At 63.8% G+C, this 55165-nt stretch carries 58 protein-coding genes (1 of these 58 cut by a window edge); 33 read left to right on the top strand and 25 right to left on the bottom strand.

Annotated features, from left to right (window positions below; genetic code table 11):
• The 3 genes from addA to NKJ55_RS21685 form a co-directional block, all read left to right on the top strand.
• A protein-coding gene (addA, locus tag NKJ55_RS21695) for a double-strand break repair helicase AddA (protein ID WP_352451647.1) crosses the window boundary here: on the top strand, nt 1-3274 show its 3' portion. 236 nt of this gene lie to the left of the window's left edge; the window shows 3274 of its 3510 coding nt (coding positions 237-3510); its start codon lies off the left edge, out of view; its stop codon occupies nt 3272-3274.
• Nucleotides 3275-3347: 73 nt separating this feature from the next.
• A complete protein-coding gene (gene trxA, locus NKJ55_RS21690) occupies nt 3348-3671 on the top strand; it encodes a thioredoxin (protein WP_023677558.1) in 324 nt (107 codons plus the stop codon).
• 128 nt (nt 3672-3799) lie between these two features.
• A complete protein-coding gene (locus NKJ55_RS21685) occupies nt 3800-4081 on the top strand; it encodes a cupin domain-containing protein (protein WP_023718287.1) in 282 nt (93 codons plus the stop codon).
• A 48-nt stretch (nt 4082-4129) separates the two neighbouring features.
• On the opposite strand, the gene NKJ55_RS21680 is transcribed toward NKJ55_RS21685, so the two are convergent.
• The 6 genes from NKJ55_RS21680 to NKJ55_RS21655 all read right to left on the bottom strand — a co-directional run bounded on the left by NKJ55_RS21680 (nt 4130) and on the right by NKJ55_RS21655 (nt 9806).
• Nucleotides 4130-4549, bottom strand: coding sequence for a VOC family protein (locus tag NKJ55_RS21680; protein WP_352451646.1), 420 nt, complete (start codon nt 4547-4549; stop codon nt 4130-4132).
• A 61-nt stretch (nt 4550-4610) separates the two neighbouring features.
• A complete protein-coding gene (locus tag NKJ55_RS21675) occupies nt 4611-5936 on the bottom strand; it encodes a bifunctional folylpolyglutamate synthase/dihydrofolate synthase (RefSeq protein ID WP_352451645.1) in 1326 nt (441 codons plus the stop codon).
• A 62-nt stretch (nt 5937-5998) separates the two neighbouring features.
• Nucleotides 5999-6925, bottom strand: a complete 927-nt coding sequence (accD, locus tag NKJ55_RS21670; protein ID WP_352451644.1) for an acetyl-CoA carboxylase, carboxyltransferase subunit beta — start codon at nt 6923-6925, stop codon at nt 5999-6001.
• Between the two features lie 95 nt (nt 6926-7020).
• On the bottom strand, nt 7021-7860 hold the full coding sequence (gene trpA, locus NKJ55_RS21665; RefSeq protein ID WP_352451643.1) for a tryptophan synthase subunit alpha: 840 nt from the start codon (nt 7858-7860) through the stop codon (nt 7021-7023).
• Between the two features lie 2 nt (nt 7861-7862).
• On the bottom strand, nt 7863-9113 hold the full coding sequence (gene trpB, locus NKJ55_RS21660) for a tryptophan synthase subunit beta (RefSeq protein ID WP_352451642.1): 1251 nt from the start codon (nt 9111-9113) through the stop codon (nt 7863-7865).
• Between the two features lie 33 nt (nt 9114-9146).
• On the bottom strand, nt 9147-9806 hold the full coding sequence (locus NKJ55_RS21655) for a phosphoribosylanthranilate isomerase (protein WP_352451641.1): 660 nt from the start codon (nt 9804-9806) through the stop codon (nt 9147-9149).
• 162 nt (nt 9807-9968) lie between these two features.
• Here NKJ55_RS21655 and NKJ55_RS21650 point away from each other — a divergent pair, with 162 nt between their 5' ends.
• A complete protein-coding gene (locus NKJ55_RS21650; RefSeq protein WP_254815955.1) occupies nt 9969-10187 on the top strand; it encodes a hypothetical protein in 219 nt (72 codons plus the stop codon).
• Nucleotides 10188-10260: 73 nt separating this feature from the next.
• Here NKJ55_RS21650 and NKJ55_RS21645 read toward each other — a convergent pair whose 3' ends face one another.
• The 4 genes from NKJ55_RS21645 to NKJ55_RS21630 form a co-directional block, all read right to left on the bottom strand.
• On the bottom strand, nt 10261-11019 hold the full coding sequence (locus NKJ55_RS21645; protein WP_352451640.1) for a M48 family metallopeptidase: 759 nt from the start codon (nt 11017-11019) through the stop codon (nt 10261-10263).
• Nucleotides 11020-11116: 97 nt separating this feature from the next.
• Nucleotides 11117-11605, bottom strand: a complete 489-nt coding sequence (locus NKJ55_RS21640) for a DUF2852 domain-containing protein (protein ID WP_352451639.1) — start codon at nt 11603-11605, stop codon at nt 11117-11119.
• A 116-nt stretch (nt 11606-11721) separates the two neighbouring features.
• The gene (locus NKJ55_RS21635) at nt 11722-12864 is read right to left on the bottom strand and encodes a benzoate/H(+) symporter BenE family transporter (RefSeq protein WP_352451638.1); all 1143 of its coding nucleotides are present in this window, start codon (nt 12862-12864) and stop codon (nt 11722-11724) included.
• Between the two features lie 4 nt (nt 12865-12868).
• Complete coding sequence (locus NKJ55_RS21630; protein ID WP_352451637.1) at nt 12869-13636, bottom strand: alpha/beta hydrolase; 768 nt, start codon at nt 13634-13636, stop codon at nt 12869-12871.
• A 215-nt stretch (nt 13637-13851) separates the two neighbouring features.
• Between NKJ55_RS21630 and infC the strand changes: the two genes are divergently transcribed.
• The 9 genes from infC (at nt 13852) to NKJ55_RS21585 (ending at nt 21466) form a co-directional block, all read left to right on the top strand.
• Nucleotides 13852-14388: a translation initiation factor IF-3 gene (gene infC, locus NKJ55_RS21625; protein ID WP_023677573.1), complete on the top strand. Its 537-nt coding sequence runs from the start codon at nt 13852-13854 to the stop codon at nt 14386-14388.
• Between the two features lie 200 nt (nt 14389-14588).
• Entirely contained in the window at nt 14589-15230 is a 642-nt protein-coding gene (locus NKJ55_RS21620; RefSeq protein WP_352451636.1) for a methyltransferase family protein, read from the top strand.
• Nucleotides 15231-15421: 191 nt separating this feature from the next.
• Entirely contained in the window at nt 15422-15625 is a 204-nt protein-coding gene (gene rpmI, locus NKJ55_RS21615; RefSeq protein WP_006201248.1) for a 50S ribosomal protein L35, read from the top strand.
• A 35-nt stretch (nt 15626-15660) separates the two neighbouring features.
• Entirely contained in the window at nt 15661-16062 is a 402-nt protein-coding gene (gene rplT / locus NKJ55_RS21610; protein WP_006201247.1) for a 50S ribosomal protein L20, read from the top strand.
• A 96-nt stretch (nt 16063-16158) separates the two neighbouring features.
• Complete coding sequence (pheS, locus tag NKJ55_RS21605) at nt 16159-17244, top strand: phenylalanine--tRNA ligase subunit alpha (protein ID WP_352451635.1); 1086 nt, start codon at nt 16159-16161, stop codon at nt 17242-17244.
• A 106-nt stretch (nt 17245-17350) separates the two neighbouring features.
• Nucleotides 17351-19759, top strand: coding sequence for a phenylalanine--tRNA ligase subunit beta (pheT, locus tag NKJ55_RS21600; protein ID WP_352451634.1), 2409 nt, complete (start codon nt 17351-17353; stop codon nt 19757-19759).
• Nucleotides 19760-19771: 12 nt separating this feature from the next.
• On the top strand, nt 19772-20356 hold the full coding sequence (locus NKJ55_RS21595; RefSeq protein WP_352451633.1) for a prolyl hydroxylase family protein: 585 nt from the start codon (nt 19772-19774) through the stop codon (nt 20354-20356).
• 96 nt (nt 20357-20452) lie between these two features.
• Nucleotides 20453-20755, top strand: coding sequence for a hypothetical protein (locus NKJ55_RS21590; protein WP_352451632.1), 303 nt, complete (start codon nt 20453-20455; stop codon nt 20753-20755).
• A 108-nt stretch (nt 20756-20863) separates the two neighbouring features.
• The gene (locus NKJ55_RS21585; protein ID WP_352451631.1) at nt 20864-21466 is read left to right on the top strand and encodes a nucleotidyltransferase family protein; all 603 of its coding nucleotides are present in this window, start codon (nt 20864-20866) and stop codon (nt 21464-21466) included.
• A gap of 263 nt (nt 21467-21729) precedes the next feature.
• Here NKJ55_RS21585 and NKJ55_RS21580 read toward each other — a convergent pair whose 3' ends face one another.
• Complete coding sequence (locus tag NKJ55_RS21580) at nt 21730-22725, bottom strand: aldo/keto reductase (protein WP_352451630.1); 996 nt, start codon at nt 22723-22725, stop codon at nt 21730-21732.
• Between the two features lie 105 nt (nt 22726-22830).
• Between NKJ55_RS21580 and NKJ55_RS21575 the strand changes: the two genes are divergently transcribed.
• The 5 genes from NKJ55_RS21575 (at nt 22831) to NKJ55_RS21555 (ending at nt 27886) form a co-directional block, all read left to right on the top strand.
• Entirely contained in the window at nt 22831-23721 is an 891-nt protein-coding gene (locus NKJ55_RS21575) for a LysR family transcriptional regulator (RefSeq protein WP_352451629.1), read from the top strand.
• 60 nt (nt 23722-23781) lie between these two features.
• Nucleotides 23782-24360 carry a cytochrome b gene (locus NKJ55_RS21570; protein WP_352451628.1) on the top strand — a complete coding sequence of 193 codons (579 nt, stop codon included), beginning with the start codon at nt 23782-23784 and terminating at the stop codon, nt 24358-24360.
• A 68-nt stretch (nt 24361-24428) separates the two neighbouring features.
• The gene (locus NKJ55_RS21565) at nt 24429-25004 is read left to right on the top strand and encodes a YceI family protein (protein WP_352451627.1); all 576 of its coding nucleotides are present in this window, start codon (nt 24429-24431) and stop codon (nt 25002-25004) included.
• Nucleotides 25005-25185: 181 nt separating this feature from the next.
• A complete protein-coding gene (locus tag NKJ55_RS21560; protein WP_352451626.1) occupies nt 25186-26172 on the top strand; it encodes a Gfo/Idh/MocA family protein in 987 nt (328 codons plus the stop codon).
• Between the two features lie 55 nt (nt 26173-26227).
• Nucleotides 26228-27886 carry an FAD-binding dehydrogenase gene (locus tag NKJ55_RS21555; RefSeq protein ID WP_352451625.1) on the top strand — a complete coding sequence of 553 codons (1659 nt, stop codon included), beginning with the start codon at nt 26228-26230 and terminating at the stop codon, nt 27884-27886.
• Between the two features lie 165 nt (nt 27887-28051).
• On the opposite strand, the gene NKJ55_RS21550 is transcribed toward NKJ55_RS21555, so the two are convergent.
• Nucleotides 28052-28798 (bottom strand): GntR family transcriptional regulator, encoded by a 747-nt coding sequence (locus tag NKJ55_RS21550; RefSeq protein WP_352451624.1) that lies wholly within the window; start codon nt 28796-28798, stop codon nt 28052-28054.
• Nucleotides 28799-28897: 99 nt separating this feature from the next.
• Between NKJ55_RS21550 and NKJ55_RS21545 the strand changes: the two genes are divergently transcribed.
• The 3 genes from NKJ55_RS21545 (at nt 28898) to NKJ55_RS21535 (ending at nt 30756) form a co-directional block, all read left to right on the top strand.
• Complete coding sequence (locus NKJ55_RS21545) at nt 28898-29452, top strand: autotransporter (protein ID WP_352451623.1); 555 nt, start codon at nt 28898-28900, stop codon at nt 29450-29452.
• 157 nt (nt 29453-29609) lie between these two features.
• Nucleotides 29610-30395 carry a DUF899 domain-containing protein gene (locus NKJ55_RS21540; RefSeq protein ID WP_023677589.1) on the top strand — a complete coding sequence of 262 codons (786 nt, stop codon included), beginning with the start codon at nt 29610-29612 and terminating at the stop codon, nt 30393-30395.
• 94 nt (nt 30396-30489) lie between these two features.
• Complete coding sequence (locus NKJ55_RS21535) at nt 30490-30756, top strand: hypothetical protein (protein ID WP_352451622.1); 267 nt, start codon at nt 30490-30492, stop codon at nt 30754-30756.
• A gap of 46 nt (nt 30757-30802) precedes the next feature.
• On the opposite strand, the gene NKJ55_RS21530 is transcribed toward NKJ55_RS21535, so the two are convergent.
• The 7 genes from NKJ55_RS21530 to bcoG form a co-directional block, all read right to left on the bottom strand.
• Nucleotides 30803-31741 carry an alpha/beta hydrolase gene (locus NKJ55_RS21530; protein ID WP_352451621.1) on the bottom strand — a complete coding sequence of 313 codons (939 nt, stop codon included), beginning with the start codon at nt 31739-31741 and terminating at the stop codon, nt 30803-30805.
• A gap of 231 nt (nt 31742-31972) precedes the next feature.
• The gene (locus NKJ55_RS21525; RefSeq protein ID WP_352451620.1) at nt 31973-32755 is read right to left on the bottom strand and encodes a carnitinyl-CoA dehydratase; all 783 of its coding nucleotides are present in this window, start codon (nt 32753-32755) and stop codon (nt 31973-31975) included.
• On the bottom strand, nt 32748-34826 hold the full coding sequence (locus tag NKJ55_RS21520; protein ID WP_352451619.1) for an acetate--CoA ligase family protein: 2079 nt from the start codon (nt 34824-34826) through the stop codon (nt 32748-32750). Before NKJ55_RS21520 ends, NKJ55_RS21525 begins: the two co-directional genes overlap by 8 nt.
• Before the next feature lie 201 nt (nt 34827-35027).
• Complete coding sequence (locus tag NKJ55_RS21515; RefSeq protein ID WP_352451618.1) at nt 35028-36191, bottom strand: acyl-CoA dehydrogenase family protein; 1164 nt, start codon at nt 36189-36191, stop codon at nt 35028-35030.
• A gap of 4 nt (nt 36192-36195) precedes the next feature.
• Complete coding sequence (locus tag NKJ55_RS21510; RefSeq protein ID WP_352451617.1) at nt 36196-37269, bottom strand: 3-hydroxyacyl-CoA dehydrogenase NAD-binding domain-containing protein; 1074 nt, start codon at nt 37267-37269, stop codon at nt 36196-36198.
• Complete coding sequence (locus tag NKJ55_RS21505; protein WP_352451616.1) at nt 37266-37895, bottom strand: HD domain-containing protein; 630 nt, start codon at nt 37893-37895, stop codon at nt 37266-37268. The genes NKJ55_RS21510 and NKJ55_RS21505 overlap by 4 nt, the downstream gene beginning before the upstream one ends.
• Before the next feature lie 31 nt (nt 37896-37926).
• Entirely contained in the window at nt 37927-38838 is a 912-nt protein-coding gene (gene bcoG, locus NKJ55_RS21500; RefSeq protein WP_352451615.1) for a 3-dehydrocarnitine:acetyl-CoA trimethylamine transferase BcoG, read from the bottom strand.
• A gap of 76 nt (nt 38839-38914) precedes the next feature.
• Between bcoG and NKJ55_RS21495 the strand changes: the two genes are divergently transcribed.
• On the top strand, nt 38915-39895 hold the full coding sequence (locus NKJ55_RS21495; protein WP_352451614.1) for a GlxA family transcriptional regulator: 981 nt from the start codon (nt 38915-38917) through the stop codon (nt 39893-39895).
• An 86-nt stretch (nt 39896-39981) separates the two neighbouring features.
• Here NKJ55_RS21495 and NKJ55_RS21490 read toward each other — a convergent pair whose 3' ends face one another.
• Both NKJ55_RS21490 and NKJ55_RS21485 read right to left on the bottom strand, forming a co-directional pair.
• Nucleotides 39982-40191, bottom strand: coding sequence for a hypothetical protein (locus NKJ55_RS21490; RefSeq protein WP_023680243.1), 210 nt, complete (start codon nt 40189-40191; stop codon nt 39982-39984).
• Nucleotides 40192-40357: 166 nt separating this feature from the next.
• Nucleotides 40358-41014 (bottom strand): O-methyltransferase, encoded by a 657-nt coding sequence (locus tag NKJ55_RS21485; RefSeq protein ID WP_352451613.1) that lies wholly within the window; start codon nt 41012-41014, stop codon nt 40358-40360.
• 93 nt (nt 41015-41107) lie between these two features.
• On the opposite strand from NKJ55_RS21485, the gene NKJ55_RS21480 reads away from it, so the two are divergent.
• Nucleotides 41108-41740 carry a TetR/AcrR family transcriptional regulator gene (locus tag NKJ55_RS21480; protein ID WP_352451612.1) on the top strand — a complete coding sequence of 211 codons (633 nt, stop codon included), beginning with the start codon at nt 41108-41110 and terminating at the stop codon, nt 41738-41740.
• A gap of 133 nt (nt 41741-41873) precedes the next feature.
• Here the strand turns inward: NKJ55_RS21480 and xylA are convergent, their stop codons facing one another.
• Nucleotides 41874-43199 carry a xylose isomerase gene (gene xylA, locus NKJ55_RS21475; RefSeq protein ID WP_352451611.1) on the bottom strand — a complete coding sequence of 442 codons (1326 nt, stop codon included), beginning with the start codon at nt 43197-43199 and terminating at the stop codon, nt 41874-41876.
• Nucleotides 43200-43309: 110 nt separating this feature from the next.
• Between xylA and NKJ55_RS21470 the strand changes: the two genes are divergently transcribed.
• Nucleotides 43310-43672, top strand: coding sequence for a nuclear transport factor 2 family protein (locus NKJ55_RS21470; protein ID WP_352451610.1), 363 nt, complete (start codon nt 43310-43312; stop codon nt 43670-43672).
• Nucleotides 43673-43710: 38 nt separating this feature from the next.
• Here the strand turns inward: NKJ55_RS21470 and xylB are convergent, their stop codons facing one another.
• From xylB to NKJ55_RS21455, 3 genes are all read right to left on the bottom strand, one after another.
• Nucleotides 43711-45165: a xylulokinase gene (gene xylB / locus NKJ55_RS21465; RefSeq protein WP_352451677.1), complete on the bottom strand. Its 1455-nt coding sequence runs from the start codon at nt 45163-45165 to the stop codon at nt 43711-43713.
• A gap of 192 nt (nt 45166-45357) precedes the next feature.
• The gene (locus NKJ55_RS21460) at nt 45358-46683 is read right to left on the bottom strand and encodes a tetratricopeptide repeat protein (protein ID WP_352451609.1); all 1326 of its coding nucleotides are present in this window, start codon (nt 46681-46683) and stop codon (nt 45358-45360) included.
• An 8-nt stretch (nt 46684-46691) separates the two neighbouring features.
• The gene (locus tag NKJ55_RS21455; RefSeq protein WP_352451608.1) at nt 46692-47315 is read right to left on the bottom strand and encodes a LysE family translocator; all 624 of its coding nucleotides are present in this window, start codon (nt 47313-47315) and stop codon (nt 46692-46694) included.
• A gap of 184 nt (nt 47316-47499) precedes the next feature.
• On the opposite strand from NKJ55_RS21455, the gene NKJ55_RS21450 reads away from it, so the two are divergent.
• The 9 genes from NKJ55_RS21450 (at nt 47500) to NKJ55_RS21410 (ending at nt 54908) form a co-directional block, all read left to right on the top strand.
• A complete protein-coding gene (locus NKJ55_RS21450) occupies nt 47500-48264 on the top strand; it encodes a L,D-transpeptidase (RefSeq protein WP_352451607.1) in 765 nt (254 codons plus the stop codon).
• 96 nt (nt 48265-48360) lie between these two features.
• The gene (locus NKJ55_RS21445) at nt 48361-49527 is read left to right on the top strand and encodes a diphosphate--fructose-6-phosphate 1-phosphotransferase (RefSeq protein ID WP_352451606.1); all 1167 of its coding nucleotides are present in this window, start codon (nt 48361-48363) and stop codon (nt 49525-49527) included.
• 16 nt (nt 49528-49543) lie between these two features.
• Complete coding sequence (locus NKJ55_RS21440; RefSeq protein WP_352451605.1) at nt 49544-50269, top strand: MBL fold metallo-hydrolase; 726 nt, start codon at nt 49544-49546, stop codon at nt 50267-50269.
• Nucleotides 50270-50639: 370 nt separating this feature from the next.
• The gene (locus tag NKJ55_RS21435) at nt 50640-52193 is read left to right on the top strand and encodes a DegQ family serine endoprotease (RefSeq protein WP_352451604.1); all 1554 of its coding nucleotides are present in this window, start codon (nt 50640-50642) and stop codon (nt 52191-52193) included.
• A gap of 133 nt (nt 52194-52326) precedes the next feature.
• The gene (locus NKJ55_RS21430; protein WP_352451603.1) at nt 52327-52938 is read left to right on the top strand and encodes a molybdopterin-dependent oxidoreductase; all 612 of its coding nucleotides are present in this window, start codon (nt 52327-52329) and stop codon (nt 52936-52938) included.
• Entirely contained in the window at nt 52935-53681 is a 747-nt protein-coding gene (locus NKJ55_RS21425; RefSeq protein WP_352451602.1) for an FAD-binding oxidoreductase, read from the top strand. Before NKJ55_RS21430 ends, NKJ55_RS21425 begins: the two co-directional genes overlap by 4 nt.
• Nucleotides 53682-54120: 439 nt before the next feature.
• Nucleotides 54121-54324, top strand: a complete 204-nt coding sequence (locus NKJ55_RS21420) for a DUF680 domain-containing protein (protein WP_292664977.1) — start codon at nt 54121-54123, stop codon at nt 54322-54324.
• Between the two features lie 70 nt (nt 54325-54394).
• Nucleotides 54395-54601, top strand: a complete 207-nt coding sequence (locus tag NKJ55_RS21415) for a DUF680 domain-containing protein (protein WP_352451601.1) — start codon at nt 54395-54397, stop codon at nt 54599-54601.
• Nucleotides 54602-54668: 67 nt separating this feature from the next.
• Nucleotides 54669-54908 carry a DUF680 domain-containing protein gene (locus tag NKJ55_RS21410; protein ID WP_352451600.1) on the top strand — a complete coding sequence of 80 codons (240 nt, stop codon included), beginning with the start codon at nt 54669-54671 and terminating at the stop codon, nt 54906-54908.
• Nucleotides 54909-55165: the final 257 nt, after the last annotated feature.

The raw sequence follows: 55165 nt of genomic DNA, 5'->3' as shown, positions 1-55165 counted from the left end.
ATGGACGGCCCTGGGCGATGCCGAGCTCTCGACACGGATAGAGGCGCTGGACGGCCGCCAGCCCGACCGCGAAACCATGCGCCGGGCGCGGCGGTTGTTTGCCGAGGCGCTGGAAACACCGGGCGGGCTGAAGATCCAGACCATCCACGCCTTCTGCGAATCGGTGCTGCATCAGTTCCCGCTGGAAGCCAATATCCCTGCGCATTTCGAAATGCTCGATCCGCAAATGGAGGCTTCGCTGTTTGCCGCCGCCCGCCGCGACATGATTTCGGGCGGCGCAGGCGATGCGGCATTGTCCGAGGCCTTCGCCACCGTGCTGGAGCGCGGCGGCGAGCATGGGCTCGACGCACTGCTGGCCGAGATCGTGCGCAAGCGCGATGGTTTGCGTGCGTTCATCGCCGCGGCCGGCGGCGATGGTTTTCAGGCGCTGTTCGACGAGTTCCATTTCCGCGCCGGCCAGACGGCCGAAGGTATAGCCGCCTCGGTCTGGCCGCTGCCCGGCTTCCTGCCGGATTATCTCGTCACCTTTTCACGGGTGGCCGAGGCCGCCGATGCGCGCATCGTGCTGAACAATCTGCTGCCATACGCCCGCCTTGCCTTTGCCGAGGAGCATCCGGTACGTCGCCTGAATTTGCTCTCCAAGGCTTTCCTGAGGGCCGACGGCGAGCCTTACGATCCGGCAAAGACGTTTAAAAGGGCATTGCTTGACCGGTTGCCCGATCTTGCCGAACGATATCTGGCGGCGGTCGACGCCATTCTCGAAATCTCCGACCGGCTGGCCTTGTTCAGGATGCTGGAAGGCACGCGTGCGGCGCTGACCATCGCCGACTGGCTAATCGCCCGCTACGAGCAATTGAAGCGCGCGCGCGGCTTCCTCGACTTCAACGACCTGATCACCCGCACGGTCCATCTACTGGCGCGGCCCGACGCCGGCCCATGGGTGCAGTACAAGCTCGACCAGGGCATCGACCACATCCTCCTCGACGAGGCGCAGGACACCAGTCCCGACCAGTGGGAGGTAGTCAAGCGGCTGGCGGAGGAGTTCTTTGCCGGGCTCGGCGCACGCGACGCCGTCCACCGCACCATCTTTGCGGTCGGCGACGAAAAGCAGTCGATCTATTCCTTCCAGGGAGCCGCCCCGGACTCCTTTGCCGACAGCCGGCTTTTGTTTGCCGGCAGAGTCAGATCCGCCGCTGCCGCCTTCGCCGATCTCAAGCTAACCTGGTCGTTTCGCTCGACCGAAGATGTTCTTGCCGCCGTCGACCGGGTCTTCGCCGACCCGAACGTGCGGCGCGGCATCAGCCACGATCCCGATCCGCTCGACCACAAGGCGATCCGCAACGATGCGCCGGGCTATGTCGACGTCTGGCCCTCGCTCGGCGCCGACATCGTCGACGAACCGGACGACTGGACGCAAGCGGTGGATCACGCCCACGCACCGGCGGTGCGCGTTGCCGAAAGCGTTGCAGCGACCATTGCCGGCTGGATCGGCGGCGGCGAGGTCATCGAAGGGCGTGGCAAGAAACTCCGGCCCGGCGACGTGCTGGTGCTGGTGCGCAAGCGCGACCGCTTCGTCCATGCGCTGACACGGGCGTTGAAGCGCCGCCACATCCCGGTGGCCGGCGCCGACCGGCTCAGCCTGCCTGGCCATATCGCGGTGAAGGACCTGATCGCACTCGGTCACTTTCTCATCCAGCCCGAGGACGATCTGTCGCTGGCCGCCGTGCTGCGCAGCCCGATCTTCGATGTCTCGGAAGAGCAGCTTTTCGCGCTTGCTGCGGAGAGGCCATCGAGCGTCTCGCTGATCGCCTCGCTGCGCCGGCATGCCGGCGAAAGCGAGGCGTTGGCCGCCGTCGTCAGCCGGCTCGGCACATGGTCGAACGAGGCCGCATTCAAGCCGGTGTTCGAATTCTATGCTGCAGCTCTGGCCCGCGACGGCCTGCGCAAGAAGATGATCGCGCGGCTCGGGCCGGAGGCCGGCGACGTCCTCGACGAATTCCTGAATTTCTGCCTGGCCGAGGAGCGGACCGGCCTGCCGGGACTGGAATCCTTCCTGTCGACGTTGGAAAACGCCGGCCCCGAGATCAAGCGCGAAATGGACCAGACCCGCGACGAGGTTCGCGTCATGACCGTGCATGCCGCCAAAGGCCTGGAGGCGCCGGTGGTATTCCTTGTTGATGGCGGCTCCGCGCCGTTCAGCGACCAGCATCTGCCGAGATTGATGCCGTTCGAAGGCTCGGGCGACTGCTGGGAGGGCAAGGGCTATCTCTGGCGTTCGGCCAGCGATGTCGCAAATGGGTTTTCACGCGCCGCATCGGCCCGCGCCCGCGAGCTCGCCGACGACGAATACCGCCGGCTGCTCTATGTCGGCATGACCCGCGCCGAGGATCGGCTGATCGTCTGCGGCTACCATGGCAAACGGGCGCCGAATACCGGTACCTGGCATTCGATCGTCAGCCGCGCACTGGTCGGCGCCGCGGAGAGCGAAGAACGCCGGCATCCCGCCACTGGCGAGACCGTGCATCGTTTCCAGGTGACGAAACTGCCGCCCATGCCACCGGCGTCAGTGGATGAGGCACGACAGACTCAACGCTTTGCGCCATTGCCGGAAACCCTGTTCCGGCCTCTGCCGCCCTTCGAGGAATTGCCGCGGCCGCTCTCGCCGTCCGGCGCCTCGGTGCTGATCGACGAGGCGCGGCAAGCGGTGGCCGACACGCGTTCGCCGGTACTGGATGCCGACGCCGAACCCGGCTTGGCCGTCGTGCGCGGGCTGGCGCTGCACAAATTGCTGCAGATGCTGCCCGGCATCGCCGAGGGAACACGCCGGGATGCCGCCGAACGCTATCTGGCAAGAGCCGGCGCGGCATGGCCCGACGACGAGCGCGACAAGGCCCTGGCTGGCGTTTTCAGAATTCTTGCCGACAGCCGCTTCGCGCCGTTGTTTGCGCCAAACTCGCGCGCCGAAGTCGCCATCATGGGCAGCCTGGAGGTAAGGGGCAAACTGCGCTCGATTTCCGGCAAGATCGACCGGTTGGCAGTAACGCCGGACAAGGTTTCGATCGTCGACTACAAGACCAATCGGCCAGCGCCAGCTACGCTCGCCGAAGTGCCGCAAGCCTATGTTCTGCAGCTCGCAATTTATCGCGCGCTGCTTCAGCCGCTCTATCCGGGACGCGAGGTCTCGGCGGCGCTGCTGTTCACCGAGGTGCCGCGGCTGATCGAGCTGCCGGCAGCGGCCATGGACGACGCGCTTGCTAGACTCACGGGAGCGTGACACAACACTTGCTTGAAGACGGACGCGATCACCACCACATTTGGTGCGACGAATAAATCGAAAGGATCTCAGCATGGCCACCGTCAAGGTCGACAAGAGCAATTTCCAGGCCGACGTGCTCAACGCCAAGGAGCCAGTCGTGGTCGATTTCTGGGCGGAATGGTGCGGCCCGTGCAAGATGATCGCCCCGGCGCTCGAGGACATCGCCATCGAACTCGGCAGCAAGATAAAGATCGCCAAGCTCAACATAGACGAGAATCCTGAGCTGGCCGCGCAGTTCGGCGTGCGCTCGATCCCGACGCTGATGATCTTCAAGGGCGGCGAAGTCGCCGACATGAAGGTCGGTGCTGCGCCGAAAACGGCATTGTCGCACTGGATCAACGGCAGTCTCGCCTGATCCGATCAAAATTTTGCAGAAAAGCCCGGCCTCGCGCCGGGCTTTATTGTGGCGTCACCGATCCGCAGATCTGGCACTCGCCACTTGCCGTCTCATGCTCTTGTCTGGCTTAAAGCAGGAGAAGCGATATGACCGGATCCGCCAAGGCCACCGTCTTCATCGACAATGAGCGCGTCATCGTCACCGAATACCGCTTCGCCCCGGGCGACAACACCGGCTGGCACCGCCATGGCCACGACTATGTGATCGTGCCGTTGACCGACGGCAAGGTGAAGCTCCTGACCAAGGATGGCGAATCCTTTGCCGAGATGAAGAAGGGCGCGCCGTATTTCCGCAATGAGGGCGTCGAACATGACGTCATCAGCGCAAACGATGGCGAATTCGCCTTCATCGAGGTCGAGCTGAAGTAGTCCACCAACCATCGGCTGCGCCGCTACAATTGTCGCGGCGAGGCGCGATCACCAATCCGCGATACGATCGCCGCCGACGAATTGTGCGCTTTTCTCAGTGTATTCGAACAGTTCTATCCTCACGCCGTTGGGGTCGCGGATCCAAGCCTGGTAGGTGTCATCGCACGCGCGTTTCTTGGAAGTGACATCAACCCCCTTTGACCTCAGATGGGCGATCGCGGCGTCGATGTTTTCCACTTCGAGGCAGAAGTGGTTGATCTGGTTCAAGTCGCCATAGCTGGCGCCGTCTTTCTGGAACACCTCGACATGGCTACGGCTGCCGCAATTGAGGTAGAAGCCGAAAATCTTCCCGTCGCGCAGGAAATTGAACTGGGTGTCCATGCCGAGGACGTCCCGATAGAAGCTTCGCGTCATCTCCAGGTCATTCGCGAAAATGCAAACGTGTGCGAGCTGCTTTACCCTGATCATGATTGGCTCCTCGCGGTGGTCTGACAAGTTTGGCGTCACCGTGGCCCGGCTGAAGCACGCCTCAAACCGGCGGCGTGCCGTTTTCGGCCAACACCGCGCCGGCCAGGTAAAGTGACCCGCCGATCAGGATGCGCGGCGGCGGTCCGTCCCATGTGTCGCGCAGCAGCATCAGCGCATTGGCGACGGAACTGACCGGTTCGGCCGACAAGCCGGCCTCGATGGCGCGGGTCGCCAGCTCGTCGTTCGGCACGCCCGCGTCGCTCAGGCTCACCGGCACGGTGTAGACATGCCGGACCAGCCCTTTGAAGGCGCGGAAATAGCCGCTCTGGTCCTTGGTGTTGATCATACCCGAGATCAGGAACAGCGGACGCGGGTTCTTTTCCTCCTGCTCGGCCAGCGCCTCGGCGACGACCACGCCGGCGCCGGGATTGTGGCCGCCGTCGAGCCATATGTCGGCGCCCTTCGGCGCCAGTTCGCTCAGCCGTCCTTGCGGCAGCTTTTGCATGCGGCCCGGCCAGGCAACATTCGCCATCGCCTTCTCGGCAGCGCGGTGGCTGATCTCGAAGCCCGCCGCCTTGACCGCCGCGATCGCCGCCGCCGCATTGGCGAATTGATGGCGCCCCGGCAGGCGCGGCGGCGGCAGGTCCATCAATCCGTCTTCGTCCTGATAGACCATGCGGCCGTTTTCCTCATAGGCAAGGAAATCCTGGCCATAGACGAAGGCGGGGCAGTCGAGCCGCTCGGCGGTTTCGATGAGCACCTGCTGCGCCGTCTCGCTTTCCTGCGCGCCGATGACGACCGGGCATTCGCGCTTGATGATGCCGGCCTTTTCGGCGGCGATCAGCTCGACGCGGTCGCCGAGATAGGCTTCGTGGTCGAGCGACACCGGCATGATCACCGACACGGCCGGCTCGGCGATGACATTGGTGGCGTCGAAGCGGCCGCCAAGGCCAACCTCGAGGATGACGGCATCGGCCGGATGTTCGGAAAACAGCAGGAAGGTGACGGCGGTGAGGATTTCGAAGACGGTGATCTTCTGGCCTTGATTGGCTTTGGCGACGCGGGCGATGGCTTCGGCGAAGACCTTGTCGTCGACCAGCCTGCCGCCGGCATCTGCGGCCAGCCGGTAGCGCTCGTGCCAGTTCACCAGATGTGGCGAGGTGTGGACGTGGACGCGGTAGCCGGCGGCTTCGAGCAGCGCCCGTGAAAAAGCAGCACAGGAGCCCTTGCCGTTGGTGCCGGCGATGTGGATGACCGGCGGCAGCTGGTCCTGCGGATTGCCGAGCCGCTCGAGCAGCCGCGAAATGCGGTCGAGCGAAAGGTCGAAGCCCTTCGGGTGAAGCGCCATCAGGCTTTCGATTTCGCGGTCGGCGGCAAGCGTGGTCATGAAGGAATCCTACGCGCGCGCACAACGGCACACAACAGCCGCTCGCGCCGCGTGATGTCGCGTCAGGCTTGCGGCCGGGCTTCGGCCGGTATCGCCACCGGCGGCAGGATTTCCGGCTCCCGCGGGTTTTGCTCTTCCGGCAGCTTGAGCAGCATTCTCAGCAGCCGCGCAACCGTCTGGCGCATCTCCAGCCGCGACACCACCATGTCGACCATGCCGTGTTCCATCAGATATTCGGCGCGCTGGAAGCCGTCAGGCAGCTTTTCGCGGATGGTCTGCTCGATGACGCGCGGGCCGGCAAAGCCGATCAGGGCGCCGGGCTCGGCAATATGCACGTCGCCCAGCATGGCATACGAGGCGGTGACGCCGCCGGTCGTCGGGTTGGTCAGGACGACGATGTAGGGCAGGCCGGCCTCCTTCAGTCTGTCGACGCCGACCGTGGTCCGTGGCAACTGCATCAGCGACAGGATGCCTTCCTGCATACGGGCGCCGCCGGAGGCCGCAAACAGGATCAGCGGCCGCTTGCGCTGCAAGGCGACCTCGAAACCATGCACGATGGCGTCACCTGCCGCCATGCCGAGCGAGCCGCCCATGAAGGCAAAATCCTGCACCGTCACCACCACCGGCACGCCCTCGACCGTGCCCAGCGCATTGATGATGGCGTCTTCCATGCCGGTCTTGGCCTTGGCATCCCTCAGCCGGTCTACGTAGCGCTTCTCGTCGCGGAACTTGAGCGGATCCTGAACGACCTTGGGGTTTTCCAGCGTCTCGTATTTGCCGTCGTCGAGGAAGAATTTCAGCCGTTCCTTAGCCGATATCTTCATATGGTGGCCGGAGGACGGGATGACGAACTGGTTCTGCTCCAGATCCTTATGGAACACCATTTCGCCGGTCTCGGGATCCTTGATCCACAGGTTTTCCGGCATGTCGGTGCGGCGGCCGAGCATCGAATTGATCTTCGGGCGGACGTAATTGGTGATCCAGTTCATCGCTTCGGCTCCTGTCCTTACGAAGAGTTAGACCATGATCCCGAAAAGTGGAAACCGGTTTTCGCTGGAGATCATGGCCAACCAGAAGATCAAGATTATTCGGCGGCAGCAAGGCGAGCCGCGCGAACCCCTTGCGAAAGCCCGCTGACCAGCGTGGCGACGGCCTCGGCCGGATCGGCGGTCTTTTCGCCCTTCGGCCCCAGCACGTTGGCGACTGCATTGACAATCGCGGTGCCGACAACGACGCCGTCGGCCGACGCTCCAATGGTGCGCGCCTGCTCTGCGGTCTTGACGCCGAAGCCGACGCAGACCGGCAGGTCGGTATGGCTCTTGATGCGCTTGACCGCTGCCGCCACCTTGCCGGTGTCGGCCAGCGCCGAACCGGTGATGCCGGTCATCGAGACGTAGTAGACGAAACCCGACGTGTTCTGCAGCACCTTGGGCAGGCGCTTGTCGTCGGTGGTCGGCGTCGCCAGCCGGATGAAATTGATGCCGGCCTTGAGTGCCGGGATGCAAAGCTCCTCGTCCATCTCAGGCGGCAGGTCGACGACGATCAGCCCGTCTATGCCGCTGGCCAGCGCGTCGCTCAGGAAGCGCTCGACGCCGTGGATGTAGATCGGATTGTAATAGCCCATCAAGACGATCGGCGTTTCACTGTCGCCGGCGCGGAATTCCGAGGCCATCTTCAGCGTCTTGACCAAGGTCTGGCCGCCCTTCAGCGCCCGCAGGCCGGCCGCCTGGATCGCCGGGCCGTCGGCCATTGGATCGGAAAACGGCATGCCTAACTCGATGATGTCGCTGCCGGCGCCGGGCAGCGCCTTCATGATCGACAGGGACGTGTCGTAGTCCGGATCGCCGCCCATGAAATAGGTGACGAGTGCCGGTCGCCCCTCGGCCTTCAGCTTTGCCATGCGGCGGTCGATACGGGTGGCCATGATCAGATCTCCATGCCCAGCATATTGGCCACCGTATGCACGTCCTTGTCGCCGCGGCCGGACAGGTTGACGATGACGATCTGGTCCTTGTCCATGTCAGGCACGATCTTCACCGCCTGTGCGATGGCATGGGCCGATTCAAGCGCCGGAATGATGCCCTCGACGCGTGTCGTCAACTGGAACGCCTCCAGCGCCTCGCTGTCGAGGATCGGCACATAGTCGACGCGGCCGGAATCGCGCAGCCATGAGTGCTCGGGACCGACGCCCGGATAGTCGAGGCCGGCCGAGATCGAGTGACCGTCCATGATCTGGCCGTCGGCGTTCTGCAGAAGGTAGGTACGGTTGCCATGCAGCACGCCGGGCGCGCCGGCACTCATCGAGGCGCAATGCTCGATGCCGTCGAGCCCGCGGCCGCCGGCTTCGACGCCGATGATGCGCACCTCACTGTCGTCGAGGAAGGGATGGAACAGGCCGATAGCGTTGGAACCGCCGCCGACACAAGCGATGATGGTGTCCGGCAGCCGGCCTTCCTGCTCGAGGATCTGGGCGCGCGCCTCGGTGCCGATCACCGACTGGAAGTCGCGCACCAGCTCCGGATAGGGGTGCGGGCCGGCGGCGGTGCCGATCAGGTAATAGGTATCCTCGACATTGGTCACCCAGTCGCGCAGGGCCTCGTTCATGGCGTCCTTCAGCGTCCCGTGGCCGGCCGTCACCGGCCGCACCTCGGCGCCCAGAAGCTTCATGCGAAAGACGTTGGGGCTTTGCCGGGCGACGTCGGTTGCACCCATATAGACAATACAAGGAAGGCCGAAACGCGCCGCCACCGTAGCGGAAGCGACGCCATGCTGGCCGGCGCCGGTCTCGGCGATGATCCGCGTCTTGCCCATGCGCTTGGCGAGCAGGATCTGGCCAAGGCAGTTGTTGATCTTGTGCGAGCCGGTGTGGTTCAAATCCTCGCGTTTGAAATAGACCTTTGCGCCGCCCCCGAGGCCCTTCGCCGAGGACACCTCACGAAGATGCCTGGTCAGGCCTTCGGCGAAATAGAGCTTCGACGGCCGCCCGGCGTAATGCGTCGAGAGATCGGTCAGTTCGGCCTTGAAATCCGGGTCGTTCTTGACCTCGTTCCAGTGCCGCTCCAGCTCAATGATCAGCGGCATCAGCGTTTCGGCAACGAAACGACCGCCAAAAATGCCGAACATGCCCTGCTCGTCGGGGCCGGTGCGGAAGGAATTCGGTATCGCCGGCTTGTCCATCGCCGATCTCCTGGTCTGTGGTTTGAAGCGTGGTCAGGCGGCGCGGTTGTCGCGTGCTGCCCCGACGGCGCGGAAAAATTGTTCGATCAGCGCCGGTTCCTTGACGCCCGGCGCGCTCTCCACGCCCGAGGAAACATCTATTCCGGGCGGGTTCGCCAGCCGAAAGGCGTCGCCGATATTGCCGGCATTGAGCCCTCCGGAAAGCATGTAATCGACGCCGGCGTCAAGGCCAGCCAGAATGCGCCAGTCGAAGGCAAGACCGTTGCCGCCCGGCAATTCCGAACCCTTAGGCGGCTTGGCATCGAACAGGAAGCGGTCGGCAATGCCGATGAAGGGCTTGACTTGCCCGAGATCGGCGGCCTCGCTGACCGGCAGCGCCTTCATCACCGGCAAGCCGTAGCGGGCCTTCACCTCGGCCACCCGCTCGGGAGGCTCGGCGCCGTGAAGCTGCAGCATATCGGGCTGCATCTTTTCGACGATGTCATCCAGGAACGCATCGCTGGCGTCGACCGTCACGGCAACCGCCTTGGCCTTGCCGCGCGCCGCTTCGCGCAGGCGGCCGGCTTCCGCCGGCTCGACATAGCGCGGGCTTTTGGCAAAGAAAATGAAGCCGACATGGCTGGCGCCGCCGGCCAATGCCGCAGCCAGTGCCTTGTCGGTCTTCAACCCGCATATCTTGATGTCCATCGCCATGGCGCGGGATTGGCATGAAACGGCCAAAGAGTCGAGAAAAAGCATCCTGTTTGCCGCCAGCGCGGAACGCGCTACCTTGCTAATGTAAGAGCGGAACGCGCTACCTTGCTAATATAAGCGCAACGCTACTTGCTCAGGCACAGAGGCGGGAGAACAAAGATCATGCCGGAAAAGACCGTCGCGGAACTCAGGCAAAAGCTGGCGCAGGCCCATGAGGTCATCGCTCATTTGATGGACAAGGCAGCCTTCAACGGCGCCGAGGCGCACCGGGCGCTGGCTTATTTCAGCAACGAGACCTTCGAGAAGGATTTCCTGCCCTGGCCGCGCCATGTCGATGAGGGGTTGCGGCCGGAGGAGTTGAACGCGGCCAATGACGATTGATCGGCAGTGCAGAATCTATTGAGGCCGGCGCGAAGGATCGCTACAGTTTCCATTTCGTGCCCCTACAAGCATCCTACTCGAACGCGATCGCCTGCAGCGCGCCGCCATTGCGCTTGAGCCAGTCCTTGCAGCGCTCGGTATCCGGGCAAAGCTGCTCGCATAATTTCCAGAATTTCGGGCCGTGGTTCATCTCCTTGAGATGCGCCACCTCATGCGCGACGAGGTAGTTTATCACCGGCCGCGGCGCCATCATGATGCGCCAGGAAAACGACAGATTGCCGTCCGACGTGCACGATCCCCAGCGGCTCGACGTATCCTTGAAGCGGATCGCCTTGGCGCGCTTGCCGACCGCCGCACTGTGCTTTGTCACCAGCGCTTCGATCTCGCGCTTGGCTTCGCGCTTCAGGAAATCGGCGATGCGGCGCGGCAGATGCACACGCTCGCCATGCACTATCATCAGCGGTCCGCGCTCGTCGCGCGACAGCGTGACGGTTCCGCGTTTCGACGGTTCATGGACGATGCGATGCGGCACGCCGCGCACCGGCACCTTGATGCCGGGCCGCACCTGCGGCCGGTTGGGCACCTTGGCCAGCCTTTGCTCCAGCCAGTCCTGATGGCGGTCGAGAAATTTTTCCACCTCGCCGCGGCGCAGCCCCGGCGGCACGGTGATGCGCAGACCACGGCCGCCGGAATCGATGCGCAGCGTCAGGCGTCGCGCCCGGTCGTTCTCGACGATCTTGAGCGGCAGCGTGCGGCCGGCAACGCAATGCTCGCGCTCCACGACGGGCGTGGGCTTGGGTTTCGTCGGGGTGCGGAAGAAGCCGAAGGACATTCCGGGACGATACGTGATTCGAGGGAAACGACTAGAACAAAAAAGAAACGGCGCCGCTGACGCGACGCCGTTGGATTATCTATCTGGGCACGGGACCTTACTCGTCGAGCAGGCCTGGCGTGGAGTTGCCGCCGCGTTTGTTGTTCGTCGTCGAGCCAGTTGACCCACCCGTCGTGGGCGACGTCGACTTGTTGCGGTTGGCCATGAAGCGATCGAACTCTTCCTGGTCCTTGGCGCGGCGCAATTCACGGGCATATTCATCGAACTCGCTCAGCATCTCGTCGAGCTTGCGGCGTTCCTCGGCAAGCCGCTCGAGTTCCTTTTCGCGCCAGTCGTCGAAAGCGACGTTGCCGGTGCGTGCAGAGCCATGGCCCCAGCGCGCGGCCCTGTCGGAACCGCGGCGGCAACCGGCGAAGATGCCGTCGGTGGCGCGGTTGACGTCGCGCTTGAAGCCCTCGAGCCGATCGCCCCAGATGATGTAGGCGAGCATGGCTAAGCCGAGCGGCCAGAACACCATGAACCCGATCACCATCAACGCGATGGTCGCCGGCGTCCAGGCCGGACGGATCAATGCAGATGTGTTCATTTCTTCCAATCCTTCAGTTGGAGACAGCCAAATCCGGCTGCGTGGAATCGAAATGGGATGAAGAAAACGGCGATTCAAGACAGCAACCGCCAAAACCGGACAAGCGGCTGAAATGATTATCGCTTTTTGAGCATTTCAAGGAAAAGCACGACCAATCCGGCGATCAGGCCCCAGAACGCCGCACCGACGCCGAACAGCGTCAGCCCCGATGCGGTGACGGCGAAGGTGACGGTGGCGGCCATTCGCTCGTCCTCGTCTTTCAAGGCGATCGACAGTGCATTGGCGAGCGGCGCCATCAGCGCCAGGCCGGCGACCAGCGCGATCAGGCTCTGCGGCAATACGGCGAAGATCGCCACCAGCGAGGCGCCGAACAGGGCAAAGACGAGATAGGCCAACGCATAGAACGGCCCGGTCTTCCAGCGCTCGGCCGGATCGGCATGCACGTCAGGCCCGGTGCAGATCGCCGCCGAGATTGCCGCCAGATTGGTGGTCGAGGCGCCGAACGGCGCCGTCAGCAGCGAAAACAGGCCGGTGACGCCGATCAGCGGCCCGGGTTCGGGATGATAGCCGGCTGCCCTCAGCACGGCGAGGCCGGACAGGTTCTGCGAGGCCATGGTGACGAGGTAGAGCGGCAAGGCGAGGCCGATGATCGCAGTGGCGGTGAACTGCGGCATCACCAGCGTCAAGCTCGAGAGTTCCGGTGCCGGCAGACCGCCGACCCGGCCGGTGAGGAAGGCGGCGAGACCGCCGCCGATCAGCACCAGCAGCACCGACAGGGCCGGGTTGAACAGGCGGATGACGAAGAACGCCGCAACCAGCGGCAGGATCAGCCAGGGGTCGACGGGAACGGTTTTCACCGCATTGATGGCGAAGGTGACGACGATGCCGGCCAGCATTCCGGACGCGACGGACGCCGGTATTCTGGCGATCAGCTTGGTCAAGGGCCCGAACAGGCCTGTGGTGATCAGCAGGACCGCGGTGACGACGAAGGCACCAACCGCCTCACCCATCGAAAAGCCGGTCGACGCGGCGATCAGCGCCAAGCCTGGCGTCGACCAGGCGGTGATGACCGGCATTTTCGTACGCCAGGACAGCCACAGGCTCTCGATCGCCATCGCCAGGCAAAGCGCCGTCACCCAGCTTGCGGTCTCGACCTGCGTTGCGCCGACCGCCTTGGCGGCGGCAATGACGATGGCCAGCGTACCGCCGAAGCCGACGATCGCCGCCACGAAGGCGGACACCGGAATGGAAATGCGCATGTCTCTATCCCGCCTGCCGCACCATCGCGTCCACCGCCCGCACCAGCATGTCGAGATCCTGCGGCCGCGACAGGCGGTGGTCGCCGTCGGGGATGAGCGACAGCGTGACGTCGTCGGCCGGCAGCAGGCTGACCAGCTTCAACGCATGGCTCGACGGCACGTCGGGATCGGCCAGGCCTTGCAGGATGTGGACCGGACAGTGCGTGTCGATCGGCCCGGTCATCACCCGGTTGTTGCGGCCGTCCTCGATCAGTGCGCGCGTGTAGATGTACGGTTCGGCGGAATAGTCCGATGGCTCTTCGAAAAAGCCCTTTTTCCTGAGGTTGCGCTTCTGCGCCCCGGTCAGCACCGGCTCCACCAGTTCGAATGTGAAATCGGGCGCCGGGGCCAGCAGCACAAGGCCGGCGACGCTGTTCTCGCCCGCCTTGCGCAATTCCTGCACCATGCGCAGCGCGATCCAGGCGCCCATCGACGAACCGACCAGGATTTGCCTGCCCTGGGTAAAACGGCGGAAAACCGCCAGGCTCTCGCCCAGCCATTTCGAGATGGTGCCGTCGGCAAAGGCGCCGCCCGATTCGCCGTGGCCGGAATAATCGTGGCGCAGGAAGGCGCGGCCTTCCCCGAGCGCCCATTCCGACAAGGTTTCGGCCTTGGTGCCCAGCATGTCGGATTTGTAGCCGCCAAGCCAGACGATGCCGGGCTCGACACCTGCCGCATGCCTGACGGCGATGCTCGTCCCGTCGACGTCCAGGAAGATCGGGGTGGTGCTCATGGTGTATTCCCTCACGCCGGTCTTTTGGCACAGCAAGGCATTCAACGAAAAGTGCTCCGCCACTTTCTTCGCTTGGTGCAGAGGAGCATTCCATCGAGCAGGTGATTTCCTGAGAATGCTGTGCTATTGACTCCGACCGCGCGCTCACCACATTGCGCGTTCGCAATTCTGAACCGAAGAACCCCTTAACGAAACGGCTCAAGGAGACCACGACCATTCGCAGACCTTTCAAAGCAGCGGCGCCCACCAAGGAAGGCCCGCGCTCCAACCGTGACATCCGGGTTCCCCGGGTCCAGCTAATCGACGCCGAAGGCCAGAACCGCGGCGATGTCTCCATCAACGACGCATTGCTGCTCGCCGAAGAGGCTGGGCTCGATCTGGTCGAGATATCGCCCAATGCAGTGCCGCCCGTCGTAAAGATCCTCGATCTCGGCAAGCTGAAATACGCCAACCAGAAGAAGGCGGCCGAGGCGCGCAAGAACCAGAAGGTCATCGAGATCAAGGAGATCAAGATGCGCCCGAACATCGACAGCCACGACTACGAGACCAAGATGAAGGCCGTCCGGCGCTTTTTCGAGGAAGGCGACAAGGTCAAGCTGACATTGCGCTTCCGCGGTCGCGAGATGGCGCATATGGAACTCGGCATGCAGCTTCTGAACAAGGTTCGCGAGGAAGTGGCGCCCATCGCCAAGGTCGAAGCCGAACCGAAGCTCGAAGGCCGCCAGATGATGATGGTGCTGGCGCCCCGCTAAAGCGCGTTGCGCTTTAGTTCTGTTTGTGCATGTCGTTGTCGCAAAACCGCAGCGCACTTTTGGGCGACGTGCATTAAATCCGCCTGAATCATGTTGCAAGGCGTCCCGGCGATCGGCGGGGCGCCTGTTTCTTGGCCAGACGCTGCGATCGCCGGCGAGAGCAAAGACGCTCTGGTTCCCTCGACGATCGGATTCCCGACATGGTCAATGACGTCAAGCATTCGGAAGCCAAATATGGGCTGGGCAGCTACCAGCACACGCGCAGGATGGTGCTTGCCGTCGTCGTCGTCGTCCTTTTCGCGATGCTTTTGTTCGGGCAGTCGGTTTTTCCGCCCGATACGCCTGTGCATGAAACGATCGAAATGGTCGGCGTCCTGCTGATCTTTCTCGGCGTTGTCGGACGCTTGTGGTCGACGCTCTATATTGGTGGACGCAAATCCTCCGAAGTGGTGACCGGCGGACCCTATTCGATCACCCGCAACCCGCTCTATGTCTTCTCTACTTTAGCTGCCGCCGGTGTCGGCGCACAGATCGGCTCCATTACCGCCACGATCGGCTTTGGAGCGCTCTGCGCGGGTGCATTTTACATCGTTATCCTGCGCGAGGAGAAATTCCTCAGGCAGGTTCTTGGCGCGCCATACCAGGCCTACCTGTTGAAAGTGCCGCGCTTCTTCCCGAAACTGTCGCTGTATCAGGAAGGCGACACCGGCGGCTTCAAGCCGCGCCTGCTGCGAACCACGCTGCTCGACGGTCTGGTCTTCCTGGTTGCCTTGCCGGCTTTCGAACTGATCGACGGCGCCCAGCAGTCCGGCATATTGCCGGTGCTGTTCCGTTTCCCCTGAGTACGGTGTTGCTGAGTACAGTGTTGCTGGGCACGGGGTGTTGCGCGCGCCCCCGCTTTGACGTATAGGACCGCCGTTCCCAAAAAACCGCCCGGCAGGGCATGCCGTGGCGGTTTCATTTGCTTTTCGGGCTTTGGTCGGCCTGAAGCGAACAAAAAGCGCATTGGTGCGCATATAAACGGAGTAGCAAAATGCCCAAGATGAAGACCAAATCGGCCGCCAAGAAGCGGTTCAAGATCACAGGTACGGGTAAAGTTCTGTCGGCTGCGGCCGGCAAGCGTCACGGCATGATCAAGCGGTCCAACAAGTTCATTCGAAATGCCCGCGGCACGATGGTTCTGGCTGAACCGGATGGCAAGAAGGTCATCAAGAATTTTCTGCCGAACGGCCTCTGAGCATTCGGTCTGGACAGCGTTAAGGAGATCATGACATGGCACGCGTAAAGAGAGGCGTCACCTCGCACGCCAAGCACAAGAAGGTCCTGAAAGCCGCCAAGGGTTTTTACGGCCGTCGCAAGAACACCATCCGCATCGCCAAGCAGGCGGTGGAAAAGTCGCTGCAGTACGCCTATCGCGACCGCAAGAACCGCAAGCGCTCGTTCCGCGCGCTGTGGATCCAGCGCATCAATGCGGCGACGCATGAGCATGGCCTGACCTATGGCCGTTTCATCGACGGTCTCAACAAGGCCGGGATCGAGATCGATCGCAAGATCCTGTCGGACATGGCCATCCACGAGCCGCAGGCCTTCGCCGCACTCGTGGCCAAGGCCAAGGTCGCGCTCGAATACCTGAAGAATACCACGCCGAATGCTTTTGAAAGCGCTGTCGCTTAAGACCAGCGCTTCCCAAGCTATTCGACACTTGATTTGGGAAACCCGCGCTGGCAGGGCTGGCGCGGGTTTTTCTTTGCTTCCAATCGGATATGGAACATGAGTGACATGGAAACTCTCGAAAATTCCCTGATGGCCGAGATCGCCTCGGCCGCCGACGAGCAGGCGATCGAGGCGGTGCGTGTCTCGGCCCTCGGCAAGAAGGGCTCGGTTTCCGAGATGCTGAAGACGCTCGGCTCGATGAGCGCCGAGGAGCGACAGGTCAAGGGCCCGGCAATCAACGGCCTCAAGAACCGCGTCACCGAGGCACTTTCGGCGCGCCGCGCCGAGCTGAAAGATGTGGCGATCACGGCACGGCTTGCCGCCGAGAAGGTCGACGTCAGCTTGCCGGTCAGGCAATCGCCGGCCGAGCGCGGCCGCATCCATCCGATCAGCCAGGTTATCGACGAGATCGCGGCGATTTTCGGCGATCTCGGCTTTGCCATCGCCGAAGGTCCGGACATCGAGACCGACTATTACAATTTCACCTCGCTGAACTTCCCGGAAGGCCACCCGGCGCGCGAGATGCACGACACGTTCTTCTTCCAGCCGGACGAGCAGGGGGAGCGCAAGCTTTTGCGCACCCACACCTCGCCGGTGCAGATCCGCACCATGGAGATGCAGAAGCCGCCGATCCGCATCGTCATTCCCGGCAAGACCTACCGGCAGGATTCCGATGCCACCCACTCGCCGATGTTCCATCAGGTCGAGGGGCTGGTGATCGACAAATCGGCCAACGTCGCCAACATGAAATGGGTGCTGGAGGAGTTCTGCAAGGCCTTCTTCGAAGTGCCGAGCGTCAAGATGCGCTTCCGGCCGTCCTTCTTCCCGTTCACCGAGCCCAGCCTCGAGGTCGACATCCAGTGCGACCGTTCGCGGCCCGGCGAGGTGCGCTTCGGCGAGGGCTCGGACTGGATGGAGATCCTCGGCTGCGGCATGGTCCACCCCAATGTGCTCCGTTACGGTGGCCTCGATCCCGACGAATACCAGGGCTTCGCCTGGGGCATGGGCATCGACCGCATCGCCATGTTGAAATACGGCATGCCGGATCTGCGCGCCTTCTTCGACGCCGATGTGCGCTGGCTGTCGCATTACGGTTTTAGGCCGCTTGACATGCCGACGCTGTTCGGGGGCTTGAGCGCGTGACGACCGGGCCGCAGCAAATCCGCGGGCAGCTCGCCTTCCTGCACATGTCCGACGCGCGGCCGCATAGCTTCAAGTGCAGCGTGCCCAGACCAGACGGAACACAGTCATGAAACTCACCCTCTCCTGGCTCAAGGATCATCTCGAGACCGACGCCTCGCTGGCGGAAATCGTCGAGCGTCTCACCTCGATCGGCCTCGAGGTCGAGCATGTCGACGACCGGGCGAGCCTGGCCCCCTTCGTCATCGCCAAGGTGCTGACGGCGGTCCAGCATCCCGACGCCGACCGGCTTCGCGTGCTGACCGTCGACACCGGCGACGGCAAGCCGCCGGTGCAGGTCGTGTGTGGAGCGCCGAACGCCCGCGCGGGCCTGATCGGCGCCTTTGCAGCACCGGGCACGTATATTCCCGGCATCGACGTGACGCTGACCGTCGGCAAGATCCGCGGCGTTGAAAGCCACGGCATGATGTGCTCCGAGCGCGAGCTCCAATTGTCCGAGGAGCATGACGGCATCATCGACCTTCCTGCCGATGCGCCGGTCGGTACCAGCTTCGCCGCCTATGCCCATCTCGACGACCCGCTGATCGAGATCAATCTGACGCCGAACCGGCCGGATGCGACCAGTGTCCATGGCATCGCCCGCGATCTGGCGGCGAGCGGGCTCGGCACGCTGAAGAGCGCGCCGATAGAGCCGATCCCCGGCAAGGGCGAGACGCCGGTCAAGGTGACGATCGAAGCGCCGGAGCTCTGTCCCGGCTTTGCGCTGCGCCTGGTGCGCGGCGTCAAGAACGGACCGTCGCCGAAATGGCTGCAGCAAAGGCTTCTCGCCATCGGCTTGAGGCCGATCAGCGCGCTCGTCGATATCACCAATTACGTCACCTTCGACCGCGGCCGGCCGCTGCATGTCTTCGACGCTGCGAAGGTCACCGGCAATCTCGCCGTGCGCCGGGCGCGTGATGGCGAAAAGGTGCTGTCGCTCGACGGCCGCGAATACACGCTGACGCCGGAGATGTGCGTCATCGCCGACCAGGACGGCATCGAATCGATTGCCGGCATCATGGGCGGCGAGCATTCCGGCTGCGACGAGAACACCACCGACGTGCTGATCGAGTCGGCGCTTTGGGACCCGATCACCACCGCCCGCACCGGCCGCACACTCGGCATCATCACCGACGCGCGCTATCGGTTTGAGCGCGGCGTCGACCCGGAAATGATGGTTCCCGGCTTGGAGCTGGCAACGAAGCTGGTGCTCGATTTCTGCGGCGGTACGCCGGCGCAAACCGAAGTCGTCGGCTATGCCGGCCATCAGCCGAAGATCGTCTCGTTCCCATTGTCGGAAGTGAAGCGGCTGACCGGCATCGAAGTGCCGCGCTCGACAAGCCTCGACATTCTTGCCCGCCTCGGCTTCAGGCCGGAGGGCACGGGCGATGTCGTCAATGTGGCGGTCCCGTCCTGGCGGCCGGATGTCGACGGCAAGGCCGACCTGGTCGAGGAGGTCATGCGCATCCACGGCGTCGACAACATCGCGCCGCAGCCGCTCGGTTCGCACGATGCGGTCAACGCCAGGATCCTCACTGTGCTGCAGATCCGCACCCGCGCCGCCAAGCGGGCACTTGCCGTGCGCGGCATGATGGAGGCCGTCACCTGGTCGTTCATTCCGGCAAAACACGCCGAATTGTTCGGCGGCGGCCAGCAGGCGCTGAAGCTTGCCAACCCGATCGCCGCCGATATGTCGGACATGCGGCCGTCGCTGCTGCCGGGGCTGATTGCGGCAGCACAGCGCAATGCCGACAAGGGCATCGGCGATGTCGCGCTGTTCGAAGTGTCGGGCACTTATGAGGGCGATGGTGCCGACCAGCAGCGGCGCGTTGCCGCCGGCGTGCGGCGCGGCACCGCCAGGCTCGAGGGCTCCGGCCGCCATTGGGCCGGCAATGCCGGCGCCGTCGGCGTCTTCGATGCCAAGGCCGATGCGATCGCAGCACTCGAAGCCTGCGGCGCGCCGGTCGAGCGGCTGCAGATCGAGGCTGGCGGCCCGGCCTGGTATCATCCCGGCCGCTCCGGCACGATCAAGCTTGGGCCGAAGGTAATCCTTGGCACGTTTGGCGAGTTCCACCCGAAGACGCTGGAGGGGCTTGACGTCTCCGGCCCGCTTTGCGGCTTCGAAGTGTTCATCGATACCGTGCCTGAGCCGAAGGCCAAGCCGACGCGAACAAAGCCGAGGCTTGATCTGTCCGCCTTCCAGGCGGTCAAGCGCGATTTCGCCTTCGTCGTCGACAAGGCGGTCGAAGCCGGCACACTCGTTCGCGCCGCCCTTGCCGCCGACCGGAAGCTGATTTCCGGCGTCTCGGTGTTCGATGTTTTCGAGGGTGCAGCGCTCGGCGCGGCGAAAAAATCGATCGCCATTGAAGTGTCGATCCAGCCGGTCGAAAAGACGCTGACCGATGAGGATTTCGAGGCGCTGGCCAAGCGCATCGTCGATAATGTCGGCAAGCAGACCGGCGGCGTGCTGCGGACGTAAGGGGATGCTCTGATGGACCACAAGCTCTCCATCAACTGGCTGGCAACGCATATCGGGACTGTCGATGGGTTCCTGGACGACCAGGAATGCGCCGATCTGATCGCCGACAGCGAACGGCGTGGTTTTGAGGCAGCCAAGGTAAACAGCGCCGGCGGCGCGAGCGTGATGACGGAACTCCGCAACAACGACCGCGTCGTTTTTGATGACGAGGATCTTGCCGACCTGCTTTTTGCGCGGGCGCGCCCGATGCTCTATCGCGGCCTCGGCGACTGGCGGCTGACTGGGCTGAATGAGCGTTTCCGCTTCTATCGCTACGGGCCGGGCCAGAAGTTCGATTGGCACAATGACGGCTATTTCGAGCGCAATGCCTCGGAGCGCAGCCAGTTTACCTTCATGATCTATCTGTCGGATGGATTTGAAGGGGGCGGAACCTCGTTTCGCGGCGAGATGCCGGGTTATGCCGGCACCAGCCTGGTGGTGAAACCCAGGAAAGGCATGGCGCTGGCCTTCTATTATCCGATCGAACACCGCGGCGACGAGGTGCTGTCGGGGCGCAAGTACGTCATCCGAACGGACGTGATGTACAAGCGCCAATGAAACGCTGTCCGTTCTGCCGCTGAGCTAAATGCACCTGACCCCGCTGGAAGTGTTTTCGTCAAGGAGTTCTGCCGTTCCGCCGGCGTTTCTCCTGACATGATGCGTGCGCTGAAAGTCAAAGACCGCAGCCGCGATCCTGTAGGGTTCATGACCACAATCGTTGCCTCATCGGTTCCCCCGGAATTGCGCTTTGAGAGTCGAGTGTTCAGTTCGCTTCGGGTAGCGTGCGTTGGACCTGACCAGCTTCTTTGCGGCATGGTGCTGTTCTTCGATGAGATTGAAGGAAAGCTAGATGCGATCGAAGGCTTTGTGTATGGCGAAGAATGGCCGTCAATCGAGGAGCCAGTCTTCTGGTCCGAGACCGACCGAACAATGAGCCTTGGGCGGGAGGGAAACTAGCCTGCAGAAATGGGCGTCACGACGCCCTTTCCGATAATTGCACAACGGATGGCGCGCTGAGGATCTAGAGGGGTTGCCGGCAGATGGCGAATCGCCGTCCAAGGGACGATGGACCATTTGCGCTATTCAGGGCTGCCCTTCGAGGAACAGCGTGCAGTCTTTCTCGATATCGTCTCAGCCGATCCGCTGGTCGGTGAGACGCTGTCGCGGGTACGGGTGCTAGGCCTGCCGGACTGGCTGGTCGTCTCAGGCGCGCTTTACAACAGCGTCTGGAATCATCTGACCGGAAAGCCCTTGGGGTACGGCATCCGCGATGTCGACCTGTTCTATTTCGATGAGAGCGATCTGTCCTATGAAGCCGAGGACACGGTCATCCGCCGGGCGGCGAAGCAGTTCGAAGGACTGACGCTGCCGGTCGAAGTGCGCAACCAGGCGCGGGTGCATCTGTGGTTTGAGGCGCGCTTTGGCGGTTCCTATCCCAGACTGTCGTCGTCCGCCGAGGCGCTGTCCTATTTCGCTTCGAAAACCCATGCGGTCGGCGTTAGATTCGGCACCGATGGGCAACTCGCGCTCGTGGCGCCGTTCGGGCTCGACGACATCTTCTCGTTTCGCGTTACCCCGAACCGTGCACTGGATAATCGGCAGACGCACGAGATGAAGGGCGCGCGTGCCAGGGAGAACTGGCCGGAGATCAGTGTCGTGCCTTGGTAGGAAATGTCGGCGCGAGGCACCCCCTCTGCCCTGCCGGGCATCTCCCCCTCAAGGGGGAAGATCGGATGTCGCCTCGGCTTTCGCCAATCACCGGCGCCGGAAGGGCGGGCAGGGCGCGGGAACAGCCAATCTTGAGGGGGAGATGTCCGGCAGGACAGAGGGGGGTATCTCGCGCCCACGTCTCGCAATTATTTTGCATGGCGCGGCGCACGAAAAAGGGGGGTGCCGAAACGCCCCGTTTCGATTACGCCGTCGCTTGCCGTTCACCCGTTGACCAGCGCCAGCAGCTCCTCGGTATAGCGCTTGCCGACCACCTTTTCCGGCGACAGGGCGTCGCCGATGGATGCCACCTCGGCCTGGCTCAGCACGATATCGGCTGCCGCCGTATTCTGCTCCAGATGGCGCATTTTTCGCGCACCAGGGATCGGGACAATGAAGTCGCCCTGATGCAGCACCCAGGCGAGCGCCAGCTGCGCCGGCGTCACGCCCTTCCCGGCGGCCATCTTTTCCAGCACGGCGACGACCGCCGCATTGGCCGCCATGGCGTCGGCCTGGAAGCGCGGCAACCCGCGGCGCCAGTCGTCGGCGCCGAGAACATCGGGCTTGGCGATCGTGCCGGTGAGCAGGCCGCGGCCGAGCGGGCTATAGGGGACAAAGCCGATGCCGAGCTCGCGGCAGACGGCAAACACTTCCCCCTCCGGATCGCGGCTCCACAGTGAATACTCGCTCTGCACGGCGGCGATCGGGTGCACGGCATGCGCCCGGCGGATGGTCGCCGCACTCGCCTCCGACAGGCCGAGCGCCCGCACCTTGCCCTCGCGCACCAGCTCGGCCATGGCGCCGACCGTATCCTCGATCGGCACGTTGGGGTCGACGCGGTGCTGGTAATAGAGATCGATCACCTCCGTATCCAACCGCTTCAATGACGCTTCGGCCACGGCCTTGACATGCTCCGGGCGGCTATCGACACCGGCCATGCGCTCCATGCCGCTGCCTTCTTCGAGGATATTGAAGCCGAATTTGGTTGCGATCGTCACCTTGTCACGCACCGGCTTCAGCGCCTTGCCGACCAGGATCTCGTTCTCGAAAGGGCCATAGACCTCGGCCGTGTCGAAGAAATTGACTCCGATCTCGACGGCATGGCGCAGCGTGGCAATCGCCTCCGCCTCCGGTTGGCCACCATAGGCAAAGCTCATCCCCATGCAGCCGAGGCCGACCGGGTAGACGTCAAGTTCATTGCCAAGCTTGCGGGTTTGCATCACGTGTCTCCTTGTTGTGATGGTTGTGATGAGGCAGAGATAGCGTCTTGCATTGAGTTCGATAATCGGCTCTCATCTGTACGGGCTGTTCCAAGAAATAGATCAATGAAGCGAACCCATCTTTCACAGCTCGCGGTACTGGCAATGGTCGCCCAATGCGGCAGTTTTCGCGGCGCCGCCAAGGAACTGGCAATCGCGCCGTCGGCGGTCAGCCACGCGGTGTCCAGCCTCGAAGCGCACCTCGGCGTGCGCCTTCTGGCGCGCAGCACGCGCAGCGTCGCACCGACCGAGGAGGGCGCGCAACTGCTCGAGCGCCTCAGGCCGGCGCTGTCGGAAATCGACCTGGCGCTGGAATCGGCGATCGAGGCGCGCGACCGGCCGGCCGGCAATCTCCGGCTGACCGTGCCGCGCACCGCGGCCCACCTGGCGCTGACGCCGAGGCTCAGCGCCTTTGCGGCTGCCTATCCCGACATCGTGCTGGAGATCGTCATCGAGGACCGCTTCACCGACGTCGTCGAGGGCGGCTTCGATGCCGGTGTGCGACTGGGCGAGAGCCTGCAGCGCGACATGATCGCGGTGCGCATCGGACCAGACCTTCGCGGCGCCGTGGTCGGCGCGCCAGCCTACTTCGAGACCATGCCAAAACCGCAGCATCCGCGCGATCTCGCCGCTCACCGCTGCATCCGCTTCCGCTTCTCCAGCGGCATTCTCTACCGCTGGGAATTCGAGCAAAACGGCGAGGAGATCGAGATACCGGTGCAAGGGCCGCTGATCCTCGACGAGGACCATCTGATTGCCAACGCCGCAGTCGACGGCGCCGGGCTCGCCTTCGTGTTCGAGGATTATGTCCGCGACGCGCTCGCCGCCGGCAAGCTCGTTCGCGTGCTGGAGGACTGGTGCCCGCGCTTCGACGGCTTCTTCGTCTATTACCCCAGCCGCCGCCAGATGCGGCCGGCGCTCAGGGCCGTTGTCGATTTTTTCAAGGTCGGCGAATAAGCCAACCCTCCCCACAAGGGAGAGGTGGAAGAAAGCCGACCTGGCATTCGTTCACCGACCATGTCAGCACTGCCCAAAAACCAGACGGCCGGCTACGGCTGGACGGCGATCATCCTTCACTGGCTGATCGCGGCGCTCTTTATTGGCCAGTTCGTGCTCGGCCTCGTCATGGTGCGGCTGTCCAGCCAGCGCACCGCCTTCGAGCTGATCCAGCTGCATAAATCCTTCGGCTTCCTGCTGCTTGGACTGGTCATCCTGCGCATCGCCTGGCGCCTTGGCAGACCGGCCCCGCCGCTGCCGCGCTCGGTCGGCCCGTTCGAGCGCCGGATGGCGCCGCTGGTCCATCTCGCGCTTTATGCGTTTCAGCTCGCTCTGCCGTTGTCCGGCTGGGCGCTGGTCTCGGTCTCGGTGCTGGAGATCCCGAGCGTGCCGTTCAATCTGTTCGTCATGCCCAATCTGCCGCTCGGTGAATCGGACACGGCAGAAAGCTTCTGGGCAGCGACGCACTGGTATCTCGCCTATGCGGGCATCGGACTTGTCGCTTTGCATCTCGCCGCAGCGCTGCGCCATCATTTCTGGCTGAGGGATACCGTGCTGACGCGCATGATCACGGCTTCGTCACATCACGACAGGGAATAGAGCGGACGGCTCATTCGTTGATGGGGCGAGGACGCAAGAAAGCGTTGCCTGCAAAGAGGGCCATTTCCATGTACGCGCGCATCTTCGGATTTGCGGCAGCCGCCGCTTGTTTTGCCATGCCTGTTTTCGCCGCCGTTGCCCTTGGCGAGGCGGCCGGCAGCTACACGATCAGCCCGGGGAGTTCCAGCATCCATTTCTCCATCGGCAAGCTCGGCGGCGGCGGGCTCGACGGTGCTTTCTCCCGCTTCAAGGGCAGTATCCTTATCGACAACAGCGATGTCGGCCGGTCCCAGGTCAATTTCACCATCTTCCCCGAAAGCGTCGGTACCGGCCAAAGCCGCATCGATGCCTTTCTCCGCTCGGACGCTGTTTTCGACGCGGCCAACAATCCGGAGATCCAGTTCCGTTCGACCAGCGTCAAACGCACCGGCGACACGTCAGCCCTTGTCACCGGCCGGCTGACGGCGCGCGGCAAGACTTTTCAGGAAAAATTCACGGCCGAGCTCGGCGGCCTCAGGGCGGGCGCGATAAAATTCCACGTCACCGGCAAGGTGCTGCGGTCGCGCTACGGCATGGATGTCGGCACGCCGATTTACTCCAACGTCGTCGATTTCGACATGACGCTGACCGGCAAGCGGGGATAGTCTTTGCAGGACCGAGCCACCTCTCCCCACTTCGTGGGGCGAGGAACCCAGGTTCCGCAAGGGCAGCGCCGGCATCCGGACAAGCCGCAGATGATCGCCCTGTTCGCCGCCATGCTCCCGCATTGGCTTTTCTCCTGAATTAGGGCAAACCTCCAGGCCTGCAATCGAGAGGAGAAATCTGATGTTCCGATGGGGTGTTTTGTCGACGGCCAAGATCGGCCGCGAGCAGCTTTTGCCGGCAATCGTCGAGGCGGAGAACGGCGTGCTGTCCGCGATTGCCAGCCGCGATCTGTCGAAAGCGCGGGCGCTGGGCGAACGCTTCGGTGCGCGCCACGCGTTCGGCTCCTATGAGGAGCTGCTCGCCTCCAGCGACATCGACGGCGTCTACATTCCGCTGCCGACCTCGCAGCATGTCGAATGGACGGCCAAGGCGATCGAGGCCGGCAAGCATGTTCTGGTCGAAAAGCCGCTGGCGCTCGATGCCAAAGACATTCCGCCGCTGATCAAGTTGCGCGATGCCAACAAAGTGCTGGTCTGCGAAGCCTTCATGGTCGTCTACCACCCGCAATGGATCAAGGTGCGCGAGCTGATCGCCAACGGCGCCATCGGCCGGCTGCGCCATGTCCAGGGCGCGTTCTCCTACTACAATGTCGATCCCAAGAACATGCGCAACCAGCTCGACCTCGGCGGCGGCGCGCTGCCCGACATCGGCGTCTATCCGACGGTGTCGACGCGCTTTTCGACGGGCAAGGAGCCGCTGCGCGTCCAGGCGACGATCGAGCGCGACAAGACGTTCGGCACCGACATCTACTCCTCGATCCGCGCTGATTTTGGCGACTTCGAGCTGTCGTTTTACCTGTCGACGCAGATGGCGGCACGCCAGGTGATGATCTTCCACGGCGAGAAGGGCTTCATCGAGGTGTTCTCACCGTTCAACGCCGGACTCTACGACCATCATCGCGTCGAACTGCACAACCAGAACCACAGCGAGGCGCAGGTGTTCCGCTTTCCCGGCACGCAGCAATACCGGCTGGAAGTCGAGGCCTTCGCGCGGGCTGCGCAGGGCGGCAAGGACCGCGTCTTCACCCTGGAAGAATCGGTGCTCAACCAGAAGGTCATCGATGCCATCTTCCGCGCCGGCGAGAAGGAAGGCTGGGAGGCAGTCTAGGCAGGCCGTGATCCCACAACTGGACCGGTTTTTGTACAAGATCATGGCCAAATAGATGTCCGACGATGCGGATGTGATCATTGTCGGCGCCGGTCTTGCCGGCCTTGTCGCGGCGGCCGAACTGTCTGCGGCCGGCAAGAAGACCATCATCCTCGAGCAGGAGCCGGAACAGTCGCTTGGCGGCCAGGCATTCTGGTCGCTCGGCGGCATCTTCCTTGTCGATTCGCCCGAACAACGGCGCATGCGCATCCGCGATTCGTATGAGCTGGCGCTCGAGGACTGGCTGGGCACCGCAGCCTTCGACCGCACGGAAGATCTCTGGCCGCGCCGCTGGGCCGAGGCCTATCTCGGCTTCGCCGCCGGCGAGAACCGTTCCTGGCTCATGCAGCGCGGCCTGAAATTCTTTCCGGTGGTCGGCTGGGCCGAGCGCGGCGGCGGCAATGCCGTCGGCCACGGCAATTCGGTGCCGCGCTTCCACATCACCTGGGGCACCGGCCCTGGCGTGCTCGAACCGTTCGCGCAGCGCGTACGCGAGGCCGAGAAGCGCGGGCTGATCCGCTTCAAATTCCGTCACCGGGTCAACGAATTGACGCGGACGGGCAGCGTCGTCAACGGCGTGCGCGGCGACCTATTGGCGGCGAGCGATGCCGAGCGCGGCCGCAAGAGCTCGCGCGAGATCACCGGCGATTTCGAGCTGAAGGCGCAGGCCGTCATCGTCGCCTCCGGCGGCATCGGCGCCAATCACCAGCTGGTCCGGGAGAATTGGCCGAAGCGGATGGGCGCGCCGCCGAAACGCATGATCACTGGCGTTCCCGATCATGTCGACGGCCGCATGCTGGCGATCGCCGAGGCCGCCGGCGGGCGGCTGATCAACCGCGATCGCATGTGGCACTATGTCGAGGGCGTCAGGAACTGGGCACCGATCTGGACCGATCATGCGATCCGCATCCTGCCCGGCCCGTCATCGCTGTGGCTCGATGCGCGCGGCAAGCGCCTGCCGGTCCCGCTCTATCCCGGCTTCGACACGTTGGCCACGCTCAGCCACATCATGAGCACCGGCTTCGATCATTCCTGGTTCATCCTGACCAAAAAGATCATCCAGAAGGAGTTCGCGCTGTCGGGCTCCGAGCAGAACCCCGATCTGACGGCGAAGAGCTGGCGCCAGGTGCTCGGACGCGCCACCAGCGGCGTGGCCGCGCCGGTCAAGGCGTTCATGGAGAAGGGCGAGGATTTCATCGTCGAGCCTGATTTGCCGGCGCTGGTCGCCCGCATGAACGTAGTGGCCGGCGGCGAGCCGCTGCTCGAACTGGCGCAGGTTGAGCGCGAAATCCGCGCCCGCGACCGGCAGCTCGACAATCCGTTCTCCAAGGACATGCAGATTACTGCGTTGCGCGGCGCGCGAGCCTATCTCGGCGACCGGCTGATCCGCACCGCAAGACCGCACAAGCTGCTCGATCCCGCCAATGGCCCGCTGATTGCCGTCAGGCTCAGCATCCTGACCCGCAAGACGCTCGGTGGGCTGGAGACTGACCTCGACAGCCGCGTGCTGGGCGCCGGCGGCCAACCAGTCGAGGGGCTGTACGCGGCGGGCGAGGCCGCCGGTTTCGGCGGCGGCGGCATGCACGGCTATGCAGCGCTCGAAGGCACGTTTCTCGGCGGCTGCATCTTTTCCGGCCGAAGTGCCGGACGGGCGGCGGCACGCGCGGTGGGGTGAAACAAGGCCCACCGGCGGCCGTTGCGCCAAGGTGGCGGGTCGCACCGAGTGGCCAACTTCCCTTAGAGCATTTTGCAGCCAAATGGAATCATTTGGCGTCCGCATAAATGCGGCAAAACAGATAGTTAGAGCGGGTTACCGGTTCCAGGAGAACCGGAACCGGCTCTAGGCGAAGGGCTGCAAATTGACGTCTTGAAGCTTGGAACCGGCAAGCAAAGCCTCGAGCACCTGCTTCTTGAGAGACAGGCACTGCGAACGGGCAAGTTTGACGATGGCGGAAACCTCGCCTGCCTCGCAGGCAAGGACCAGCTCCTTTTGCTGGGCGATGATCAACTGGGTGAAGTCGCGAGACTTGAAGCCGAGGTGGAGAACCCGCGCCGACTGGTCGAGTATCTGGTCCAGGAGATGCGCCAGTCGTAAATTTCCCGAGAGCTCCGCAAGGGCCAGACGAAAGGTACGGTCGGCCGCAAGGAAGGCGACGTGGCTGCGTAGCGTCTGCGGCTTCAGCACTTTTTGCGCTGCCAGCCTGACATCCTCGAGCCCGCGCTCGGTCATGTTCGATGCCGCCACCCTGAACACTTCCGGCTCGATCAAGCTGCGGACATCGAAGATCTCGTTGACATCCCGCAGGCTGAGCGTAGCAACGACGTAGCCGCGGCGCGGCTCGCTCCTGACCAGACCTTCCTGCATCAGACGAGCCAGCGCCGCGCGGATCGTCGCCTTTTTGATCTGGTACCGATCACCGATCTGTTTCTCCGTCAGCGCTTCGCCGGGGCGCAACACGCAGGCAATGATGTCGTTCCTCAGCTGCTCATATGCCTGTTCCCTGCGAAGGACGTCGGCGGCTGACAGTGCTGTCGCCTCGACCGTGGCCGGCCTTGCCGGTTCGGCGGTCAACTTCGTCGTTTTCATATTCCGTCCGTCTGGCTGTCCCGTTGACGCTGGCATCAGCATTCGCTAGCGTGAGCATCTCAGAGTGATGATCTGAGCATCTCAGGGAGGATAACTGATATGCCTTTACCCGCCAACTCGCCTCTCTACGCCGTTGCCGATGATATCGTCAATGCCGCGAAGGGGCCGGATCCCCTCGAAGCGGTAAGGACGGTCCTGGGCGACTACACCAACCGCTTTCACGCATCGGGAACACTCGCTCACGAAGAAGACGACGACGAGGTGCTTCTGCATGCGAGTCCGAACCTGACGATCTATCACATCACTCTGTCGCCCGGCCTGCAGTACCCGCCTCACAACCACCTGATGGATGCCTTGATCGGCATCTACAAGGGCAGCGAGACGAACTTCATCTATCCCGTTGCCGGCAGCGAACTCGATGTTCCCGAAAGGCAGGACATCGCAGCGCCTGCCGTGGTGCACATGGCGTCAAATACCGTTCATGCGGTTGCGAATACGGGCAGTGCGCGATCGGGTGCGCTGCATGTCTATCTCGGCGATCTCACACGAACCCACCGGCAGCTGTGGAGCGCGGACAGCAACCAGGCCGAGCCGTTTGACAATGACCGCTATCTGGCCGGCGCTCGGCCCATTCAGCAGTCCGGGCACGAATGAGCGCAGGGGCGTCGCGGGCGGCGAAATTGGCCGTGATCAGCGGACCCGTCGGAATCGCGTCACACTTGTCACTCTCGCCAATCCGCTATCGCCCCTATCTTGGCTCACGACCCAACACGTCGCGCCTGCGGCGACAAACCAGCAAGGGAGATGCACAATGACGGCACATCAGAATGGCACAGGCGAGCAGACGACGCGGCTCGCGATGAAGACACCACCGGTCGTTTCGCCTGACGCGTGGGAGGCCGCGCGCCAGCAACTGCTCGTGAAAGAGAAGACCGTGACCCGGGCTCGCGACGCACTGGCCGCCGAGCGCCGGCGGATGCCGTGGATGGCGGTGGAGAAGACATATACGTTCGAAGGGCCTGACGGAAAGGTGAGCCTGCTCGACCTGTTCGAGGGCCGCCGTCAACTGATCGTCTACCGCGCCTTCTTCGAGCCCGGCGTATTCGGCTGGCCCGACCACGCTTGCCGCGGCTGTTCGCTGGGGGCGGACCAGGTCGGCAATCTTGCCCATCTGAACGCCCGCGACACCACGCTTGCCTACGCCTCGCGCGCACCGCAGGCCGACATTGCGCGGCTGAAGGCGCGGATGGACTGGAAGATGCCCTGGTACACCATCACCGACAGCTTCGATGCCGATTTCGGCGTTGACGAATGGCACGGCCACAACGTGTTCATCCGCGACGGTGATCGCGTGTTCCGTACCTACTTCATCAACAACCGCGGTGACGAGGCGATGGGGACCGTATGGAGCTATCTCGACCTGTCGCCGCTCGGCCGCCAGGAGGTTTGGGAGGATTCGCCCGAGGGCTATCCGCAGACGCCGACGTACAAGTGGTGGAACTGGCACGACAATTACGGCGCCGAAGCCGTTCCCGACAAAAAGTGGGTCGAGGTGTCGGACGCCGGAGAGGCCGCGTTCCGGAACCGCACCGAATAGAACGTCTTTGGCGTCGCGGAAATGCGGCCAGGACAATTGGAGGAGCGGGATGCACGGTTCGACCGCATCCCGCTCGCTATGTAGGACTACGGACATGAGCGAGATTCATGCAGGCGGATCCACCGGCGATGCGAGCCCGGCCGGCCATAGTGCAGCCGACTGGCTGTCCTTAGCGGCCGCGCCGACCTTCGCAACCATGGCGCTGCTGACGCTTCTCGGCGGAGCGCCGGACATGATGTGCTCGACCGGGCAAGAGGCGTCACCGCTGGGCGGCATGGTCCCGATGTACCTGCTGATGAGCGGCTTTCATTTAGGACCTTGGCTGAAGCAGGTTTCCGGCCGGCGACGCCGCCGCAAATAGAGCTGTACCGGCCGACAAAGGCCCGTTCTGGTCGGGAAGACGTCCCTCACCAGATCCACTCGCCCCTTCCCAAAACCGCTACCGCATCGACAATCCGGGTAAAGCTCGAGCGGGCGCGGCCGGCCGTGTGCCTGGCGCGCAAATAGCCATGCACCAGCCCCGGCTCCTCGAACCACCAGGCGCGCCCGCCCGCGGCAACGATGCGGTCGCGATAGGCTTCGCCGTCCGACGACAGCGGGTCGCATTCAGCGGTGATCACGACGGTGGGCGGCAGATTGGCGAACTCGGCGTCGGCGAGCGGCCACAGAGTGAGATCGCCGGTGCGATCCTCGCCACCGGTCCTGATGTCCCTGTAGAAAACGAGGTCGCGCGCGGTAAGCATCGGCGCTTCCGCGTGGGTGACGTAGGAACCGGCGGAGCTGTCGCCGCCGAGGCCGGGATAGACCAGAATTTGGCCGATCGGCTTGCGCGCATGGCCGCGCGTTGCGTGGCTGACAGCGGCGGCGAGATTGCCGCCGGCACTGTCGCCGCAGAGCAGGACAGGACGCTCGTAAGTCGCCGCCGCCCATTCGAAGGCGCTGATGGCATCGTCGAAGGCGGCCGGATGAAGGTGTTCCGGTGCCAACCGGTAGTCGACCGAAACCACTTCGTAGCCAGTGCGGCTGCAAAGCTCGGCGCAGAGGTCGTCATGGCTGTCGAGCCCGCCGAGGATAAAACCGCCGCCATGGAAATAAAGCACCATCGCCGAAGCTTCCGGCGCCGGAGCGCGGTAGACGCGGATCGGGATGTGCCAGGGTGTGGCAATGGCGGTGGTTTCCGCCGTGACGCCTTGGGGATAGCCGGCAAAGAACTCGCGGCACATCCGGTTATAGATCTCGCGCTGCTCGGCGACGGTGTAGTCGATCGTATCGGGCGGATAATAAGAATTGGTCCGCTCGATGAAGGCCCAGGTCTCGGCGTCGATGAGGGTTTTGTAGTCGGTCATGGGCGCTGAATGGATCGCAATGAATCCGCCTGAACACCCCCCTCTGGCCTGCCCTCTTTGCCACCACTTGGCATCTCCCCCTCAAGTGGGGAGATCGGCAGCTTCGGCGAAACCGCCTTTTCTCCGGCGTCGACAATTGGCGAAAGCGATGATGACGTCCGATCTCCCCCCTTGAGGGGGAGATGTCCGGCAGGACAGAGGGGGGTGAGCGCCATCATTCCTGCAATACCACTACTTCCCCTTCCACACCGGATCGCGCTTCTCGGCAAAGGCGCGAAAGCCCTCGAGATTGTCCTCCGAGCCGTAGAGTGCGTCAACCGTCGACAGTTGCCGGCGCGTCACCCGGTTCATGGCGTCCTGGAACGTCAGCGATTCTGCGACCCGGGCCGTCTCCTTGATCGCGGCGAAGACCAGCGGCGGGCCGCTGGCAAGCAGCCGCGCGATCTCCCAGACGCGGTCCTCCAGTCTTTCCTTGGGCAGCACCTCGTTGACCAGGCCCCAGCGATGCGCCTCGGCGACATCCATCCAGCGGCCGGTGAGCAGAAGGTCCATGGCGACATGGTAGGGGATGCGCTTCGGCAGCTTGATCGTCGCCGCATCGGCCAGCGTGCCGGCACGGATTTCGGGCAGGGCGAAGGAGGAGTGATCCGACGCATAGATGAGGTCGCAGGATAGCGCCAGTTCGAAGCCGCCGCCGACCGCCATGCCGTTGACGCAGGCGATCACCGGCTTGTTGAGGTCGCGCAGTTCCTGCAGCCCGCCGAAGCCGCCGACGCCGTAGTCGCCGTCGACGGCGTCGCCGCCGGCCGCAGCCTTCAGGTCCCAGCCGGCGCAGAAGAACTTGTCACCGGCGGTCTTGACGATGGCGACGCGCAAGTCGGGATCGTCGCGAAACGCCTTGAAAGTCTCGCCCATCAGCCGCGACGTCTTCAGGTCGATGGCATTGGCCTTGGGCCGGTCGAGCGTGACTTCGAGGACAGCGCCTTCGCGGCGGGTCGAAATGATTTCAGACATTCTTCTTGTCTCCATGCACCAGCAGCGCATCGGCGATCCAGGCGCCCTTGCCTTCGGTGCAGACGATCAGCGGATTGATGTCGAGTTCCTCGATCTCGCCGGCGTTTTGCAGCACGAAAGCGGCAATGCCCGATATCGCGTCGATTGCCGCCGCGACATCGGCCTTCGGCCGACCGCGATAGCCGTCGAGCAGCGGGAACAGTTTCAGCCCGCGCAAAGCGGCCTCGATATCGTCGCGGGTCGCCGGCAGCATCAGCGTGACGCTGTCGCGCAACAGCTCGACCAGCACGCCGCCGGTGCCGAGCGTCATCACGGCGCCGAACATCGGGTCGCGGGTGAAGCCGACGAGCAGCTCGGCGACGCCGTCGCGCACCATGCGCTCGACATAAAGGCCCGTGCCGAGCGGGCCGAGATCGTGGGCGGCGGTGCTGACGGATTCGGCATCCCTCAAATTGAGCCGGACCGCGTCGAGCTCGGACTTGTGGATGACGCCAAGGGCCTTCAGCGCCACCGGGAAGCCGAGCGCCATCGAGGAGATGACAGCTTCGACCGCGTTGCCGGCGCGCTCGCCCTTCGGCACGGGGAGCCCGGCCTCGATGAGCCGCGCCTTCGCCTCGGCCTCGTCCGGCGTGACATGGTCGCCGGCCGGCGCGCCGGACGCCGAAGTGTCGATCGGCTGCGCCTGCGGCTCGCGCCAGGCCCAGCCGATGAAGGCCGCCGCCTGGGCGGCGTCAATGGCTTCGGAGATGCCGAACAGCGGCACCATGCCCCGCGCCATAAGGCCGGCAGTGTATTCCTCGGGCAGGTTCTCCGGCAGCGAGGAGACGATCGCGCCTTGCGCGCTGTTGGTCTTCAGCGCCACTTCGAAGGCGCGCAGCGTCGCCCACCAGTCGGTGTCCGAGCAGCGGTCGGGGCGCGGGAAATCGAGCACCAGCATGTTGAGGTCGAAGCCGCCCGACACCATCGCGGTGAAGGTGGCGGTCATCGCTGGCTCGTTGTTCCAGATGAAGGTGTGGTAGTCGAGCGGGTTGGCCACCGCGACCAGCGGCCCGAGCGTCGATTTGACATGCGCGCGGTGCTCGGGGGTGAGTGGCGGAAACGTCACCCAGCGGCCTTCGGCGCTGTCGGCCATCACCGACGCCTCGCCGCCCGAACAGCTCATCGACGACAGCCGGTAGCCGGGCAGGGGGCCGGTGACGTGCAGCAGCTTGAGCGCCTCGATGAAGGCCGGGATCGAATCGATGCGGGCGATGCCGAGCCGCCTCAGGAAGGCGCCGGACGCTGCGTCCGAGCCGGCCAGCGACGCGGTATGGGAAACGGTCGCCTGCCGCGCCTGCTCGGAGCGGCCGACCTTCATGGCGATGACAGGCTTTTTCAGCTCGCGCGCCCGTGCCGCCAGCCTTTCGAAGCCGGCTACCGAATCGAAAGCCTCGATATGCAAGCCGAGCGCGGTGACACGGTCGTCCTCGATCAGGCCGAGCGCCATTTCGGAAAGCCCGGTCTGCGCCTGGTTGCCAGCGGTCATCAGAAAGGCGATCGGCAGGCCGCGCTTCTGCATCGTCATATTGATGGCGATGTTCGACGACTGGGTGATGATGGCAACGCCGCGACCGCCTTCTGGCAGCCTGATGCCGCCATGCTGGTCGGGCCACAAAAGCGCGCCGTCGGCATAGTTGATGAGCCCGTAGCAGTTCGGCCCGATGATTGGCATTTGGCCCGCCGCCGCGACCAGCTCGGCCTGCAGCCGCTCGCCGTCCTCGTCATAGGCCTCGGTTTCGAGGAAGCCGGCGGCGAAGCAGACCGCACCGCCGGCGCCGCGCTCGGCCAGTGCCTTGACCACTTCGATGGTCAAGTGCCGGTTGACGCCGACGAAAGCGGCATCCGGCGCACCGGGCAATTCGGCCACCGAGCGATAGGCCTTGCGGCCGGCGACCTCGGCCTTGCTCGGATGCACCGGCCAGATCTCGCCGGCAAAGCCCATCTTGATCGATTGCGCGACGACGGCGGCAGCCTGCGCGCCACCGAAGACCGCGATCGTTCGTGGGCGCAAAAGACGTTCAAGTTTGTGCACGAAGACCCCCCTCTGCCCTGCCCTCTTTGCCAAAACTTGGCATCTCCCCCTCAAGGGGGGAGATTGGCAGTTGGGCCGCCGGCCCGAGGCATGCAACGGCGACAATTGGCGAAATCAGAAATGGCGGCCGATCTCCCCCCTTGAGGGGGAGATGTCCGATAGGACAAAGGGGGGCGCGAAGGAATGCAGACATTGCGCTGTTCAGCCCCCGAACGGGCGCAGCAGCGCCCGCGAGATGATGTGGCGCTGGATTTCCGAAGTGCCTTCCCAGATGCGCTCGACGCGGGCGTCGCGCCAGATGCGCTCAAGCGGCAAATCGTCCATCAGCCCCATGCCGCCATGGATCTGGATCGCCTCGTCGGCGACGAAGGCAAGCATCTCGGTGGCCTTCAGCTTGGCCATCGCCATGTCCTGGTCGGTAACGGTGCCCTGATCGTACTTCCAGCCAGCTTCGAACACCATCAGGTCGGCGGCCTTCAGCTCGGTCGCCATGTCGGCGAGCTTGAACGACACGCCCTGGAACTTGCCGATCGGCTGGCCGAACTGCTGGCGCTGCGCGGCGTATTCGACGGCGTGGCCAAGCGCCCGCTCGGCGCGGCCGAGGCAGGTGGCGCCGACCTGCAGGCGCGTCGCGCCAAGCCATGAATTGGCGACGTCGAAGCCTTTGTGGACCTCGCCCAGAACCTGACTGGCCGGCAACCGGCAATCGTCGAATTCGAGGATGGCATTGGTGTAGCCGCGATGTGAGACGTTGCGGTAGCCGTCGCGAACGGTGAAACCCTTGGTGCCCTTGTCGACGAAAAAGGCGGTGATCTTCTTGCGTTTGCCACGCGAAGACTCTTCCTCACCCGAGGCCATGAAGACGATGGCGAAATCGGCGAGGTCCGCGTGGCTGATGAAATGCTTGGTGCCGTTCAGCACCCAGTCGTCGCCGTCTTGCACGGCGGTTGCCTTCATGCCGCGCAGATCGGAGCCGGCGCCCGGCTCGGTCATTGCCAGGCAATCCCATTTCTCGCCGCGAATGCAGGGAAACAGATATTTTTCGCGCTGCTCCGGCGTGCCGGCGAGAAGGATGTTCGAAGGCCGCGCCACGCAGGTCCAATGCAGCGCGTAATTGGCGCGGCCGAGTTCCTTTTCATAGAGCAGCCAGGTCACCGTATCGAGCCCGGCGCCGCCGACATCGGCCGGCATGTTGGCGGCATAGAGGCCGGCTTCGATCGCCTTGGCCTTGATCTCCTCGATCAGCTCGCGGCGCAGCACGCCGGTACGCTCCACTTCGCGCTCATGCGGGTAAAGCTCGTTCTCGACGAAGGCCCGCGTCGTCTCGACGATGAGCTTCTGCTCCTCCGAAAGACCAAAATCCATGGTCTCAGCCTTTCTTCCTTTTCTTCGGCTTTTCAGCCTTGGCCTTTTCGGCCGCCTTGGAGGCGGTGGGCTTCTTCGCCGCAAGCTTGGCCAACTGCCTGGTGTAGTCCTTATGCAGGGCGCCGGCACCCCAACCTTTGCCTTTGTTCTGCTTCGACAGTGCCTCCATGATGGCGACCAGATTGTCGTCGCGGATCTTCTCGAGATCGCGGATCGACAGACCGTGCGCCTGGTCGTCCGACTGGGTCGCGATCAGCTCGACCAGCTCGTCGTTGAACTCCGGCACGTCCATCAGCTTGGTCCACGGCCATTTCAGGCACGGGCCGAACTGCGCCATGAAGTGGCGCATGCCGGCCTCGCCGCCGGCGACGCGATAGACCTGGAACATGCCCATCTGCGCCCAGCGCAGGCCGAAGCCGTAGCGCATGATGTCGTCGAGCTCCTCGACCGTGCAGATGCCGTCCTTGACCAGCCACAGCGCCTCGCGCCAGGCCGCTTCGAGCAGCCGGTCGCCGACGAACGCTTCGATCTCCTTGCGGATCACCACCGGCTTCATGCCGATCGAGGCATACATCTCCTTGGCGACTTCGATCGCCTCGGGAAAGGTCTGTTCGCCGCCGACGATTTCGACCAGCGGCAGCAGATAGACGGGGTTGAACGGATGGCCGACGACCAGCCGCTCCGGGTGCTTCTTCATCGCCACCTGCATGTCGGTCGGCTTGATGCCGGAGGTGGAGGATCCGACAATGGCGTTGGCCGGCGCATAAAGGTCGATCTCGGCCAGCACGCGGTGCTTCAGGTCGAGCCGCTCCGGCACGCTTTCCTGGATGAAGTCGGCGTCTGCCACCGCCTCGGCGATCGTCTTGGCGAAGGTAAGCTTGCCCTCCTTCGGCAGGCCGCCGGGCAGCATCTGCTTGTAGGCGCGTCGCGCTCCCTTCATCACCTCGCCGACCTTGCGTGACGCCTCGGGGTCGGGATCGAAGATCGACGCGTCGATGCCGTTGAGCAGCAGCCGCGCCACCCAGCCGGCGCCGATGACGCCGCCGCCGATGGCGGCCGCCTTGTTGATGATGCTCATGCGGAGGCTCCGGTTCTTGTCCTGGCTGTTGCGGGGTCGGTGAGGGCGACGCGCTCGCCGGCACGGATCACGGACGCGTCATAGGCCTTGCGCGCGAACACTTCGAGCAGGAAGGGCCGGAAGAAATCGATCGGCAATGTCTCGTAATCCGGGTCGAAGCTCGACTGATCCCAGCGTTCGCAAAACTCATCGCAATCGTCGAAGTAGATGTGCCCGGCGAAACGGTCGCGGGCGTGTGGATTGCCGCCGAGGTGGTGGGCGTAATAGAGGCGCTGGAAATCGCCGTGCTTCTCCACCACCCAGGTGCATTGCTCGCGCACAAAAGGTTTCAGGATCGACGCCGCATACTCGTCGTGGTTATAGGGCGCGTAGATGTCGCCGATATCGTGCAGCAAGGCGCAGGCAATCCAGTCGGTGTCGGCGCCGTCGCACCAGGCCCGTGTTGCCGCTTGCAGTGAATGGCCGAGCCGGGTGATCTTGTAGCCCGAGAGGCCCGCATCAAGCTGGACGAGCGCGTCGAGCAGCCGCTCGCCGGTCTTTGCCGCATAGTCGATCTCGTGCTCGGTGAGGAAGGCATAGTCCTCGCGGTCGCCGTCCTTCATGGCGGTGAATTTCACGGTCTTCATCAGCGGCTCCTCCCAACCGGCTACCGGCTTTTCAAAGCGGTGCGCGCTTCGTCAGGTTCAGCTTCTTGCGGACTTCGTCCGGGCCGATGACCCTGGCGCCCATATTCGACACGATGCTGACCGCCCGCTCGACCAGCTGCGCATTGGTCGCCAGCACGCCCTTGTCGAGCCAGAGATTATCCTCCAGTCCGACGCGGACATTGCCGCCGGCCAGCACCGCGGCCGCGACATAGGCCATCTGGTTGCGGCCAATGGCAAAGGCCGACCAGTTCCAGGTCGACGGTACATTGTTGACCATGGCCATGAAGGTGTTGAGGTCGTCCGGCGCGCCCCACGGCACGCCCATGCACAATTGCACCAGCGCGTCCGGCTTCAGCACTTCTTCCTCGACCAATTGCTTGGCGAACCACAGATGCCCGGTGTCGAAGGCCTCGATCTCCGGCTTGACGCCGAGCGCCGTCATCATGCCGCCCATGGCACGCAGCATGCCGGGCGTATTGGTCATGACATAATCGGCCTCGGCGAAATTCATGGTGCCGCAATCGAGCGTGCAGATTTCCGGCAGGCACTGGCGCACATGTTCCATGCGGTTGCTCGCGCCGCCCATGTCCGTGCCTTTTTCGTTCAGCGGCAGCGGTTTCTCCGGCGGGCCGAATACCATGTCACCCCCCATGCCGGCGGTCAGGTTCAGCACCACGTCGACGTCCGCCGCGCGGATGCGCTCGGTTACTTCGCGATAGAGATGCACGTCGCGCCTAGGCTTGCCGGTCTCGGGATCGCGCACGTGGCAGTGCACGATCGCCGCACCCGCCTTTGCCGCCTCGATGGCCGAATCGGCGATCTCTCTGGGCGAGCGCGGCACATGCGGGCTGCGGTCCTGCGAACCGCCGGACCCGGTCACGGCACAGGTAATGAAAACCTCACGGTTCATCGCTAACGGCATCGGACTCTCTCCCAATAGAACGTAGGGCAAGAATGCCTGACTTGCCGGAAACTGTTTTGCGTTTTACGAAGATCGTGTGACCAAAAACGAAAAACCGACGATCTTTCGGGCCGAGCGTTTGCCGCTCAAGGTAACGCTGCTGGTATTCTCCGGCTCGTCGATCATGTGCGTCGCCTCGGCCGTCGATCCGTTGCGCGCCGCCAACCGCATTGCCGGTGAGACGCTGTTCGATTTCAGGCTGGTCTCGGTGACAGGCGAGGCGCCGGTCACCACATGCGGCCTGCCGGTGGCGGTCAGCGGCCGCTTCGATGCGGCTGACACAACCGATATGCTGGTCGTCGTCGCCGGCTTCGGCACGCAGAACTACGCCACATCGGCCCTGCTGTCCGGACTGCGCCGGGCGGCGCGCGCGGCACGCGCCTGCGGCGGCGTCGAGGCCGGCACCTGGCTGGTTGCCCGCGCGGGTCTACTGGAGGGGCGCAGCGCCACCACCCACTGGGAGGACATGGAGGATTTCTCGTCGGCCTTTCCCGGCGTCGACGTGCGCCCCGACCGCTACGTCATCGATGGCCCGGTGTTCACCACCGGCGGCGCCTCGCCGACCTTCGACCTGATGCTGCATCTGATCCGCACGCGGCTCGGCATGGCCGTGGCGCTAGATGTCGCGAGCGTCTTCATCTACGACCAGGCGCGCGCCGCGACGGACGCGCAACCGCTGGTCTCGCTCGGCCGTCTCGACGGCTACGATCCCAGGCTGGCGCAAGCCATTCGGCTGATGGAAGCGCATGTCGACCAGCCGCTGACTATCGCCGCCGTGGCAAAGCGCGCCGGGGTGACGGCACGGACGCTGGAAAGCATCTTTCGCAAGTCGATCGGCGAAACGCCCGGCGCTTATTACCTCAGGCTGCGCCTCGGCGCCGCGCGCCGGCTGGTGGTCGACACGCGCATCGCCATGGCGGACATTGCCGGGCGAACGGGGTTTTCGTCCGCCGCGGCATTTTCCAGAGCGTTTTCAAGAGCGTTCGGCGAAGCGCCGGTCAGACTGCGTCGGGGATAATGCATGTCGCCCAAAAGCTTGGCCACGGGCTTGACCCGAGGGTGCGTAGCGGTTTTGGGATAACGACATGCATAGGCAAAGGTAGATCAGGCAGCGTCCTGGCGGTCGCTGCTGCCGTCGATCTGCGAGCGCATCTGTCTCGCAAGATGGGTCTCGAACCGGCTGGCGACCGCGCGATCCCATTCGTTTGCACTCAGCGCACCTTGTTTCGGGTGCGGCAGCGCCATCAGCCGGTCGATGATCGATCCAGCCTCGCCAGATGAGAGCAGGGCGTCGATTTCGCGTTCGTGCTGCATATCGTTTCGCCTCCTTCCTTCTGAATCCCGCCACGAACCACACTATAGGAGGTTCGTGACGGCTGTTTGAAGGCAAGAGCGAGGCGATTGATGGGCGATGCCGGGCAAAGTTTTGTCCGCCGCCGCCCATCTTGGGCACGATCGTTCCGGCAGGTCAGGCAGTGCTTCAGCCAAGCCGCATCGACAGTTCAACATCCTCGCCGAACGGCGTGGACATGTAGCCACTCCCGGTCGAGCGCACCCGCTCGAGGTATTCGGGGCAAAGATCTGCGTTGTCGGCAACGACGAAGGCGCCCGGCCTGAGGCGGCTTTCAACCAGACTCAAGATCTCGGGATAGAGCGCTTTGGCGCCGTCGAGCAGAAGCAGGTCGACGCTTTCGGGAAGATCGACGCTTAATGTTTGCAGCGCGTCTCCTTCGCGGATTTCCACCATGTCAATGAGACCGCCTGCTGTCAGGTTACTCCTCGCGCGCGCGACCTTGGATGGCTCGAACTCGCTGGTGATCAGGCGGCCGCCGCCATTGTCCCGCAAGGCTGCGGCAAGGTGCAGGGTCGAGATGCCGAACGAGGTTCCAAATTCAACGATCGTCCTTGCGCCGCTGCCTCGTGCCAGCATGTAGAGCAGCATGCCGGTCTCTCGCGAGACGGGAAGCCAGAGGTCCTTTAGCCGCCCATAGAAATCGAGGTATTCGGTCTTGCTTCGAACCAGCCGCATCCGCTCCTCGACGGAGAGTTCCGCCACCGCGGGGCTCGTTGCGGCAGCGGCTTCCTCGAACAGGCGGTCCAGCAGGGGCGCGAGCGGCGTTGTCGTCAGTATGGTCATATCGGTCTCCAGTCGGAATGGAATGCGTTCTTGTGCGGCACTCAAAATACGACTAATCATTCGCATTCACTAATCGCATTGGCGCGCCCCTCAATGAGCGATCACCGAAGCTCCCGGATTTCCTCGCGAAAACAGCCCAAGCAAGCCCGCTCGGCGGAGCTCGTCGCTGCGATTTTGCAGGCTGCTGTTCAGGTTTTGGCGAAGGAAGGCGCGCAGCGCTTCACCACGGCACGGGTGGCCGAGAAGGCCGGCGTCAGCGTCGGATCGCTGTATCAGTATTTTCCGAACAAGGCGGCGATCCTGTTCCGGCTCCAGAGCGACGAATGGCGGCGGACGACCGATTTGCTGCGCGACATCCTCGAGGACGTCAGGAAACCGCCGCTTGACCGGCTGCGCGCCCTGGTCCACGCCTTCCTCCGCTCGGAGTGTGAGGAGGCTGCGGTGCGTGTGGCGCTCGACGACGCCGCACCGCTTTACCGCGACGCGCCCGAGGCGCAGACGGCAAGGGCGTCCGGAGACCGCACCATCCAGCTCTTCATGCAGGAGGCGTTGCCCAACGCCGCGCAAGCGACTCGCGAATTGGCCGGCGATCTGGTCATGACGACGCTCAGCACGGTGGGGAAGCAGTTCTCGGAGTTGCCCCGAACCCCCGCGGAGATTGAAGCCTACGCCGACGCCATGGCCGACATGTTCTGCGCCTACCTGAGAGGCCTCGATCACGGCTAAGACGCGCCAAAACCCGGTCAGCGAACAGGCCACGCGAGTTTCACACGGGGCAAAACCTTCGTCGGTTCAGCCCCGCGGAAAGCCGTCTTTAGCCGGCGGCCGCTGAACAATGCGGCCATGAAAACGGTACGCCTCAGACGTACCGGTTGACGATGTTTTCGAGCAATTCCTGGCGGCCGGATCTGGGCTGCGGCTCGATCTTCTCTTTGACGACGCGCTCGGCGATTTCCTCGAGCGTGCGCTTGCCGGCAAGCATCGCCTTGGCCTCGGCCGAATCCCAGCCGGCATAGCGCTCGGCGAGCGGGGCGGACAGCGCCTTGTCCTCGACCATTCGTGCCGCTGCCTTGAGGCCGCGAGCGCAGCAATCCATGCCGCCGATATGGCCGATCAGCAGATCCTGCGGATCGAGCGACTGGCGCCTGAGCTTGGCGTCGAAATTGGTGCCGCCGGTCTTGAAGCCGCCGGCCTGCAGCACCTGATAGTAGGCCAGTGCCATCTCCGGCACATTGTTCGGGAACTGGTCGGTATCCCAGCCCGACTGGTAGTCGTTGCGGTTCATGTCGATCGAACCGAAAATGCCGAGCGCATTGGCCAGCGCCAGTTCATGTTCGAACGAATGGCCGGCCAGGATGGCGTGGCCCTGCTCGATGTTGAGCTTGACCTCGTTCTCCAGTCCGAAACGCTTGAGGAAGCCGTAGACGGTGGCGACGTCGTAATCGTACTGGTGCTTGGTCGGCTCCTGCGGCTTCGGCTCGATCAGGATGGTGCCTTCGAAGCCGATCCTGTGCTTGTAATCGACGACCAGGTTGAGGAAACGGCCGGCCTGTTCCTGCTCGCGGGCAAGGTCGGTGTTGAGCAGCGTCTCATAGCCCTCGCGGCCGCCCCACAGCACGTAGTTCTCGCCGTTCAGACGCTTGGTGACGTCGATGCAGTGTTTCACCGTCGCCGCCGAATAGGCAAAGACGTCCGGATCGGGATTGGTGGCGGCGCCTGACATGAAGCGGCGGTTGGAGAACAGGTTGGCCGTGCCCCACAACAGCTTGACGCCGGTCTGCTTCATCTTTCCCGAGAAGTAATCGGCGATCTCGTCGAGCCGCGCCGCACTTTCGGAAAAGTCCCGGCCCTCCGGCCGCACGTCGGCATCGTGGAAGCAGAAATAAGGCGCACCCAGCAACGAAAACATCTCGAAGGCGACGTCGGCCTTGAGCTTGGCCAACTCCATCGTGTCGGTGCTGCCGGCCTTCGGAAACCACGGCCGGTCGAACGTCTGGCCGCCGAACGGATCGCCGCCCGGCCAGGCAAAGGAATGCCAATAAGCGACGGCAAAGCGCAGATGGTCTTCCAGCCGCTTGCCGGCGACAATCTCGTCGGGATTGTAGAACCGGTAGGCCAGCGGATTGGTCGAATCCGGTCCCTCGTATTTGATCTGTTGGATGTCGCCGAAAAAACCGCTGCTCATGTTCTTTTCCTCTCGCATGGTCCGGCCTGATTACCTCAGGCGTAATTGGTTTCGCGCTGACGCTGGTCGAAAAGGCTCATGTCAAAGCCACCCAACGAAGGAGACAGACCATGACCGACCTCAACACCATTGCCGAAAACTACATCGCCGCCTGGAACGAGAGCGACGCCGCGCGCAGAAAAGCCTTGCTCGAGGCAACCTTCACCGAGGACGTCGGCTATCGCGATCCGATCATGCGGGGCGACGGCCATGACGGCATCGCGGCGCTGATCGACGGCGTGCAGCAGCGCTTTGCCGGCTTCAGGTTCTCGCTGAAAGGCAAGCCGGACGGCTTCGCCGATACCATCCGCTTCTCCTGGAACCTCGGGCCGGACGGCACCGAATCCGTCATCGAGGGCACCGATATCGGCGTCATCGAAAATGGCCGGCTGAAAAGCGTCACCGGCTTTCTCGACAAGGTGCCGGCACAGTGAGGCCTTCTCGGCAGGCCACGGCGAGGGCGGGAAACCGCTCACGCCGTGGCGCTCCTGATCGCCGGGTAAAGCTGGCGGTAGCGCTGATAGGCATCTGCATAGGCACCGCCGAGGGCGGCGACCGGCTCGACCGTGGCGTCCGTCGCCGGCGCCGTGCACACGGCGCGCGGATCGGCGCCTGTCGCCGCGATCAGGCCAAGCCGGGCCGCTCCGAAGGCGGCGCCGAAATCGCCGTCGGCTGGAATATCGATGGGCAGGCCAAGCGCTGTGGCGATGGCCTTCAGCCAGTAGCGCGAACGCGAGCCGCCGCCGATCGCCGTCACCCGGGTCAGCGTCGTGCCGGCTTTGGCCAGGGCTTCGAGGCTGTCGCGGAAAGCGAAGGCGACGCCTTCGAGCACGGCCTGAGTCAGCGCCGCGCGGCCGGATTCGTGGGCAAGCCCGGTAAAGGCGCCCCGAATGACGGAATCATTGTGAGGCGTCCGCTCGCCTGACAGGTACGGCAGGAAGGAGACGCCGCTCGGCGCCTGCAGCGCTTCGCCGAGTTCGGCGGTCAACTCGCCGGCGCTTTTTCCAGCGATCCCCGACAGCCAGTTGAGCGAATCGGTTGCCGACAGGATGACGCCCATCTGGTGCCAGGTGCCGGGCAGTGCGTGGCAGAAGGTATGCACGGCGCTTTCCGGATTGGGCAGATAGGACGCGTTGGCGGCAAAAAGCACGCCCGACGTGCCGAGCGAGACGAACGCCTGGCCGGCGCCGACAGTGCCCATGCCGCAGGCCGAAGCCGCATTGTCGCCGGCACCGCCGGCGATCGGGATGCCCGCCTGCATGCCCCATTTCGCGGCCAGTTCGGCGCGCAAGGCACCGGCCTTGGCCGTGCCTTCGACCAACGACGGCATCTGCCTTTCGTCGAGCGACGTGACAGCGAGCAGTTCGGCGGACCAGGCTCGTTTGCCGACATCGAGCCACGACGTGCCAGCCGAATCCGACATTTCCGAAATGTGCTCGCCGGCGAGCCAGAGCCGCAAAAAGTCCTTCGGTAGCAGGACCTTTGCCACCTTGGCGAAAACATCCGGTTCGTTGTTCCTGACCCAGGCCAGCTTTGGCGCGGTGAAACCGGGAAAGACGATGTTGCCGGTCAGCTTGCGAAAGGGCGGGTCGGCGTCGAGTGCGGCCGCCTCGGCGTGGCTGCGCGTGTCGTTCCACAGGATGCAAGGGCGCAGCACCTGGTCGGCGGCATCGAGCAGGGTGGCGCCATGCATATGGCCGGAAAGGCCGATGCCTTTGACCGCCGCGAGTTCCTTCGCATGTATGGACCGCAGCTCGCCGACCGCCGCTTCGCAGGCGCGCATCCAGTCGGCCGGGTTCTGCTCGGACCAGCCGGGATGCGGGCGCGACACGTCGAGCGGCGCATGGCCGGAACCGACGATGCTCTGCCTTGCATCGATCAGCAGCGCCTTGACGCCCGAGGTGCCGAGATCGAGGCCGAGATACATGTTTCCTCCCATGTCCGTCATGCCTGGCGGCGACGGTCTTTCTTGCTTTCCCCGCCCAGTCCTGTGACACGGGCGGCGAAGATATCCCGGCAATCGTGCCGCCGGAAACGCACCCCGGTCAACACGCGAAGATTTTTTCGACGCTCGAAAAAATCTGGTCGGGGCAGTTTTTAAGGCAAGATGTGGCCTTGGTCAATTCGCCGCGAGAGCGGTTGCACGCCGTGAAAACAGTGCCGACAACGGGCTGTCCGGCCGTGCCAGCGCGCGTTCCGCCGCAAGCGCCCTCGCCAGCGCGCCATCACCGGAACGCAATGCCGCTTCGATCAGCGTCAGGTCGATGACGTCGCGTTGTGCGTGGCTGCCGCCGAAGCGATGGGCGATTGCCCGGATCGGCCGGATCAGACGTATCGTCCCGGCATAATTGCCCTCGCCGAATGCCTTGATGGCGAGCGTCAGGGGATGGCCGACATCCCTGGTGAAAGCAGCGTTGTCGTCCTTGCCGCGCATCGCCTCGCGCTGCGCCTCGAGCAAGCCGCGGGCCGGCGCTTCGAGGCCGGCGCCGACAAACGCCATCATCGCGTGGGCGTCATTGAAGGCATAATGGCCGGCGCTGGCCTTGGGCAACCAGTTGGCGGCGAGTGCCGTCCAGCGCTCGCCGACATCGACGCCGCCGAGATGCAGCCGCCACAGGATCGCCGAGGCATCGACCATGTTGAGCGCCAGCGTCGAGCGCTCGCCATAGATCGGCCCGTCGTAGAGCGCCAGCACCTCGTCGGTTTCGCCGAGATCATAATGGAACAGCGCCAGATGCCACCAATTATGCACCTGCAGGAAGCTTTCCCGCGTCCACGCTTCGGGATTGGCGCGCATCCACAGAATGCCGTCCTTCTGCCGGCTCTGCATCTCCATGACATGGGCCACCGCATGCTGGGCCCAGCCGTCGCGCGGCTCGATATCGACCGCCGTGCGGCCAAGTTTTTCGGCGCGCGCGTAGTCGCCCATCTCTTCCAGCCCGAAGGCTTGCATGCCGAGTATGGCATGGTAGCCCGGCATGCCGCTCTGCCAGGACGGCAGTGCACGGCCGATGCGGTCGCGCAGCATGCGCGCATTGCCGGTGAAGAAGTCGATCTGGTGGCCGGTCTGCAGCGCCAGCGCATCGAGCGGAAACTCGATGGCGATATCCTCCAGCACGCGGGCGGCTTCGTGCCAGCGTCCCTCTGCAAGGTGGCCAAGGGCGGCGACATGCGCCTGCTCGCGCGTCGTCGCGGCAAGTGGCAGCGCTGCCTCGTGACATGCCTTGGCCACCGCCGTCGCTTCGCGCTCTGTGGCAAGGCCAAAGAGATAACCCTTGAACACATGCGCCATGACGAAGCCGGGATCTTCGGCGATTGCCCGGTCAACGGAACCGACAGGATCGCCGATGAAGCACTGCAATTCGCGCACAGCCCGGCTGTAGGACGAGAGCCCGGTCTCCGTCGCGCCAGACAGCGTCAGGCCAAATGCGTCGCTCACCGCCATGGTTTGCCTCAGTTGCCCGAGCGCATCGCCACTGTCGCGATGCCGGCGCTAACCAGCAGCGTGCCGCCGGTGCGGTTGAAGATGCGGATCGCCTTTGGATTGCGCACCACGTTGCGCGCCCTTGCGGCGATCAGCGCATAACCGAAGGCATTGGCGAAGGCGAGCGCCAGGAAGGTCGTCTCGAAGATCAGCATCTGTGTCCAGAAATCCGCATGCCGGTCGAGGAACTGCGGCAGGAAGGCGACGAAAAAGGTGATGCTTTTCGGATTGAGCGCGGTAACCAGCCAGGCATGCGCCATCATTTTCGCCGACGACACCGCATCGGTGCGCGGTTCGGCCCGGAGCGCGCCGCCGGCGCGAAACAGCTTGATGCCGAGATAGATCAGATAGCCGGCGCCGATCACCTTCAGCACGGTAAACACGGTGGCCGACGCCGCCAGCAGCGCACCGATGCCCAGCATCGACAATGTCATCGCGGTGAAGTCGCCGAGCGCCACGCCGACTGCCATCGGCAGCGCGGTGCGCCAGCCCTGGCCGAGCGCATAGGACACCACCAGCAGGATGGTCGGGCCCGGAATGACCAGAAGGACTGCCGAGGCGGCGGCAAAGGCGGCCCAGTTTTCGAAGGACATTTTCTTCTCCTTGAGCTCAAAGAAGAGGATAAATCCTTGGCCTCGCGAAGATGTAAAGAGGCAAAAACCGAAAAAGCCCCTCGTTAACGCCGGCCGGCCTTCACGCTTTTTCAACCATGATTGGTGAAAATGCCTGCTATCCGGCCGGACCGTGTTTCCCGCCGATAGCGTGGGGTTTGGGTAAATGCGTGAGTTGCCGCACGGTCTGTCGCTGCCGCATAATGGCGACGCAATCGAAACCGAGATACAGCTTTCCCGCCGCACGGTGCTGTCCGGCGCCGGTGCGCTGGCGCTGCTTGGCGTCGCCGGCTGCAGCCAGACGCTGGATCTGCCGTCGCTTCAGCTCGACGACGTCACCACCGGCTCGATCCGGCCCGTCCGGCCGAGCATCAGCGTCGACAAGAACATCACCAGCCCAGACGTGATGTACGCTTCGCTCACCGACGGTGGCTTCAATGTGCCGGAGGTGCCCTACCTCAAGGTCAAGCCGGAATTCCGCCGCCAGATTGTCGTCGATCCGACCGGCGAGCAACCCGGCACGATCGTCGTGCATTCGCAAGAGCGGCTGCTCTATCTGGTGCAGCCCGGCGGCGAAGCGATCCGTTACGGCGTCGGCATCGGCAAGGACGGATTCCGCTGGTCGGGCCGCGCCAACATCCAGTATGGCAAGGAATGGCCGGTCTGGACCCCACCGGCCGAGATGATCGCCCGCAAGCCGGAGCTGGTGAAATGGCAGAGCGGACAGCCGGGCGGCCTCGACAATCCGCTCGGCGCGCGTGCCCTCTACATCTATCAGAACGGCAGCGACACCGGCTATCGCATCCACGGCTCGCCCGAATGGCGTAGCATCGGCCAGGCGATGTCGTCGGGCTGCGTACGCCTGATCAACCAGGACATCATCGATCTCTACAGCCGCGTCTCCAAGAAGAATCCGGTCGTCGTCGTCTGACCGGCGGCTTCGCTTTCAGCGATCACTCTGCCGTTGCGCGATGCCGCAAGACAGGCGAATGTGCCTGCGATTTTCATCGCCCGGGAGACGTGAACAATGGCCGGAACTTTTGTCATCGCGCAAGGCGGCGGCCCGACCGCCGTCATCAACCAGACCGTGGTGGGTGCTGCGCTCGAAATCCGCAAGCGGCATCCCGGCGCCAAGGTGCTGGGATCCATCCACGGCGTGCGCGGAATTCGTGACGGCAATTACGTCGATCTTTCCGCCATCCCCGAGGACCGCCTGCGGCTGATCGCGGCGACACCGAGCGCTGCGCTTGGTTCGACGCGCGACAAGCCGGATGCCGCCTATTGCGACCTCATCCTCAACGGCTTGAAGAAAGCCGGCGCCGATGCCTTCATCTATATCGGCGGCAACGACACCTCGGGCACGCAGCAGATCCTCACCGACGCCGCCGGCGGCAAGATCGCCTTCGTCCACGCGCCGAAAACCATCGACAACGATCTCGAGGAGAACGATCACACGCCCGGCTTCATGTCGGCGGCCGAGTTCGTCGCCGGCGCGTTTCTTTCGGTCGATCTCGATTTCCGCGCTTTGCCGGGCATTTATGTCGGCATCGTCATGGGGCGGCATGCCGGCTTCCTGACGGCCGCGTCCGCGGCCTGGCAGCTCGATCAGGACAGCGGCCCGCATCTCGTCTACGTGCCGGAGCGGCCGTTCTCCGCGGCGGGCTTTATCGACGACGTTCGTGCAACGCTCGACCGCCACAAGCGCTGCATCGTTGCCGTCTCCGAAGGCGTCAGCACCGCCGACGGCAAAGCGCTGGTCGAAAGCCTGGTGCCGCCGGAAAGGCTGGAGCGCGACCAGCACGGCAACGTCAAGCTGTCGGGCAGCGACCTGCCGGCAGCCTTGGAGCGCGCGCTCGCCGAAGGATTGCCGGGCAAGCGGGCGCGCGTCGATGCGCTCGGCTATATGCCGCGCGGCTATGTTGGTGCCATCAGCGCGGTGGACGCGCAGGAGGCCTTCGATGCCGGTGCCTTCGCGGTCACGGTGGCCGACGAGGGGGGCGGTTCGGTGGCGCTGCAATATGACGGCAAGAAAACCGTGCTGAAGAAGGTGCCGCTGAAGAACGTCGCCGGCAAGACGCGCCATATGCCGGATGATTTCATGCTGCCGGATGTCAACCGGCTGTCCGATGCGGGGATGGCCTATCTGAAGCGGCTGGTCCCGCAAAAGTACAAGGTCGGCAAGCCGTTCGTCTGATGCCGGCCTTGATCTGATGGACAGCTGGTTCAGCAAAACCATCGTCAACGCCAATACGACGATGCTGACCGAGCCCTTCGTGCACGAATTCGTGCGCGCCAACATCTGGCATCTGCGCGGCCGCGATGTCGACCTGCTGGTCGACACCGGCATGGGGATCTGCCCGCTGGCGCCGCAGATCGACACGCCGTCCGGCAAGCCGCTGCTCGTCGTCGCCACGCATATCCATCTCGATCATGTCGGCTCGCTGCACGAGTTTCCGCTGCGGGCAGGGCCGCGCCACAGCGCCGCGCAGTTCGACAGCATGGATGAAGCGGTGACCTACGCCTACATGTTCCATGATCTGGAAGGCGCCGTCTCCAGGCTGCCGGCAAAGGGCTGGAAGGCGGCCGACTACAGGATTGCGCCGGCGCCTCTGGCCCGGACCCTGGACGAGGGCGACAGGATCGACCTCGGCGACCGCCAATTCCGCGTCCTGCATCTGCCCGGCCACTCTCCGGATTCGATCGCGCTGTTCGACGAGGCTGACGGCCTGTTCTTCGCCGGCGACGCCATCTACGACGCCATGCTGATCGACGACCTGCCGGATTCGGATCGTGCCGCCTATCGCCGCACGATGCAGCGCCTGCTCGAGCTGCCGATCCGGATCGGCCATGGCGGCCATGGACCGAGCTTCGATGGCAGGCGGATGCGCGAGATCGCCACCACCTATCTCAGCCGGACGGACCGGAAAGGCGAATAGGAGGCCTCGGCTGAGGCGGCGCAAATCTGAAGCGATTTGTCTTGGGCAGCTATTTTGTTCTTGCTTTGTGCCGGCAGCTATGCTACTAATATCGGTATGGTGCTGATTCGCCCCAACCGACCCGCCCCTCCCGAGGCGGGTTTTGTATTTTCGGGTTTCGGCGGCAACGCCGCGAGGCGGTTGCCGGCTGGAAATTAAATCTTCGTAATATTGTCTGGAAACCACGATCGGCGCCCTAGATGCGGGGCTGTCGATCCGGTCGGCTGCCGTGACAGGCGAGACAGGCAAGGCCGACGACCGACGCGCCGATGAATTGTTCCGGTGACGGAACGTCGCGGCGCAAGACCAATCTCTCGCCCGGACAACGGCCATGTCACCAATCCAGACCCTTCGCAGACATCGCGTCGCCGCTCTGCTGGGCGCCGCGCTGATCGTCAGCCCCTTCGCCCTGTCCTTCGCTCCCAGGCTGAATGATGTCCTGGCGGCAACAGTGACCCCACCTGTCACCGGCATGACGGCGCCCCGCGGCTCGTTCGCTCCGGTCGTGGCGGCCGACAAACCGGCAGTGGTGACGATCACCACCCTCATGAAATCGGCGCAGTCGGACACCACGAGCGAGGCCTCCCCATTCGGTGGCAACGAGTTCGGTGGCAACTCGCCTTTCGACGACTATTTCCGCCGTTTCTTCGGTGACCAGGGACTGCCCGCCCCCAAGACACCGCCGGAACAGGCGCCGCGCACCGAGGCCCTCGGCTCAGGCTTCATCGTCGGTGCCGACGGCATGATCGTCACCAACAATCACGTCGTCGACGGCGCCCAGTCGGTCAAGGTGATGCTCGACGACGGCACCGAGCTTCCCGCCAAATTGATCGGCCATGACACGAAGAACGACCTTGCCGTGCTCAAGGTCAACGCCGGCAAGCCCTTGCCGACCGTCAAATGGGGCGATTCGGACAAGCTCATGCCGGGCGACCAGGTGCTCGCCTTCGGCAATCCTTTCGGCCTTGGCACCACGGTCACCGCCGGCATTGTCTCGGCGCGCGGCCGCGATCTGCACAGCGGCCCGTTTGACGACTTCATCCAGATCGACGCACCGATCAACCGGGGCAATTCCGGCGGCCCGCTGACGGATGTGTACGGCGATGTCGTCGGCATCAACACCGCGATCTTTTCGCCGAATGGCGGCAGCGTCGGCGTCGGCTTCGCCATCCCCTCGGACCAGGCGCAAAAGGTCGTCGCCAAGCTGATGAAGGGCGGCTCCATCCAGTACGGCTATCTCGGCGTCCAGATCCAGCCGGTGACGCCTGATGTGGCGAGCGCCATCGGCCTCGATCACCCTACCGGCGTGCTGGTCGCGCAGGTCAGCGACGGATCGCCGGCCGCCAAGGCCGGCATCGAGACCGGCGATGTCATTACCAGCTTCGCCGGCCAGGACATAAAGGATCCGAGGGATCTGTCGCGCGCCGTCGCTGACGTTGCGCCTGGCACGAGGGAAGCCCTCAATGTCTGGCGCAAGGGGAAAAGCCTGCAGATCTCCGTCGAGATCGGGCGCAACGAAGACGACACGGCGACGGGATCGGTGACCGGCGATTCAGGTCAGCCGTCGACGGGGCAGGGCCTTCGCGCACCGGCGCTCGGTCTCGGCCTGATGGACGTCACTCCTGATGTGCGCCAGGCAATGAACCTGCCAGAAAACCAGCACGGCGCACTGGTCGAGCGCGTCGACCCGAACAAGGCGGCGTCGGCTTCCGGCATCCAGCCCGGCGACATCATCGTCGGCGTCGACCAGACTCCGGTGAGGAGCGCCAGACAGGCTAACCAGGCGATTGTGCAGGCTGCCAAATCCGGCAAGAAATCGGTGCTGCTGCTTGTCGAGCGCGGCGACGCCCAGATGTTCGTCGCCGTGCCCTTCGCCAGTGGCTGAAGCGGGCGCCGCGCTGCCATGATCGATGTAGAGCATTGCCGCCAGGCCGGAGCCAAGATTTCGGTTGCCCGGGCTCGCATCTTCGAGAAAACTGACAAAGGTCGGTTGGACCTTGCGCAAACGGATATTCTCGATGGTTACCCGAGGCTTCTCTTCCGGACGAAAGCCGCCGACGGATACGGATGCACGTATCCCGCCGGGGCAATATCTCGAGCAAGGTTTCCCGGTCCTGTCGGCCGGCCCGACGCCGCATGTCCGCACCGAGGATTGGTCGTTCACGCTTAAGCACGGGCCGCGGCCGATCAAGAAGTGGAACTGGGCCGAGTTCAACGCGCTGCCCTTGACCAAGATGACGCGCGACATCCATTGCGTCACCGCATGGACCAAGTTCGACACGGCGTGGCAGGGCGTGCTCGTCGACGACATCCTTGCCGACGCCGGCATCGAGCCGCCCACCGCCTTCACGCTGGCGCTGGGTTTCGACGGCTATTCCACCAACGTGCCGACGAAGGATCTCACCGGCGGCAAGGCGATGGTGGCGCTGCTTTATGAAGGCAAGCCGATCACGTCTGACCATGGCGGCCCGGCCCGGCTGCTCGTTCCGCATCTCTATTTCTGGAAATCGGCCAAATGGCTGAACGGGCTGCAGTTCACCGAGCGTGACGAGCCGGGTTTCTGGGAGTTGCGAGGCTATCATATCTATGGCGATCCGTGGCGCGAGCAGCGCTACACGAACGATCCATGAGCGACGCACCGGCGGCGCAGTCGCCCTGGCAGACGGTCACCATCACCCGCATCCAAAAGCGTACGCCGCGCGTCACCAGCTTTTTCCTGCAGCCGTCGCGGCCCTTCGCTTACCGGGCCGGACAGCATGTCGATGTCAGATTGACGGCGCCGGACGGCTATCAGGCGCGCCGCTCCTACTCCATCGCCTCGGCGCCGGAGACCGGCGAGACCATCGAGCTGGCGATTGAAAAACTCGAGGACGGCGAGGTCTCGCCGTTCTTTCACGAGATCGCGGCGGTGGGCGACGAGGTCGAATTGCGCGGGCCGCTCGGCGGCCATTTCGTCTGGTCCGACGGCGATGGCGGACCGCTCCTGCTCGTCGGCGGTGGGTCGGGCGTGGTGCCGCTGATGTCGATGCTCCGTCACCGGGCGATGCGGGGATCGCTGGTCGCCGCCGCCTTGGTGTTTTCGGCGCGGGTCTGGGACGAGGTGATCTTTCGCGACGAGCTGATCGACCTCGCCGAGCGCCGGGATGGCTTCGACCTGGTGCTGACGCTGACGCGCGAGCCGGCCCGCCGATCGTCGGATTATGCGCGGCGGGTCGACGCCGCGATGATGGTGCAAGCCATGACCAGGCTGCCGGCGCCGCCGAAGCTCGCCTTTGTCTGCGGCTCGAACGCGTTCGTGACGGCCGCCGCCGAGGCGCTGATCGATGCCGGCGTTCCCGCGGCTCTCATCCGCACCGAACGCTACGGGGTCTGACCTGGTTCTTGCGCGGTTGCTGCCTTCGCCGGCCGGCATAAGCGGGCCGAAAACCGGCAGAACGGTGAGGCCGCGTTTGGCCGAAATGGTTAACGATTCGACAAAGAACCTCGGCCGCGACTTTTATCGGTTTAAAAAATCGAACCGAACGGTTCGTTTCTGTTGACAATGCGTGCAGGACGCTGTGAACGCTGCCTCCCCAAGTCACCTTGCAGCCAGACCGATACTATGGGCTATCTACTTGATATTTAGCAATAAAATTGTGGCGGAGGGAATCTCTGGCACAATTTCAAGGTGTAGATTCTTGGTCCACACCAAAAAACTTCGTGATTGGAAACTGGCCATTGGCTTTCCCACATCGGGGCTGTCCGAACGACGCGAATTCCTCCCAAGACACGCCGCTGGACGGACGGAAAAACTGAGATACTGGAGTACTAAAATGAAAAAGATCGCTCTTGCCGCCGTCGCCGTTTTGGCCATCACCGGCAGCGCCTTCGCTGGCAGCGACAACTTTGGTTCCAAGGGTGCGAACCAGCCTGCCGCTTCGGTCGACAGCTCGTATACGGCTTCCATTCAGAAGCCGGCTCATGCTGACCAGCAGCCTGTCCAGGGCGCCGACCGTAACCTCTTCGGCAACAACTAACAGCCGATCCCAGCATCAGGGCGGCGGGCATATCCGCCGTCCGGGATCTGAAAAATTCAGGAGTATTAAGATGAAAAAGATCGTTCTTGCTGCCGCCGCCGTTTTGGCCATCACCGGCAGCGCCTTCGTCGGCAGCGACAACTTTGGTTCCAACGGAGCCAACCCGCCTGCTGTCTCGGTCGACAGCTCCTACACGGCTTCCGTCAAGACGTCGGACCAGGCTGAAAAGCAGCCGGTTGTCCAGGGCGCCGACCGTAACCTCTTCGGCAACAGCTAACAGCCGATCCCACCATCAAGGCGGCGGCATGCCCGCCGCTTGATTTCGAAAATCCAGGAGTACCCAAATGAAAAAGATTGTTCTTACTGCCGCCGCTCTCTTGATTGCCGCCGGCAGTGCCTATGCCCGCAACGACAATGTTGGCGGGACCGACATCAACAAGCAGACGACCGTCAACGTCGACAAGACGCAGACGTATTCGGTGCGGGACAGCAACTCGCCGATCTACAAGCTGCTGAATTCGTCTGGCGATGTGCCCAAGTCCGCGCCCCAGGGCGCCGATCGCAACCTCTTCGGCAACAACTAGAGCAATTCCAGGAAAAGTGTGAAACGGTTTTCCCGGGAAAAGCGTGTAGCGCTTTCCCTTGGGAATTGCGTCAAAACAAAGAGATAGAGCGGTTCGGCGTTCCGTGAAACGATAACCGCTCTAACGGCCGAACTGGAATTCCAGACAAGAGGGGGGGGGCGGGCCACCCCCCCGGGAGGATGTTATTGTCGGCTGCACCCCCCCGAGAAAGACCCACGAGATATTGTATAGAAGGATGGGCAAAAGGACGCGCGCCC

Source organism: Mesorhizobium sp. M0106 (assembly GCF_040322715.1).
Lineage (GTDB): Bacteria > Pseudomonadota > Alphaproteobacteria > Rhizobiales > Rhizobiaceae > Mesorhizobium.
Note: the sequence above shows the minus strand (reverse complement) of the source record. Positions and strands in the feature narration are given on the sequence as shown.

Bases quoted from the DNA above. Each gene is read 5' to 3' on its own strand.
- trxA (WP_023677558.1), top strand. From the start codon at position 3,348: ATGGCCACCGTCAAGGTCGACAAGAGCAATTTCCAGGCCGACGTGCTC.
- NKJ55_RS21685 (WP_023718287.1), top strand. From the start codon at position 3,800: ATGACCGGATCCGCCAAGGCCACCGTCTTCATCGACAATGAGCGCGTC.
- NKJ55_RS21680 (WP_352451646.1), bottom strand. From the start codon at position 4,549: ATGATCAGGGTAAAGCAGCTCGCACACGTTTGCATTTTCGCGAATGAC.
- NKJ55_RS21675 (WP_352451645.1), bottom strand. From the start codon at position 5,936: ATGACCACGCTTGCCGCCGACCGCGAAATCGAAAGCCTGATGGCGCTT.
- accD (WP_352451644.1), bottom strand. From the start codon at position 6,925: ATGAACTGGATCACCAATTACGTCCGCCCGAAGATCAATTCGATGCTC.
- trpA (WP_352451643.1), bottom strand. From the start codon at position 7,860: ATGGCCACCCGTATCGACCGCCGCATGGCAAAGCTGAAGGCCGAGGGG.
- trpB (WP_352451642.1), bottom strand. From the start codon at position 9,113: ATGGACAAGCCGGCGATACCGAATTCCTTCCGCACCGGCCCCGACGAG.
- NKJ55_RS21655 (WP_352451641.1), bottom strand. From the start codon at position 9,806: ATGGCGATGGACATCAAGATATGCGGGTTGAAGACCGACAAGGCACTG.
- NKJ55_RS21650 (WP_254815955.1), top strand. From the start codon at position 9,969: ATGCCGGAAAAGACCGTCGCGGAACTCAGGCAAAAGCTGGCGCAGGCC.
- NKJ55_RS21645 (WP_352451640.1), bottom strand. From the start codon at position 11,019: ATGTCCTTCGGCTTCTTCCGCACCCCGACGAAACCCAAGCCCACGCCC.
- NKJ55_RS21640 (WP_352451639.1), bottom strand. From the start codon at position 11,605: ATGAACACATCTGCATTGATCCGTCCGGCCTGGACGCCGGCGACCATC.
- NKJ55_RS21635 (WP_352451638.1), bottom strand. From the start codon at position 12,864: ATGCGCATTTCCATTCCGGTGTCCGCCTTCGTGGCGGCGATCGTCGGC.
- NKJ55_RS21630 (WP_352451637.1), bottom strand. From the start codon at position 13,636: ATGAGCACCACCCCGATCTTCCTGGACGTCGACGGGACGAGCATCGCC.
- NKJ55_RS21620 (WP_352451636.1), top strand. From the start codon at position 14,589: ATGGTCAATGACGTCAAGCATTCGGAAGCCAAATATGGGCTGGGCAGC.
- rpmI (WP_006201248.1), top strand. From the start codon at position 15,422: ATGCCCAAGATGAAGACCAAATCGGCCGCCAAGAAGCGGTTCAAGATC.
- rplT (WP_006201247.1), top strand. From the start codon at position 15,661: ATGGCACGCGTAAAGAGAGGCGTCACCTCGCACGCCAAGCACAAGAAG.
- pheS (WP_352451635.1), top strand. From the start codon at position 16,159: ATGAGTGACATGGAAACTCTCGAAAATTCCCTGATGGCCGAGATCGCC.
- pheT (WP_352451634.1), top strand. From the start codon at position 17,351: ATGAAACTCACCCTCTCCTGGCTCAAGGATCATCTCGAGACCGACGCC.
- NKJ55_RS21595 (WP_352451633.1), top strand. From the start codon at position 19,772: ATGGACCACAAGCTCTCCATCAACTGGCTGGCAACGCATATCGGGACT.
- NKJ55_RS21590 (WP_352451632.1), top strand. From the start codon at position 20,453: ATGATGCGTGCGCTGAAAGTCAAAGACCGCAGCCGCGATCCTGTAGGG.
- NKJ55_RS21585 (WP_352451631.1), top strand. From the start codon at position 20,864: ATGGACCATTTGCGCTATTCAGGGCTGCCCTTCGAGGAACAGCGTGCA.
- NKJ55_RS21580 (WP_352451630.1), bottom strand. From the start codon at position 22,725: ATGCAAACCCGCAAGCTTGGCAATGAACTTGACGTCTACCCGGTCGGC.
- NKJ55_RS21575 (WP_352451629.1), top strand. From the start codon at position 22,831: ATGAAGCGAACCCATCTTTCACAGCTCGCGGTACTGGCAATGGTCGCC.
- NKJ55_RS21570 (WP_352451628.1), top strand. From the start codon at position 23,782: ATGTCAGCACTGCCCAAAAACCAGACGGCCGGCTACGGCTGGACGGCG.
- NKJ55_RS21565 (WP_352451627.1), top strand. From the start codon at position 24,429: ATGTACGCGCGCATCTTCGGATTTGCGGCAGCCGCCGCTTGTTTTGCC.
- NKJ55_RS21560 (WP_352451626.1), top strand. From the start codon at position 25,186: ATGTTCCGATGGGGTGTTTTGTCGACGGCCAAGATCGGCCGCGAGCAG.
- NKJ55_RS21555 (WP_352451625.1), top strand. From the start codon at position 26,228: ATGTCCGACGATGCGGATGTGATCATTGTCGGCGCCGGTCTTGCCGGC.
- NKJ55_RS21550 (WP_352451624.1), bottom strand. From the start codon at position 28,798: ATGAAAACGACGAAGTTGACCGCCGAACCGGCAAGGCCGGCCACGGTC.
- NKJ55_RS21545 (WP_352451623.1), top strand. From the start codon at position 28,898: ATGCCTTTACCCGCCAACTCGCCTCTCTACGCCGTTGCCGATGATATC.
- NKJ55_RS21540 (WP_023677589.1), top strand. From the start codon at position 29,610: ATGACGGCACATCAGAATGGCACAGGCGAGCAGACGACGCGGCTCGCG.
- NKJ55_RS21535 (WP_352451622.1), top strand. From the start codon at position 30,490: ATGAGCGAGATTCATGCAGGCGGATCCACCGGCGATGCGAGCCCGGCC.
- NKJ55_RS21530 (WP_352451621.1), bottom strand. From the start codon at position 31,741: ATGACCGACTACAAAACCCTCATCGACGCCGAGACCTGGGCCTTCATC.
- NKJ55_RS21525 (WP_352451620.1), bottom strand. From the start codon at position 32,755: ATGTCTGAAATCATTTCGACCCGCCGCGAAGGCGCTGTCCTCGAAGTC.
- NKJ55_RS21515 (WP_352451618.1), bottom strand. From the start codon at position 36,191: ATGGATTTTGGTCTTTCGGAGGAGCAGAAGCTCATCGTCGAGACGACG.
- NKJ55_RS21510 (WP_352451617.1), bottom strand. From the start codon at position 37,269: ATGAGCATCATCAACAAGGCGGCCGCCATCGGCGGCGGCGTCATCGGC.
- NKJ55_RS21505 (WP_352451616.1), bottom strand. From the start codon at position 37,895: ATGAAGACCGTGAAATTCACCGCCATGAAGGACGGCGACCGCGAGGAC.
- bcoG (WP_352451615.1), bottom strand. From the start codon at position 38,838: ATGCCGTTAGCGATGAACCGTGAGGTTTTCATTACCTGTGCCGTGACC.
- NKJ55_RS21490 (WP_023680243.1), bottom strand. From the start codon at position 40,191: ATGCAGCACGAACGCGAAATCGACGCCCTGCTCTCATCTGGCGAGGCT.
- NKJ55_RS21485 (WP_352451613.1), bottom strand. From the start codon at position 41,014: ATGACCATACTGACGACAACGCCGCTCGCGCCCCTGCTGGACCGCCTG.
- NKJ55_RS21480 (WP_352451612.1), top strand. From the start codon at position 41,108: ATGAGCGATCACCGAAGCTCCCGGATTTCCTCGCGAAAACAGCCCAAG.
- xylA (WP_352451611.1), bottom strand. From the start codon at position 43,199: ATGAGCAGCGGTTTTTTCGGCGACATCCAACAGATCAAATACGAGGGA.
- NKJ55_RS21470 (WP_352451610.1), top strand. From the start codon at position 43,310: ATGACCGACCTCAACACCATTGCCGAAAACTACATCGCCGCCTGGAAC.
- xylB (WP_352451677.1), bottom strand. From the start codon at position 45,165: ATGTATCTCGGCCTCGATCTCGGCACCTCGGGCGTCAAGGCGCTGCTG.
- NKJ55_RS21460 (WP_352451609.1), bottom strand. From the start codon at position 46,683: ATGGCGGTGAGCGACGCATTTGGCCTGACGCTGTCTGGCGCGACGGAG.
- NKJ55_RS21455 (WP_352451608.1), bottom strand. From the start codon at position 47,315: ATGTCCTTCGAAAACTGGGCCGCCTTTGCCGCCGCCTCGGCAGTCCTT.
- NKJ55_RS21450 (WP_352451607.1), top strand. From the start codon at position 47,500: ATGCGTGAGTTGCCGCACGGTCTGTCGCTGCCGCATAATGGCGACGCA.
- NKJ55_RS21445 (WP_352451606.1), top strand. From the start codon at position 48,361: ATGGCCGGAACTTTTGTCATCGCGCAAGGCGGCGGCCCGACCGCCGTC.
- NKJ55_RS21440 (WP_352451605.1), top strand. From the start codon at position 49,544: ATGGACAGCTGGTTCAGCAAAACCATCGTCAACGCCAATACGACGATG.
- NKJ55_RS21435 (WP_352451604.1), top strand. From the start codon at position 50,640: ATGTCACCAATCCAGACCCTTCGCAGACATCGCGTCGCCGCTCTGCTG.
- NKJ55_RS21430 (WP_352451603.1), top strand. From the start codon at position 52,327: ATGGTTACCCGAGGCTTCTCTTCCGGACGAAAGCCGCCGACGGATACG.
- NKJ55_RS21425 (WP_352451602.1), top strand. From the start codon at position 52,935: ATGAGCGACGCACCGGCGGCGCAGTCGCCCTGGCAGACGGTCACCATC.
- NKJ55_RS21420 (WP_292664977.1), top strand. From the start codon at position 54,121: ATGAAAAAGATCGCTCTTGCCGCCGTCGCCGTTTTGGCCATCACCGGC.
- NKJ55_RS21415 (WP_352451601.1), top strand. From the start codon at position 54,395: ATGAAAAAGATCGTTCTTGCTGCCGCCGCCGTTTTGGCCATCACCGGC.
- NKJ55_RS21410 (WP_352451600.1), top strand. From the start codon at position 54,669: ATGAAAAAGATTGTTCTTACTGCCGCCGCTCTCTTGATTGCCGCCGGC.